Origin of the sequence: Streptomyces globisporus, from assembly GCF_003501885.1 — a bacterium.
Taxonomy (GTDB): Bacteria; Actinomycetota; Actinomycetes; order Streptomycetales; family Streptomycetaceae; genus Streptomyces; species Streptomyces globisporus_D.
The window spans coordinates 1-56,122 of the sequence record NZ_QWFA01000007.1 but is presented as its reverse complement, the minus strand read 5'-3'; the positions used below and the strand labels follow the sequence as shown (position 1 = coordinate 56,122).

The following is a 56,122-nucleotide window of genomic DNA, read 5'->3' as shown; positions in this document are numbered from 1 at the left end:
GGCCTGAACACCGCCGCGCCCGGCGTGGGCAAGGCGCTTGCGGACGCGGTGGCGGAGCTGCGGGCGGTGGGTATCGCGCTGGACGCACCGCTGGGCAAGCACCAGTTCGTCGTACGGAACGGCAAGCGGCTCCCGATCGGCGGCGGGACGGAGTCGCTGGGCATCTGGAACAAGACCGAGCCGGTGTGGAACGCGGCGGACGGCGGCTATACGGAGGTGTCGTCGGGCTCCAGCTACATCCAGGCGGTCGGCTGGGACGACAGCCGCTGCCCGGTGGCGCGGACGCTGCTGACGTACTCCCAGTCGGAGAACCCGAAGTCCCCGCACTTCAGCGACCAGACCCGGCTGTACGCGGGTGAGCGCTGGGTGACGTCCCGGTTCTGCGAGAAGGACATCGCACGCTCGCCGGACCTGCGGGTGGTGCGGGTGCACGAGCGGCGGTAGGGCACGTCCGGGAGGAGCGCGCCGCCCGCACGTCCCTCCCGGAACCCGCTGGCTACAGCGGTCGCTCGAAGCCCTCCCAGTACGGCTCGCGCAGTCGCCGTTTGTAGAGCTTGCCGTTGGGGTCGCGGGGCATGGCGGTGATGAAGTCGAGGGAGCGGGGCCGCTTGTACCCCGCGAGCCGCTCCTCGCAGTGGGCGAGGATCGCGGCGGCGAGCGCGTCCGACGGCTCGTGGCCCTCGGCCGGTTCGACGACGGCCTTGACCTCCTCGCCCCGGTCGGCGTGCGGGATGCCGAAGGCGGCCGCGTCAGCGACGGCGGGATGGGTGAGCAGGGCCGACTCGATCTCTGCGGGGTAGATGTTGACGCCACCGGCGATGATCATGTCGATCTTGCGGTCGCGGAGGAAGAGGTAGCCGTCCGCGTCCAGGACGCCCAGGTCGCCGACGGTGAAGAAGTCGCCGATGCGGTTCTTGCGGGTCTTGGTCTCGTCCTTGTGGTAGCTGAAGCCGCCGGTGCTCATCTTCATGTAGACGGTGCCCAGTTCGCCCGGCGGGAGCCGGTTGCCGTCGTCGTCGAAGACGGCCAGTTCGCTGATCGGCCAGGCCTTGCCGACGGTTCCGGGCTTCTTCAGCCAGTCCTCGGCGGTGGCGAACGCCCCGCCGCCCTCGCTGGCCGCGTAGTACTCCTCGACGCAGCTCCCCCACCAGTCGATCATGGCGCGTTTGACGTGGTCCGGGCAGGGGGCGGCCCCGTGGATGGCGTGCCGCATCGAGGAGACGTCGTAGCGGGCCTTCACCTCCTCGGACAGGGCGAGCAGCCGGTGGAACTGCGTGGGGACCATATGGGTGTGGGTGCAGCGGTGGGCGTCGATGAGGCGGAGCATCTCCTCGGGGGCCCACCCGTCCATCAGGACCAGCGGGTGGCCGATGTGCAGGGCCGCGCCCGCGAATTGGAGCACGGCGGTGTGGTAGAGCGGCGAGCAGACGAGGTGGACGTTGTCGTCGAACGGCCGGATGCCGAAGATGCCGAGGAACCCGCCGAGGTAGGTCTCCTCGGGGCGTTTGCCGGGCAGTGGCCGGCGGATGCCGCGCGGGCGGCCGGTGGTGCCCGAGGTGTAGTTCATGACCCAACCCAGAGTGCGGCCCTCGGGCGGGGTCGCGGGGTGGCCGTCGAGGAGTTCGGCGTACGGGCGGCTGCCGGGGACCGCGCCGACGCCGTAGCGGTGGCTCGCGGGCAGTTCCGCCTCGTCGGCGGCGGCCGTCGCGGCGGTGGCGAAGCGTTCGTGGGCGATCAGGACGCGGGCGCCCGAGTCGGCGACGATCCAGGCGATCTCGGGGCCGACGAGGTGGTGGTTGACGGGTACGAGGTAGAAGCCGGCCTGCGAGGCGGCGAGGTAGGCGGTGAGGAGTTCGACGCCGTTGGGCAGCACGACGGCGAACGCGTCGCCCTCGCGCAGTCCCGCCGCGCGCAGCCCGTGGACCATGCGGTTGACGTCGGCGTGCAGCCGGCCCGCGCCCCACTCCTCGCCGTCGGGGGCGATCAGGACGGTGCGGTCGGGGTCGGCTGTGGCCTGGGCCCAGAAGCCGTTGGGCGGCTGGTTCACGTGGCGCTCCTTCCGGCGATGCGGTTGACGCGGGTGACGGCCCGTTCGAAGCCGCGGGTGAGGTCGTCGACGACGGCCTGGACGCTGCGTTCGCTGGTCATCCGGCCGACGACCTGCCCGACGGGGGTGCCGAGCAGCTCGCCGACCTCGTACTTCTGGATCCGGGAGACGGCCTCGGCGACCAGCAGCCCCTGGAGCGGCATCGGCAGGGTTCCGGGCCCCGCCGGGTCGTCCCAGGCATCCGTCCACGCGGTACGGAGCTGGCGTGCGGGCTTGCCCGTCAGGGCACGGGAGCGGACGGTGTCGCCGGAGCCCGCGGCGAGCAGTTTGGCGGTCAGGGCCTCGGAGTGCAGGTCGGCCTCCTCGGTGGTGAGCCAGAGGGAGCCGAGCCAGACGCCCTGGGCGCCGAGGGCGAGTCCGGCGGCGACCTGTTCGCCGCTGCCGATGCCTCCGGCGGCGAGTACGGGCAGCGGGGCGACGGCCTCGACGACTTCGGGGACCAGCACCATGGAGCCGATCTCGCCGGTGTGGCCGCCCGCCTCGTACCCCTGGGCGACGACGACGTCGATGCCCGCCTCCGCGTGGCGCCGGGCGTGCCGGGCGCTGCCGGCCAGGGCGGCGACGAGGACGCCGTGGTCGTGGGCGCGGTCGATGACGTCGGCGGGCGGGGAGCCGAGGGCGTTGGCCAGCAGCTTGATCGGGTAGTCGAAGGCCACGTCGAGCTGGTTCCGGGCGACCTCCTCCATCCAACCGGTGATGCGCCACCCGGACGCCTCCCCCTCGGCCAGCTCGGGCACGCCGTGGCGGGCCAGGAGTTCCCGGACGAATCCGCGGTGTTCCTCGGGGATCATCGCCTCGACGTCCGCCTCGGTGACGCCCTCGACCTTCTTGGCGGGCATGACGACGTCGAGGCCGTAGGGCTTGCCGTCGGCGTGCTGGTGCAGGCGGTCGAGGTCGCGTGCGAGGTCGTCGGGGGCGGTGTAGCGAACGGCTCCGAGCACGCCGAAGCCGCCGGCTCTGGTGATGGCCGCGGCGACCTCGGGGAACGGCGTGAAGCCGAAGATGGCGTGCTCGATTCCCAGTTGGCGGCTCAGTTCCGTCTCCATGGGCGGCAGGATGCCGCAGCGGTGCGGCCGAGGGAAGAGCTTTTCTGATGCAGTGTCAGATTCTTTGCGAGCCTGGACCCGTCCGGAAACGCGGAGGTGACAGTAATCTCTGCGGCGGCAGGAACTTTCACTGCTCGGCGAGATTTCGGAAGTTACTTTCGCGCGGGCTCCGGCATACGGGTACGCCCCGGGGACCGGACGTCGGGCGCGGGAAGGAGTCGCGGATGACCGGGGACACGCAGGGGCACGGGCGGACCTCCGAGAACACCCCACGCACCGCCGGGAGCGGCATCGCCCGACGGCGGCTGGGCGGCGGGATACTGGCGCTGGGCGGGGCGCTCGCGCTGACACCGATTCCCCTCGCGGGCGCGGCCGCCCGGAGCGGGCCGGGCAGTGCGGCGGACACGGGAGCGGGCATGGAGTCAGGGGCACACCGGCCCACGCTGCGGCGTGGCAGCGCGACCCGCGCCGGGCTGCTCCAGGAGCCGCTGGACCAGCTCGTCCGGGACGCGGAAGCGTATCTGGCCAACTCCCCCAAGCACCCCTGGTACGCGGGCGCGGTGCTGCTCGCCGGGCGGGGCGGCACGGTGGCGCTGCACCGGCCGATCGGCAAGGCGGTGCGCTATTCCGCGTACGACGAGAAGACCGACACGGGGGTGGAGTTCCCGGCGGACCGGCAGATCGCGATGGCCGAGGACACCGTCTTCGACCTCGCCTCGATCTCCAAGCTGTTCACCTCGCTCCTGGCGGTCCAGCAGATCGAGCGCGGCACGCTGGAGCTGGAGGCGACGGTCGCCTCGTATCTTCCGGACTTCGCGGGCGGCGGCAAGCAGGACATCACGGTCCGTCAACTGCTCACTCACACGTCGGGTTTCCGCTCGTGGATCCCGCTGTACAAGGAGCCGACCCGGGAGGGCAAGCTCCGCATGCTGTGGGACGAGGTCCCGGCGAGCACGCCGGGCAGCGCCTACCTCTACTCCGACCTCAACCTGATCTCGCTCCAGCTGATCCTGGAGCATCTCACCGGCCGCCCGCTGGACGTCCTGCTCCGCGAGGAGATCACCGCCCCGCTCGGCATGCACCGCACGCGCTACAACCCGCCCGCCTCCTGGAAGCCGAAGATCGCGGCGACGGAGGACGCCCGACTGCCCTGGTCCGGTCTGGAGCGCGGTCTCGTCTGGGGCGAGGTGCACGACGAGAACGCCTTCGGCTTCGGCGGGGTGGCGGGCCACGCCGGGGTGTTCTCCTGCGCCTGGGACCTCGCGGTGCTCGCCCGGACGCTCCTGAACGGCGGGGTGTACGGCCGCTCCCGCATCCTGTCCGAGGAGTCGGTGGACCTGCTGTTCACCGATTTCAACACCGCGTTCCCGGGCGACGAGCACGGCCTGGGCTTCGAGCTCTACCAGCACTGGTACATGGGCGCGATGGCGACTCCGCGCAGTGCGGGGCACACCGGATTCACCGGGACCAGTCTGGTGCTCGACCCGACGACCGACACCTTCCTCATCGTGCTGGGCAACTCTGTCCATCCCGTACGGAGTTGGCGCTCGGGCAGCGCGCCCCGGGTGGCGACCGCCAACCAGCTGGCCCGGGCCGTTCCGGTCCGGCCCGAGCGGGGGCGCACGGCCTGGTTCTCCGGGATGGCGAGCGCCTCCACGGCCACCCTCACGCTGCCCGCCCTGCGCCTGGGCTCAACACGGGCCCGGCTGGAGTGCGCGCTGTGGTGGGACACCGAACCGGCCTCCGACGGCCTCTTCCTGGAGGCGTCGGCGGGCGGGGAGGACTGGCAGCCGGTGCCGTTCACCACCGTACGCCCGGGCCCCGGCCACCGCCCGGACCCGGTGCCGCACCCGTCGGGCTCGGTGACCGGCTGGTCGGGGCGGGTGTGGCACCGGCTGGAGGCGGACCTGTCGGCCTGGCGCGGCACGAACCTCCAGCTGCGGTGGCGGTACACCACGGACCAGCTGTACGTGGGGCGCGGCGCCTATGTGGACGCCCTGCGGGTGAGGGACGGGGGCCGCACGGTCTTCGACTCCGAGCGGCCCCGGGACGCGGGGCGGATCAGGGCGACGGGCTGGGTGCTGTCGGCCGACTGAGCGGCGGGCGGGGCGCCGCGCGTGGTGTGCCGGCGCCCGCCCGACGCCCCCGCCACAATGGTGTCGCGTCCGGTGCGCACCGGCGTCACCACCGGTTCATCCGGGGGCCGTTGGATGGAGCGAGCCGCTCGGCCCACCCGCTCCGCGTGGTCGATTCCAGGAGGCACACCATGAGCAGCGTCCGACACCCCGCCCCCTCCGCCCCGGTGCTCTCCCGGTGACCGGCCGGGTCCCCGCACCGGCGAGACGAAGCCTGCTGTACGCGGCGGCCGCCGGGATCACGGCGGCCTTCGCCCCCGCCCCGCTCGCGTCGGCGGCCCCGGACCGCGCGCCCGATCCTTCCCGTCCGGGCACAACCTGGACCACCTCCTGGGCCACGGCGCAGACCGCGCCCACGGCGGACGATCCGCTCGCGTCGGCCGGGCTCACGGACGGGCTCTGCACGACGCGGCTGCGGCTCTCGGCGGGAGGGCAGGTACGGCTGCGGTACGCGCACGCCTTCGGGACCGCGCAGGTGCTGGTGGGCCCGGTTACCGCTGACGGGCGGCCGGTCACCTTCGGCGGGCGGCCGCAGGCGTGGCTGGCGGCGGGCGCCTCCCTCATTAGCGACCCGGTGACGGGACTCCGGGTGCCGGACGGCTCCCTGCTGACCGTCGAGACGCGGCTCCCCGGCCCCACCGGCCCGCTGTCCTTCCACCGCAACACCCACGCCTGGCACACTGTCGACGGGGCCCGGACCCGGTCCGTGTTCCTCCTGACCGGGGTCGAGACGACCGGAGCGCGCGGCCCGGTCCTCGCCGTGCTGGGCGACTCGATCGCGGAGGGCACCGGCACGCCCGACGACGCGGACCTCCGCTGGCCCGACCAGCTGGCCCGCAGCCTGTCCGGCTCCGCCGTCGCCAACCTCGGCATCAGCGGCAACCGGCTGCTGCTCGACAGCGACCGCTTCGGGCCGAGCGCCCAGGCCCGCTTCGACCGGGACGTGCTGTCGCTGCCGGGGCTACGGACGGTCCTGGTACACCTGGGCGTCAACGACCTCCACCATCTGCCGGTCGAGCGCGACCCGGCCCGGATGGTGGCCGGGTACCGCCGACTCGCCCTGCGCGCCCGGTCCGCCGGGCTGCGGGTGGTGGGCGCCACCATCACCCCGTTCGAGGGGTGGACGCGCTGGACGCCGGGGGCGGACGCGGTACGCCGGGAGGTCAACGAGGCCGTGCGCACCGGGGGGATCTTCGACGCCGTCGCCGACTTCGACGCGGCGCTGCGCGACCCGGGCCGCCCCTCCCGGCTGCTGCCCGCGTACGACAGCGGCGACGGGCTGCACCCGGGCACCGAGGGGCACACGGCGATCGCCGCCGCCGTGGACCCCCGGCATCTGCGCTAGGGGATGCCCCTCACTCCCCCAGTGCGGCCATCGCCGCGTTGTGGCCGGGGACCCCGCTGACCCCGCCGCCGCGTACCGCGCCCGCCCCGCAGAGCAGCACATTGGTGTGCGCGGTCTCCACTCCCCAGCGCCCGGTGCCCTCGTCCGCGTACGGGAAGGAGAGGTCGCGGTGGAAGATGTGGCCGCCGGGCAGCCGCAGATCGCGCTCCAGGTCGAGCGGGGTCTTGGCCTCGATGCAGGGTTCGCCGTTCGCGTCGAGGGCCAGGCAGTCGGTGATCGGCTCCTCCAGGTGCGCGTCCAGTTCGGCGAGGGTCGCCTTGAGCAGGGCGGCGCGGGCGGCGTCGTTGTCGGCGGCGAACAGCCGGGCCGGGGCGTGCAGGCCGAAGAGAGTGAGGGTCTGGTAGCCGCGTGCGGCGAGCTCCGGGCCGAGGATCGTCGGGTCGGTCAGCGAGTGGCAGTAGATCTCGGACGGCGGGGCGGTGGGCAGCCGGCCGGCCGCCGCCTCCCGGTAGGCGTCGGCGAGCTGCCCGTACCCCTCGGCGATGTGGAACGTCCCGGCGAAGGCCTGCCGGGGGTCGACGGACCGGTCGCGGAGCTGCGGCAGCCGGGTGAGCAGCATGTTCACCTTGAGCTGGGCGCCCTCGGCGGGCGGGGGCGCGGTGTCGCCGAGCAGGGCGGCCAGGGCCTGCGGGGAGGCGTTGACGAGCACGCGACCCGCGGCGACGACGTGTTCGCCGTCCGGGGTGCGGACGGTGACCTCGGCGGCGTTCCCGTCGGTCTCGATGCGGGTCGCCTCGTGCCGTACCCGGATCTCGGCGCCCGCCGCCCGGGCGGCCCCGGCCAGGGCGTCGGTGAGTGCGCCCATGCCGCCGACGGGAACGTCCCAGTCGCCGGTGGAGCCGCCGATCACGTGGTAGAGGAAGCACCGGTTCTGGAGGAGCGAGGGGTCATGGGCGTCGGCGAAGGTGCCGATCAGGGCGTCGGTGAGGACGACTCCGCGCACCAGGTCGTCGGTGAAGTTCTCCTCGACGGCCACGCCGAGCGGTTCCTCGAACAGCATCCGCCAGGCGTCGGCGTCGTCGATCCGCTCGCGCAGCGCGTCGCGGCCGGGCAGCGGTTCGGTGAGTGTGGGGAAGACGCGCTCGGCGACCCGCTGGGTCATCCCGTAGAAGCGCTGCCAGGCCGCGTACTCGCGTTCGCCGCCGGTCAGCGCGGCGAACGACTCCCGGGTGCCCTCCCCTGCGACGAGCAGCCCGGTGGGGCGGCCGTCGCGCACGGCGGGGGTGTAGGAGGAGACGGTCCGCTTGCGCACGGCGAAGGCGAGGCCGAGGTCGCGGACGATCTTGTCGGGCAGCAGGGAGACCAGGTACGAGTAGCGCGAGAGCCGGGCTTCGACCCCGGCGAAGGGGCGGGTCGAGATCGCCGCTCCCCCGGTGGTGCCGAGCCGTTCCAGGACGAGGACGGACTGTCCGGCGCGCGCGAGATAAGCGGCGGCGACCAGGCCGTTGTGGCCGCCGCCGACAATCACGGCGTCGTAGCGGTCCCGGGTGGGCGCGCCGGGCCCGGAGACCTCCTGGGGTCCGGTCTGACCTGCGGGTGTTCGGGGTGCGGGGCTCTGAGGTGCGGGCATGCACCTTCGTAACACGCCGCCCGCCGTCCCCACCAGAGGCGGCGGCTCGACGGCTCTGCCTATGCCTGGGCGAGCCGCTCCAGGCAGTGCGCCTCGTCGTCGCGGGCCGCGAGCGTCTGGGGATGGTCGGGGCCCAGGGTCCGGGTGCGCGCCTCGGCGACCTGGCGGTAGGCCACGAGGGCCTCGCTCCACCGGCCGAGCCAGCCGAGACCCGCGGCGACCTCCCGGCGGCTGACGACCGTGTCGGGGTGGTCGGGGCCCAGCGCGCGTTCCCGGAGGGCGCAGACTTCGCGCGCCTCCGTGAGCGCCTCCTCCCAGCGTCCCAGCCGCCCCAGGTTGACCCCGAGGCCGTGGCGGGCTCGCAGTGTTTCGGGGTCGGCCGCTCCGGCGGTCCGGGTGCGGTCGGCGACCAGGGCGCGGTACAGCTCCAGGGCCTCCGTGTCGCGGCCGAGCCGGCCGAGGCTGATGCCGGCCTCGTAGCGGGCGGCGAAGGTGTCGGCGTGGTCGGCCCCGAGGACGTCGGCGCGGGCCCGGGCGACCTCCTGGTACGTGGCCAGCGCCTCCGACCAGCGGCCCAGCCTGCCCAGGGTGTACGCCACTTCGTAGCGGGTCGCGAGGGTGTCGGGATGGGTCGGGCCGAGCACGCGGGCGCGGGCGTCGGCGACCTCCCGGGCGATCCGGCAGGACTCCTCGGGCCGCCCGAGACGGCAGAGGTTGAACGCCAGGTTGTGGCGGCAGCGCAGGGTGTCGGGGTGGTCGGGGCCCATGACGCGTTCGCGGACGGCGAGGACCGTCTCGTACACCTGGTGGGCCTCGGCGTGCCGACCGAGGCGGCCCAGGGCGTGGGCGGTCGCCTGGCGGGCGGCGAGCGAGTGCGGATGGTCGGTGCCCAGGGCGCGTTCGCGGCCTTCGGCGACCCGGGTGAACGCGCTCAGCGCCTCCTCGGCCCGGCCCGTACGGCTGAGGGTGAGGCCGATCTCGTAATGGCTGGCGAGGGTGTCGGGGTGGTCCGGGCCGAGGACCCGCCCGCGCTGCTCGGCGACCTGGCGGTGCACCTCCCCCGCCTCCTCCCAGCGGCCGAGCCGGCCGAGGTCGATGCCAGCGCTGTGGCGGCCCTCAAGCCCGGCGAGGAGATCCGGGGCGGGAGGCGTGACCGACACGGAGACGAAGGAGCCGGTGTGCGGGACGGTGGCGCGCGCGGTGGTCCACTGCCCCGTCAGCCCGGCGGCCGGGTCGGGGCGTTCGGCGTGCGGGCCGGTCGCTCCGGTCGCCGGGTGACCGGCGGTCATGGACCGCGTCCAGGCGGGCAGCGCCCGCTCGCGCGGGGCCGGCAGCAGCCCTGGGCCCGGGTGCGCGAGGGGCCCCGGTCCGAGCGCGGGCTGTTCGCCGGTCCGGCCGAGGACGATGCGGCGGCGCAGGTCGCCCGCGTCCACGGGCCGCTCCTCCGGGGCCTTGGCCAGCAGGTCGAGGACCACGCGGTCGAAGAAGCCGGGCAGTTCGGCGCGGTGGGTGCGCAGCGGTTCCGGCGGGGTGTCGCGGTGTCCGACGAGCACGGCCCAGGCGTCCTCCTGGTCGAACGGCGGTACGCCGGTGGCGATTTCGTACAGGACGCAGCCCAGCGAGTAGAGGTCGCTGCGGTGGTCGACCTCCTTGCCGCTGATCTGCTCGGGCGACATGTAGTGCGGGGTGCCCATGGCGAGGCCGGTGGTGGTGAGCCGGGAGGTCATGCTGATGTCGTGACCGAGGCGCGCTATGCCGAAGTCGCAGATCTTCACCGTGCCGTCGGTGAGCCGCATGATGTTGGCGGGCTTGAGGTCGCGGTGGACGATGCCCTGCCGGTGGGTGTAGCCGAGGGCGTCGGCGACCTGTTCCGCGATGTCGACGACCTGTTCGACGGGCAGCGGGTGCTGCTGGTTCTCGTCCAGCAGCTGGCTCAGGTTCTGCCCGTCGAGCAGTTCCATGACGAGGTACAGCACGCCCTCGTACTCACCGAAGTCGTGTACGACGGTGACGCCCCGGTGCTGGAGGGAGGCGGCCACCCGGGCCTCGCGCCGGAAGCGCTCGCGCAGGATCCCCGTGAAGGCCTGGTCGTGCTGGGGGCCCATGGGTTTGAGGCATTTCACGGCGACCTGACGGCCCAGCGACTCGTCGAGGGCGCGCCACACCTCGCCCATACCTCCGCGCCCGATGAGTTCGAGCAGCCGGTACCGGCTCTGGATCAGCCTGGTGTCCGCCATCTGCCGTTTCCCGCCCCCGTTGTTCCCTGTTCCCCGCGTTCCCGGCCGCTGGTGCTGTCGCCCTCCCCGGCATGTCCAGTATGGCTGCCGGTAGCCGGAGTGTGTACGCGGCGGGGCGGTTACGGGGTCCCGGCCGTGTCCCGCGTCGGCCATCGGGCGGTGCGGCAGCCGTGGGGCGGGGCCCGGCCCCCTGCGGGCGCGCCCGGGCGGTCCACCGCATGCGAGCGCCCGGGCGCTCCTGGGACAATGGCACGCACGGGCGATCGGGAGACCTTCTGGACGACAGGAGACGCGAAGACCATGATCCCCACCGAACAGCGCGCCACCGCGATCGTCCCCTCGCTCGTCGAGGAGGCCGTGGCCGCGCCCTCCATGCACAACGCGCAGCCGTGGAGGTTCACCCACCGCTCCGGCAGCCGCCGCCTCTGTCTGTACGGCGATCCTGAACGTACGCTGCCGGTCGGCGACCCGGACCAGCGCGCCCTGCACATCGGATGCGGGGCGGCGCTGCTGAATCTGCGGGTGGCCGCCGCGCACCGCGGCTGGACGGCTGTCACCGAACTGCTGCCCGATCCCCACGATCCCTGGCACCTCGCCGACGTGCTGCTGGAGGAGAGCCCGGGGGCCACCGACCTCCGGCTGGCGGATCTGCAGCCCGCCGTGCGGCGTCGGCACACCAGTCGGCTCCCGTTCTCGGACGAGCGGATCCCGCCGGAGATCTGGGACGAGCTGAGCGCGGCGGCGCTGCTGGAAGGAGTCCGGCTGATCGTGCCGGGAACCTGGCACGCCGACGCCGTCATGGACCTCGTGCACGACGCGGAGCTCTTCGAGTCGGCCAGCGACGCCATGCGCGCCGAGATCATCACCTGGACCCGCACGGGCAGGGCCGGGGAGGGCCCGGCCACCGAGGGTGTCCCGTCGTACGCGTTCGGCCCCCGCCAGCACGGGACGACGGCCCCGGTACGGGACTTCGACGTACCGCACGGCTCTCCCGCCCGAGCGGCCGCCGTGTTCGAGGAGAGGCCGCAGACGGCCCTGCTGGGTACCGCGGCGGATCTGCCCGTGGACTGGCTGCGGGCGGGCCAGGGCATGGAGCGCGTGCTGCTGCAGGCCACGCTCGACGGGCTCGCGACGTCCTTGATCTCGCAGCCTCTCGAATGGCCCGAGCTCAGGGACCTGGCGCGTGATCCGCGTTCCCGGACCGGCTTCGTGCAGATGGTGTTCCGCTTCGGCTACGGGCCCGCGGGCCCGGCCACGCCCCGGCGGCCGGTCTCGGAGGTCCTCGAGGTCACGTGAGACGGCCGCGTCCTGCGGGCCCGTCCCATCTGCTGGAGGAACCGGATGCGCCCTGCGGCTTCAGTCGGGCTCGCCCGGGGCGTCGGGGACGACGATCTTGCGCCCGGTGATCCGCCGGGGCGCGAGGACCATGACGTGTTCGCGCTCGGCACCGGCCCAGGGTGTCGAGTACGCGGCCTCCCTCAGCTGCCGCGCGGCCTCCTCGTCGGTGACGGCGTGCACGGTTCCGACAAGCAGGACGCTCCATCCCTTGCTGAAGGCGTCGTCGATATGGTCGGCCTCGAAGGCGATTTCTGTGTCGTCGGCGGTGGACAGCGGGGAGTCCTCCGCCGTGCTGAACACCACCTCGCCGTCGCTCACCTGGTAGTTCACCGGCAGGACGACCGGCCCGTCCGCGAGGGCCAGGGCCACCCGCCCCACCCCGTGGTCGCCCAGCAGCGTCCAGCACATCGCTTCGTCCAGTTCAGCCATCCGGGCGCGCCGGGCGCCCCGGCCCGCGCCACGCGGCAGGTCGACCGCTCCGCCCGTCAGTTCCAGCACCGTGGTCTCCAGCGCGTCGGCCAGCCGGAGCAGGAAGCCGACGCCCGGGGTGGCGGACTGCTCCTCCACGTACTCGATGTAGCCGGGCGCGGCGCCCGCCCGCAGTGCTACGTCCTGGCGGGACAGACCTAGTTGCAGGCGGCGTGCCGAGATGCGCCGGCCCAGGTCGCCGCCGGCCGGATGCGGTGCTGAGGGCATCGCGGGGCTCCTTCACTGTCGACGTACGTCCCCCACGGCTCACGCTAACCAGGACCGCGAGCGGTCGCAGCGCGGAAGCCCGTCGTACTCTTCCCGGAGTTCGCCTGCCCCGGGAGATTCGCTTGTCCGTCCGTGCTCGGCTCCGTGCCACCGTCCCCGCTCCCCTGCCCTCGTCCCAGGCCGGCCCCCCGGAGATCACGGGGCTGCCGGGGCGCCGGCTGCTCGTCCAGCGGAGCGACGACGCGATCGTGGCCCAGCCCCTGGACGACGCCTTCGCCGCCCGTGCCGGGGCGAGCGTCCGTTTCCCCGCTCCGTGGCCGCGGCGCCGTGGCACGTGCGAGGTGGCGCCGGACGCGACGTGGGCCGTCTTCGCCGGGGTGCATGCCGTGCGCGCGGTGGACGCGTCGGGCGCGATGCTCTGGGAGGTCCGCCACGGATGCTGGTCCGGCGGCTGCGAGGAGATCCACGAGGCGTACGAGGCATACGCGGACCGGCGGGACCATCGCTACCCCGAGAGCGGCTCGGTCGGGTTCTCGGCGGACGGCAGGCTCGTCTGGGCGCACGTACGCGGCCCGTTGCCCGAGGGTGAGCTGAGCTTGGACACGGCGGACGAGTGGCTGGTCATCGACGCCGAGGACGGTCGGGTGCTCGCGCGGGCCGACGCCGAAGCGGTGGCGGCCGGAAGCGCTCACCTTCCCCATCCGACCGATCCCGCACAGATGGGGCTGAGCATCGGCGAGGGCCAGGACGGTGCACCGCTGCGATGGGGCCGATGGGACGGGAAGGAGCTGACCGTGGACCGCCTGGACGGCGATCTGTGTCTCCTGAGCCTCAGCCCGTCGGGTGACCGGCTCATGACCGTCTCCCACGACCAAAACTCCCTCGCCGTACGGGACTCCCGTGGCGTCGTCGTCGAGGCGCTCGACTGGAACGCCGACGCGGCGATACCCCGGCACCCGGAAGCCCCCGCCGACGAGGACGAACTGCCCGTCTGCTGGGACTGGGCCGGCGGCTTCCTCGACGAGACGACCCTGATCGCCTCGACCACCGAGAGCGACGAGGACTGCGGGCAGTACCGGCACTGGCTGGTCGACACCACGGCGGCACACGGCTTCGTGCCGGTCGCCTACCCCTCACCGGTCTCCTGCGATCCGACCGCACTGGGCGGCGGCTTCTGGTCGACGCTGTCCCCGTCCCGTGACGTCCTCCACGTCTGGAGTGCCGACGGGCCGGAAGGCTGATCCCGGCCATCCGGCTGTCCCGGCAGCACTTTCCCGCGCCGGAGGGCCGTGTGACGGGGCATCACCGCCGCACGCGCGGCATCCCCAGTCCGATCCACGCGATGATCTCGCGCTGGATCTCGTTGTTGCCGCCGCCGAAGGTGAAGATCACGGCCGAGCGGTAGCCGCGTTCCAGTTCGCCGTGGAGGACCGCGCCGGCCGAGCCCTCCTTCAGGGTGCCCGCGGAGCCGACGATCTCCATCAGCCAGGCGTACGCGTCCCGTCGGGCCTCGGAGCCGTAGACCTTGACCGCCGAGGCGTCCTGCGGGGTGAGGGTGCCGCCCTGGAGGGCGGTGACCATCTGCCAGTTGAGGAGTTTCATCGCGTCGAGGCGGGTGTGGGTGCGGGCGAGCAGGGCGCGGACCCAGCCGAGGTCGATGACCCGCCGGCCGTCGGCGAGCTTGGTGTCGGCGGCCCAGCGCTGCACGTTGTGCAGGGCGCGGACCGCCATCGTGCCGTGGGCGGCGAGGGTGACGCGTTCGTGGTTGAGCTGGTTGGTGATGAGCCGCCAGCCCTTGTTCTCCTCGCCGACGCGGCGGGCGACGGGGACCCGGATGTTCTCGTAGTAGCTGGCGGTCGTGTCGTGCGAGGCGAGGGTGTTGATCAGGGTGCAGGAGTAGCCGGGGTCGCTCGTGGGGACGAGGAGCATGGTGATGCCCTTGTGCGGCGGGGCGTCGGGGTCGGTGCGCACGGCGAGCCAGACCCAGTCGGCGGTGTCGCCGTTGGTCGTCCAGATCTTCTGGCCGTCGACGATGTAGGTGTCGCCCTCGCGGACCGCCCGCGTCTTCAGGGCGGCGAGGTCGGTGCCCGCGTCCGGTTCGCTGTAGCCGATCGCGAAGTCGATCTCCCCGGCCAGGATTCCGGGCAGGAAGTGGGCCTTCTGCTCGTCGGTGCCGTACTGCATGATCGTCGGGCCGACGGTGTTCAGGGCCATCAGGGGCAGCGGTACGCCGGCCTGGGCGGCCTCGTCGAAGAAGATGAACTGTTCCATCGGGGTCAGCCCCCGGCCGCCGTACTCCTTCGGCCAGCCGACCCCGAGCCAGCCGTCGGCGCCGAGCCTGCGGACCGTGTCACGGTAGAAGCGTTTCTGGGCGGCGGGCTCCGCGTAGCGCGCGTAGGCGTTGTCGGGGACCAGGGCCGCGAAGTACGTACGCAGTTCGGTACGCAACCGCTGCTGCTCAGGCGTGTATTCGAGGTGCACGGCCCCTCCAGAGTCTCGCGTCGGCGTCGTCCGTGTGCGGCGGCGCACACAGTAGAACCTGTTGCAAGAATCTGGAAGGGCCGGGGCGCGGGGTTCGTCGTCAGCGCTTGACGGCGCGCAGCACCACGAACTTCGGGTCGCCCGCGACGGTGGTGCAGTTGCCGAAGATCCGGCGCAGGTGGGTGTGGTATGCGAGGTGCCGGTTGCCCACGACCCACAGCTCGCCGCCCTGCCGCAGCGCGGCCCGTGCCCCGGCGAACATCGTGCGGGCCGTGGCGTCGGTGGTCGCCATGTGGGAGTGGAACGGCGGGTTGTTCAGCACCAGGTCGACGCTGCCCGGTTCGAGGTCGGCGAGTCCGTCGCCGACCAGGAAGTCGGCCTTCGCGCCGGCCGGCGCCCCGGCCCGGAAGGTCTCCTCGGCGGAGGCGACCGCCCCGTAGGACTCGTCGACGAAGGTGACGTGCGCGTCGGGGTTGGCGACGGCGGCGGAGAGCCCGACGACGCCGTTGCCGCAGCCCAGGTCGACGACCCGGACGTCCCCGCCCCGGGTTGGCAGGTGCTTCAGGAAGAAGCGGGTGCCGATGTCGAGGCGGTCGGCGCAGAAGATCCCGGCGTGGTTGACGGTGGTCAGGCCCGAGACGGGGCCCACGTCGGCGGGCAGCTCGTAGCGGTACGGCCACGGGCTCGGCTTACGGGGCAGCCCGGGGTCCGGGGTGCAGAAGATCAGCCGTGCCTTGCGGACGGCGAGGGAGGTGCGGGTCGGGCCGATGATCCGCTCGAAGAGCTTCAGCGTGGAGGTATGGATCTCCTTGACCATGCCGGTGCCGATGATCACGGTGCCGGCGTGGACGGCGGGCGCGATCCGGTGGAGCTGGTCCTCCAGAAACGCCAGGGACTTGGGCACCCGGACGATCAGGACGTCGATCCGGTCCGGCGGGGTGTCGCGCGAGGACAGCAGCCGTACCGCGTCCTGGTCGATGCCGTTGCGGGCCAGATTGGCGAGGGTGGCGCGCCGGGCCAGGTAGGAGTCGCTGATCTGGACGGGCCGGTGCGCGGCCAGTGCGGTGGCGAGGGCCCCCCACCGGTCCCCCACGACGGCGACCGTCCCCGAGAGGTCGACCGGGCCCGCCTCGGCGTCTGTCAGCTGCCGGAGCAGATATTCGTCGGCGGCGTCCCACGCCCGGAAGGGGTCGCGCGGGTGCTCGGGGAAGCGGGCGAGATCGAACGTGCCCTGGGGGATCGTCAAACGGTTCATAGGTGACTCAGGCTAGCCGAGGGAACCGGGGGCGCCCCACACGCTCCCCGGCCCCTCGGACGCGTTCACCTCGGCGTACGGCTCCGCCCGCCCGCCCGCCGGGTGCCCCTGCGGGCCCCGGAGGGTTGTGTCATGGCAGTTGTTTGTCGATGGCCGACCGCCCCTCGGCGGCCAGCTTGCGCCGGGCCCATTCCAGGGTTTCCGGAGTCAGGTCCCGCCCGGAGGCCAGCACCAGGTCCTCCGGGCTCGGCCGGTCGCTCGCGCCCGTGTGCAGAAGCCGGTCGGGCGTGACGCCCCCCGGCCCGGCCAGGGCCTCGGATACGGATTCGGACTCTTCGCTCATGCCGCCTCCTCGTCCTTGCGGCAATTCTCACCCTCCGCGGACCCGGCCGCATCCGATGGGCGCGCGCCCCTTACCCGGGAGGGTGAATCAGCCCTTGGCGGGCCCGGGGAGTGGGCAGGAGAGGGGGATCGTTGCCCCACATTCCCGAGGCGGTTGCCCATGCTCCACGGCGTCGACGTCAGTGCCTATCAGCCCTCCTACGACACGGACGGTCTCGACTTCGTCCTCATCAAGTCCACCGAAGGCCGCACCTATGTCAATCCCCGGATGGACGCGCAGGTGAAGCGGGCCAGGGACGCCGAGTGCGTCGTCGGCTTCTACCACTTCCTCTGGCCGGGGAACGTGGCGGACCAGGTCGACTACTTCCTGAGCAAGACCCCCGAGAAGGCGGGTGATCTGCTCGCGGTCGACTGGGAACAGACCGGTGGCGGGACGCGGGCGAGCAACGCGGACAAGGACCGGTTCATCCGCGCGGTGAAGGAGGAGCGGCCGGGCCACCGGGTCCTGCTGTACTGCAACCGCTCGTTCTGGCTCAACCACGACACCACGAGCTACGCCGGCGACGGGCTGTGGATCGCCGACTACGTCTCCGCGGGCAAACCCCGTATCGAGGCGGACTGGCGCATCCACCAGTACACCGACGATCCGCTCGACCGGAACGTGGCCGATTTCGACTCGGTGCGGGCCCTGCGCGACTGGGCGGCCGGATAGCACCGGGTCGTCGCCCCTCGCGAACGGTCGTCCGCGAGGGGCGACGGCGAAACGATTCTTGACCTGCACATGATAGGTACAGAGTGTTCACACCTGGGCCACGGTGCGTGTGGAAGGCTCCCGGCTGACCACCTACCGAACGGCCGCCGCGCGAGCACCCCCACCCAGGGTCCCGCCGCGACGCCCGCGTTCCGGAGAGGACACCCCACATGTCCCGTCGCCACTCGTTCTACGCGCGTCCACTGCTGGCCGCGGTGGCCACCGTCACCGTACTCGCCGGCACCGCGGCCGCGGCCCCCGCGGACGCCTCGCCCGGCCGGTACACCGCGACCGCCGCCGCCCTCGACGACACCTACTACCAGGACGCCCTCGGCAAGACCGGCGCCGAACTGAAAGCCGCCCTGCACACGATCATCAGCGACCAGACCAAGCTCTCCTACAGCCAGGTGTGGGACGCCCTCAAGGCGACCGACGAGGATCCCGCCAACTCCTCCAACGTCGTCCTGCTGTACACCGGGCGCTCCCAGTCGAAGAACGACAACGGCGGGGGCTCGGGCCAGTGGAACCGGGAGCACGTCTGGGCCAAGTCGCACGGCGACTTCGGAACGTCGACGGGTCCGGGCACCGACATCCACCACCTGCGGCCCGAGGACGTCCAGGTCAACTCCACCCGGGGCAACAAGGACTTCGACAACGGCGGCAGCGAACTGGGCGACGCCCCGGGGAACTTCACCGACGGCGACTCCTTCGAGCCGCGCGACGAGGTCAAGGGCGACGTCGCCCGCATGATCCTCTACATGGCCGTGCGCTACGAGGGCAACGACTCCTTCGCCGACCTCGAACCCAACGACCAGGTGAACAACGGGTCCGCGCCGAAGATGGGCAAGCTGTCCGTCCTGAAGGAGTGGAGCCAGGAGGACCCGCCGGACACCTTCGAGAAGCGCCGCAACGACGTCATATTCGAGCAGTTCCAGCACAACCGGAACCCGTTCATCGACCACCCCGAGTGGGTCGGCGCCATCTGGTAGTCCCTGCTCAGCTCCCCCCGGCCATGGCCTGCGCGCAGCCTTCGACGGCATCCTCACGGGTGGCGTAGCGCGGCAGGTCCTGGCCGGTCCCGTTCCGCAGGACGTCGGGCGGGCCCAGCAGGTCGCGCGGATCGACGACGGCCGCGCGCCGCCCGTCGGACAGGAGCCGCGCGAGGCCGGTGTGCAGCATGGCCAGGGCCACGGAGTCGACGGCGGTGACGTCGTGCAGGTCGAGCACCACGGAGCCGCCGTTCGGCCCCGACTCGTCCAGGGCGTACAGCACGCGTTCGGCGGCCGTGAAGTCGATGGACCCCTGGGCGACGACGACGCCGACCTGTTCGTGGAGGACCCGTTCGTGCTCGGCGGAAGGCGCCGACGGCAGATCGTCCGCGGTCGTGACGAGGGTGACGGTGGAGCCCGGAAGCGCGGGGTTGAGCATGAGGTGGAGACCGTAGCGCTGCGACATCGTCTCCAGCGCGGCGTGGCCGCGCACCGAGCCGCCGGTGGCGTCCAGCGGCGGGCTGTACGTGGCGACCCCGAAGCGGGCGGGCCCCACCGCGATGAGACCGCCGGACACCCCGCTCTTGGCGGGCAGCCCGACGCGCAGCAACCAGTCGCCGGAGCCGTCGTACATGCCGCAGGTCGCCATGACGGCGAGGACCCGGGCGGCGACCTCGGCGGAGACGACCTCCTCGCCGGTGACCGGGTTCACGCCGCCGTAGGCGAGCGTCGCGGCCATCGTGGCGAGGTCGATCGCGGTGACGCGGATCGCGCACTGGCGGAAGTAGCGGTCGACGGCGAGGACCGGGTCGACGGGCATGGTGCCGGTGGAGCGGATCAGGTAGGCCAGCGCCCGGTTGCGGTCCCCGGTGATCGATTCGGAGCTGAACACCTCTTCGTCGACGTCCAGTTCACGTCCGGCGAACCGGCCGAGGCAGCGCAGGATCCGGTCGAAGGCGGGTTCGTCGGGGGTGTCGGGGATCAGGGCGGTGGTGACGATCGCGCCGGCGTTGACCATGGCGTTGGCGGGCCGCCCGGTGTCGGGTTCGAGGCTGATGGCGTTGAACGCCTCGCCGCTCGGCTCGGCGCCCACCCAGCGGCTCACCTCGTCGAGGCCGAGCAGGGAGAGCGCGAGGGCGTAGATGAACGGTTTGGAGACGGACTGGAGGGTGAAGGGGATGTCGGCCTCGCCCGCGCTGTAGCGGTGTCCGTCCATGCTGACCAGCGCGAGCCCGAAGGCGTTCGGATCGGCCAGGGCCAGTTGGGGGATGTAGTCGGCCGGTTTTCCGTCCCGTACGTCGGCGAACCGGTCACGCAGGTTCTGGAGCGAGTCGGTCACCGCGTCGGCGGCGCTCATGACCGCGCCCCCTCAGCCGCGCTCGGCCTGGGCGACCCGGGGGAAGGTCTTGACCCCGGCGGCCTTGCGGCTGTTGGCCTGGGCGTCGACCGTGCGGTCCGGCGGCGCGTCCTCGATGCCGACGACGACGGTGTCCAGAACCTTGTCCTCGGCGTCGACGAACTCCACCTTCACGGCGTAGAACGCGGCCTCGTCGGTGGGGTTGGTGACCCGGACGCGCGCGCTGCGGACCTCCTCCGAGCCGCTGAGCGGCAGCCCGGTGACCGAGACGTCGGCGACGGCGTTGCCCCGCCCCTCCACCTCGTCGAGGCGCTTGGTCGCCTCCTGCCGTACGCGCTCGGACTCGGCGGACACCGAGGCGGCGAAGCTCTCCTGGGTGCGCGGGCTCGGGGACTCGGACGGCGACTCCTCCGGCTCGGGCGTCAGGGTGTGGACGCCCTGGTCGGTGCCTTCGCTGGTGGTGTCGGAGTCGCAGGCGGCCGTACCGGCGAGCAGCAGAGCCGCGAGCGCGACGGGGGCCAGGGCTCGCGCGGCGCGGGCCCGGCGCGCGGGGAGGTTCGCTTTCACGGACGGTCCGTCCAATCCAGGAGTGGGGGGGAAGGTGCGGGGGTCAGGCCGTGTCGTCACCGAAGATGTCGCGGAGCTTCGCCTCGCGCTCGGTGTCGAGATTGCTGTGGAGGAGTTCGGCGCCGTCGCCGGGCAGCTGCGCGCCGATCCGCTCGGGTACCTCGTTCATGGTCAGCAGGAAGAGCGCCGAGCTTCCGGGCGTGACCTTCTCCTTGACCTCGGCGATGAAGTCGTCGTCGATGCCGACGTCCGCGAGCTTCCCGCCGAGCGCCCCGGCCGCCGCCCCGATGGCCGCGCCCAGCAGCGGCATGAGGAAGATCAGCCCGAACAGCATGCCCCAGAAGGTGCCGCTGAGGGCCCCGGCGCCGACGAGGTTGAGCAGTTGTCTGGTGCGCGGCTTGGCCCGGTCGGCGGGCCAGCTGACCACGGCCGCGTCGAGGATCTTGACCAGCCCTTCCTTCTGAAGGGATTTCAGGGCCTCCTCGACGTTCTCCGCGCCGTCGGCCGTCCGGAACTTCCACACCGTGAGCGTGGACATCGCGCACCCTCCTGCACACCCGCTCCTGCACTCCGAGCAACAACTCGCCCATATTAGGATCAAAAGGTATGAATTGACTCGTCGAAGCATCCGCTTCATACGGGAGCGGGTCGAGCCCTGGGAGGGAACGATGGATACGGACGCCCTGACCGCCGACGTGTTGCGGGAGCTGCGGGCGACCCGGCCCTATCCGGCGCTGTCCCTGACCATGCCGACCCACCGCAAGGCCCCGGACAACGCCCAGGACCCAGTCCGGCTGCGGAACCTGGTGGCGGAGGCCGGGCACCGGCTGGACGCCGACCCGGAGGTGAGCCGGGAGGTCGCGGCCGCCCTGCGGGCCCAGTTGGAGCGGGCGGCGGGCGAGGTGGACCCGCGCGGAGCGCTGGACTCCCTGGTACTCCTGGTCACCACCGACGACTACCAGATCTGGCGGCTGCCGCGCACCGCACCCGAACGGGTGGTGCTGAGCGACACCTTCCTCACCCGCAACCTCGTCGCGGCCAAGACGCAGACGCGGCCGTTCCGGGCGCTGACCGTCGCCGCCGACCACGCCACGCTGTGGATCGGGACCGGCGACGGCATCCGGCCGGAGAGGACCGGCGGCTTCCCGATGACCGCGCCGAAGGAGCCGCCGAACCCGCAGCGTGAGGAGCGGATCGGGGACACCCCGAGCACGTTCACCGACGAGGAGACCCGGAACTTCTTCCGCGACGTCGACGAGAAGCTGCGTACGGTGCTCGCCGACGATCCCCGTCCGCTGTATCTGATGGGGCTGGCCCCCGCTCTCGCCCTGCTGGACGACGTCGGCGAGAGCTCGCGGTCGGCGATCGGCCGGGTCACCAAGGGGGCGCCGGCCGAACTGCCGGCCGCCGAGGTCCTCCGAGAGCTGCGCCCCGCCCTGGAGGAGGGGGCGCATCAGGCGGCGGCCGAGGTGGAGAACCGGCTGGACGACGCCCGCAGCGCGCACTCCTTCGCCGGCGGGCTCGACGAGGTGTGGGCCGCCGTCCGGGAGGGCCGGGCGGGCCTGGTCGCGGTCGAGGAACACTTCCAGGCGACCGCGCGGGTGACCGACGAGCATCTGGAGCCGGTGCCCGAGGGGACGACGCAGAGCGCGGACGGCGCGGTCCGCGAGGACATCGTCGACGAACTGGTCGAAGCGGCGCTGGACAGCGGCGCCGACGTCGTCTTCGTGGAGGACGACTCGCTGGCGGAGCACGGCCGGATCTCCGCGGCCCTGCGCTACTGAGCGGCGGCACGCCCCCGGGAGAGGCCGGCTCCGCCGTCAGCCCAGGCGGCGGACCGGCTGCCCGTCGAGGAACGCCCTGATGTCCTCCACCGCCTGGCCGTAGTACGTCTCGTAGTTGCCCCGTGACACATAGCCCAGGTGCGGGGTGGCCAGCAGACGCGGGGCCGTCCGCACCGGATCGTCGGCGGGCAGCGGCTCGACGTCGAACACATCGGTCGCCGCCCCCGCGATCTCGCCGTCGCGCAGGGCGGCGAGCAGGGCGTCCGTGTTGACGATGGCCGCCCTGGAGGTGTTGATCAGGTACGCGGTCGGGCGCATCCGGGCCAGTTCGGCCGCGCCGATCAGCCCCCGGGTCCGCTCGCCGAGCGCCAGGTGGACGGAGACGAAGTCGCTGTCGGCCAGCAGCGCTTCCTTGGAGGCGGCCAGGGTCACGCCGACCTCGTCGGCCCGTTCCTTCATGAGGTTCTGGCTCCAGGCCACCACGTCCATGCCGAAGGCCAGGCCCACCTGCGCCACCCGGGCGCCGATCTTCCCGAGCCCCAGCAGACCGAGCGTCCGCCCGTGCAGATCGGCCCCGAGGGTGGACTGCCAGGGCCCGCCCGTGCGCAGGGCCTCGGCCTCGGGGACGATCCCGCGCGCCAGGCCCAGCAGCAGAGCCCAGGTCAGCTCGACGGGCGGCGTGGAGGAGCTGGCGGTGCCGCAGACCTCGACGCCGTGCCGCCGCGCGGCGTCGAAGTCGATGACGGAGTTGCGCATACCGGAGGCGACGAGCAGCCGCAGCCGGGGCAGCCGCGCGAACAGCTCCGCCGGGAAGGGCACCCGCTCGCGCAGGGTGACCACGATGTCGAAGCCGTCGAGGGCGGCAGCCGTCTCGTCCACCGTCGCGAGGTGCTCGGTGAACGTCACGATCTCGACGTCGTCGGTGACGGGCGACCAGTCGACGACGGTGGTGGCCACGGACTGGAAGTCCTCGATGACGGCGCAGCGCAGCTTCATGGGAGCCTCTCTCCGGCCGGGCAGGGTCGCCGCCCATGATCGCGCATCGCCCGCGCCGGCCCGTCGGGGCCCCTGGTGAACAGGCCGGTCAGCCGCCCCACTTCCAGTCGACGACCTCCGGGAGATCCGTGCCGTGCTCGCGGATCCAGTCGTGGTGGCGGCTGCGGATGTCCGCCATCTGCCGGCGCACGGCGACGGCGCGGACGCCGAGGCCCGGGACCCGGTCGATGACGTCCATGACCAGCCGGTAGCGGTCGAGGTCGTTGCGGACGACCATGTCGAACGGTGTGGTCGTGGTGCCTTCCTCCTTGTAGCCGCGCACATGGAGGTTGGCGTGGCCGGTGCGGCGGTAGGCGAGCCGGTGGATCAGCCACGGATAGCCGTGATAGGCGAAGATCACCGGCTTGTCGCGGGTGAACAGGGCGTCGAACTCGGGGTCCGGCATGCCGTGCGGGTGTTCGGCCTCGGGCATCAGCCGGGCGATGTCGACGACGTTGACCACGCGCACCGCCAGCTCCGGCAGGTGGCGGCGGATCAGGTCGGCGGCGGCCAGGATCTCCTGGGTGGGTACGTCACCGGCGCAGCCGAGGACCACGTCGGGTTCCCGGCCGCCGTCCTCGGTCCCGGCCCACTCCCAGACCCCGGCCCCGCGGGCGCAGTGGGCGCGGGCCTCGTCCAGGGTGAGCCAGTCGAAGGTCGGCTGCTTCCCGGCGACGACGACGTTGACGTAGTCCCGGCTGCGCAGCACGTGGTCGGCGACCGAGAGCAGGGTGTTGGCGTCCGGCGGGAGGTAGACGCGGACGACCTCGGGGCTCTTGTTGAGGATGTGGTCGACGAAGCCGGGGTCCTGGTGGGAGAAGCCGTTGTGGTCCTGGCGCCAGACGTGCGAGGTCAGCAGGTAGTTGAGCGAGGCGATGGGCCGCCGCCAGGGCAGCCGGCGCGAGGTGCGCAGCCATTTGATGTGCTGGTTGACCATGGAGTCGACGATGTGGGCGAACGCCTCGTAGCTGGAGAAGAGACCGTGCCGCCCGGTGAGGAGATAGCCCTCCAGCCAGCCCTGGCAGAGGTGTTCGGAGAGCACCTCCATCACCCGGCCGTCGTGGGCGAGGTGTTCGTCCGTGGCGAGGGTCCCGGCCTGCCAGGCCTTGCCGGTGGCCCGGTAGAGGGCGTCCAGCCGGTTGGAGGCGGTCTCGTCGGGGCCGACCACCCGGAAGTCCCTGCGGTCCGCGGTGGCGGCCATGACACTCTCCAGGAGACCGCCGAGCACCTTGGTCGGCTCATGGAGGGAGGTGCCGGGCTTGTCCACCCGTACGGCGTAATCCGCGAGGTCGGGCAGTGGCAGGCCGCGCAGGAGCAGCCCGCCGTTGGCATACGGGGTGGAGCCGAGGCGGGCCTCCCCCTCGGGCACACAGGCGAGGACCTGTTCGGTGGGGCGGCCGTCGGCGTCGAAGAGTTCGGCGGGCCGGTAGGAGCGCAGCCAGTCCTCCAGCTGCCGCAGGTGCTGGGGGTTGTCCCGGACTCCGGAGAGCGGGACCTGGTGGGAGCGCCAGGTGTTCTCCACGGGCTGCCCGTCGACCTCTTCGGGGCCGGTCCAGCCCTTGGGGGTACGCAGCACGATCATGGGCCAGCGGGGGCGTTCGGTGACGCCGTCCTCCCGGGCCGCCCGCTGGTGGGCGGCGATGCGGTCGAGGGCGGTGTCCATGGCCGCGGCCAGGTCCCGGTGGACAGCGGCCGGGTCGTCGCCGCCGACGAACAGCGGCTCGTGGCCGTAGCCGCACAGCAGTTGGTCGAGCTCCTCCTCGGGGATGCGGGCCAGGACCGTCGGGTTGGCGATCTTGTAGCCGTTGAGGTGGAGGATGGGCAGGACGGCCCCGTCGTGGACCGGGTCGAGGAACTTGTCGGCGTGCCAGGACGCGGCGAGCGGCCCCGTCTCGGCCTCCCCGTCGCCGATCACGCAGGCGACGAGCAGCTCCGGGTGGTCGAAGGCGGCCCCGTAGGCGTGGCTGAGGGCGTAGCCGAGTTCGCCGCCCTCGTGGATGGAGCCGGGGGTCTCGGGGGCGACGTGACTGGGTACGCCGCCGGGGAACGAGAACTGCTTGAACAGCGCGCCCATGCCCTCGGCGTTCCGCCCGACGTCGGGATAGGTGGCGGAGTAGCTGCCCTCCAGCCAGGCGTTGGCGAGGACGGCGGGTCCGCCGTGGCCGGGCCCCCAGACGCACAGGGCGCTCAGGTCGCGGGCCTTGATCACCCGGTTGAGGTGGGTGTGGACGAGGTTGAGCCCCGGCGAGGTCCCCCAGTGCCCGAGGAGCCGGGGCTTGATGTCCTCGGGGACGAGCGGTCGGGTCAGCAGGGGGTTGGCCATCAGATAGATCTGGCCGACGGCGAGGTAGTTGGCCGCGCGCCAGTGCGCGTCGAGCGCCGCGAGTTCGTCGTCGGTGAGGGAGGAACGGACAGGTGTGTCGCTCACGGAGCAGGTCTCCTCGTCGGGTGACGGCGCACGGGCGCCTGTCGGATGTCAGGAGGCCTCCGGCCCGTACCAGAGCGTGGTGGCGTTGCAGAACTCGCGGATGCCGTGCCCGGCCAGCTCACGGCCGTAACCGGAGCGCTTGATCCCGCCGAAGGGCAGGGCGGGGTGCGAGGCGGTCATCCCGTTGAAGAAGACGCCGCCGGCCTCCAGATCGCGGGCGCAGCGTTCCTGTTCGCCCTGGTCGCGGGTCCAGACGTTGGAGCTGAGGCCGAAGGGGGTGTCGTTGGCCAGGTGGATCGCCTCGTCGAGGTCGGCGACCCGGTAGAGGGTGGCGACCGGTCCGAAGGTCTCCTCGCGGTGGATGCGCATGGCGGTGGTGATGCCGGCGAGCACGGTGGGCTCGTAGAACCAGCCGTTCTCCAGGCCGCCGCCGAGCTTGTCGGGGCGGCGGCCGCCGCACAGCGCCTCGGCGCCGCGCCCGACGGCGTCGTCGACGAGTTCCTCCAGGTCGGTGCGGCCCTGTTCGGTGGAGAGCGGCCCGATGTCGGTGGCTTCCTCCAGCGGGTCGCCGACGGTCAGGGCCCGCATGCCCGCGGTGAAGGCTTCTGCGAACGCGTCGTACACATCGGTGTGGACGATGAAGCGCTTGGCTGCGATGCAGGACTGGCCGTTGTTCTGGACGCGTGCGGTGACGGCGGTGGCAGCGGCCTTCTCCACGTCTGCCGAGGGCAGGACGAGGTAGGGGTCGCTGCCGCCGAGCTCCAGGACGGTCTTCTTGACCTCGTCACCGGCGGTGGCGGCGACGGAGCGTCCGGCCGGTTCGCTGCCGGTGAGCGTGGCGGCGACGACGCGCGGGTCGCGCAGGACGGCCTCGACGGCGCCGGAGCCGATCAGCAGCGTACGGAAGCAGCCCGCCGGGAATCCGGCCCGGTGGAAGAGGTCCTCCAGGTAGAGGGCGGTCTGCGGGACGTTCGACGCGTGCTTGAGGAGCCCGACGTTGCCCGCCATCAGGGCGGGTGCGGCGAAGCGCACCACCTGCCAGAGCGGGAAGTTCCACGGCATCACGGCGAGGACCACGCCGAGCGGACGGTAGCGGACCAGGGCGCGGGAAGCGCCGGAGTCCTTGACGTCGGCGGGGTCCGGGTGTTCGTCGGCGAGCAGCCCCTCGGCGCGGTCTGCGTACCAGCGCATCGCCTTCGCGCACTTGGCCGCCTCCGCGCGGGCCGCGGCGATGGGCTTGCCCATCTCCAGGGTCATCGTGCGGGCGATGGTGTCGCGGTCCTCGTCGAGGAGGTCGGCGGCCCGGTTCAGCCAGACCGCGCGCTGCTGGAAGGGGGTGGTGCGGTACTGGCGGAAGGTCTCCGCGGCGGCGGTGATCCGGCGTTCGGTCTCCTCCTCGCCGAGGGCGTCGAATGACCTGATCAGTTCGCCGTTCGCGGGGTTGACCGTCGCGATGGGCATGGTAGTGGCCTCCTTGCATCGGTAGTCCGACCGTGCCGCGCCGCACCGGTCCGCGCAACGCGGTCCTCCCCTCCCCCGCACGTACCCGGCCGACGCGGATCATGCGTGCCCAGGGGACACGATCCGCGTCGGCCGGTGTGCGGGCCGCCTGCTGGAGCGGTTACACGAGCGCCGCCACCGGGACGGCACGGGCGGTGCGGACGCCGGGCAGCGGGGCGTACGGGAGCAGTCCCGCGGCCTTCGGCGCCTCGGCGTAGCGGGTGAACCAGACCACTTTGCCGTCCGTGGTCCGGCAGGTGCCCCAGCTGTCGCTGAGGGCCATGACCCGGCTCAGCCCGCCGCCGGCCGGCAGGAGCCGGGGCATCCGGGCGCTGTTGTCGGCGACGGACACGGTCACGTGCCGTCCGGTCCAGCGGAGTTCGAGGACGCAGGTGTTGCCGTCGCCGACATGCCGGTGGACGTTGGTCAGGAGTTCGTCCAGGGCCCGGCACACCGGCCGGACGTGCAGATCGAGACTCCAGTGACGGAGGTGTGCGGCGACGATCCGCCGCAGCTGGGAAACGCGCTCTGCCGACACCTGCAGTTCGACCGAACAGTGCCGGTCGAGTGGAACGGTCATCGTCGAGGCTCCTCACCACGAGGCCCACGTGCTTCACCCCGTCGTACTTCACCCCGTCGTACGATCGACCCCCGAACACGAAGCGTGAGCACCTATCACTTCTGGGTCACTCCTCAGGGTGAGGCCGGTACGCCGGACGCGCAACAGCTGGGCCGTCCGTGCTGGTGGGGGCGGTGCTTGGTCACAGCAGGTAGGGCAACAGGGTGTCCGGGGTGAGGGGCAGTTCGCGCAGCCGGGCGCCGGTGGCGTGGCGGACCGCGTTGCCGATGGCGGCGGCGGTGCCGACGATCCCGATCTCGCCGATGCCCTTGCTGCCCATGGGGTTGAGGTGGCGGTCGTCCTCCTCGATCCAGTGGGCCTGGATGTCGGCGGTGTCGGCGCAGACGGGCACGTGGTAGGAGGCGAGGTCCTTGGCGGTGAAGTCGCCGAAGACCGGGTCGATGCCGCAGCCCTCGGTGAGGGCCATGCCGATGCCCATCACCATGCCGCCGGTGAACTGGGAGCGGGCGGTGCGCGCGTTGAGGATGCGCCCGGCGGCGTACACCCCGAGGAGCCGGCGGACGCGCACCTCGCCGGTGACGGCGTCGACGGCCGTCTCGGCGAAGTGGGCGCCGAAGGCGTGCCGGGCGTACGGGGACTCCTCGGCGGTCTCCCGCTCGGTGTCGGCGGTGGTGGTGATCCCCTCGACGGGGAGCGGCCCGGTGTGCTCGGCGAGGCGGGCGGCGAGGTCGGCCGCGGCCTTGTGCACGGCCCAGCCCCAGGAGGCGGTGCCGGAGGAGCCGCCGGCCAGCGGGGCGGTGGGCAGCTCGGTGGAGCCGATGTCGATGTGGACGGCCGCGGGGTCGGTGCCGAGCGCGTCGGCGGCGATCTGGGCCAGCACGGTGCGGGCCCCGGTGCCGATGTCGGTGGCGTTGACCCGGATGCTCAGGGAGCCGTCCGGGGCGGCGTGGGCGCTCGCGGTGGACCGGGAGACGAGGACGGGGTACGTCGCGGAGGCCACGCCCGTGCCGATGAGCCAGCGGCCCTCCTGGCGGGCTGCGGGGCGGGGGTCGCGGTCGTGCCAGCCGAACCGTGCCGCACCGTCGCGCAGACAGGCCGCGAGGCCGCGGCTGCTGAAGGGGCGGCCGCTGTCCGGTTCGGTCGCGGGTTCGTTGCGCAGCCGCAGCTCCACGGGGTCGAGGCCGAGCGCGGAGGCGAGTTCGTCCATGGCGGACTCCAGGGCGTACATCCCCGAGGCCTCTCCCGGGGCGCGCATCCAGGAGGGGCTGGGCACGTCGAGGGCGACCACCCGGTGCCCGGTGCGGCTGTTCGGCGAGGCGTACATGACGCGGGCGGGCACGGCGGCCTGCTCGACGAACTCCTTCACCGTGGAGGTCTGGGTGACCACCTCGTGGCTGACGGCGGTGAGCAGGCCGTCGAGGTCGGCGCCGAGCCGGACCCGCTGGATCGTGGGGGCCCGGTGGCCGACGACCTCGGCGAGCTGGGCGCGGGGGAAGACGAGCTTGACGGGACGTCCGGTGTGCCGGGCGGCCATGGCGGCCAGGACCGCCTGGGGGCGAGTGGTGCCCTTCGAGCCGAAGCCGCCGCCGACGTGTTCGGAGACCACGGTGACCCGTTCCTGGTCGAGGCCGAACGCCTGGGCCAGACTCTCGCGGACCTTGGTGGAGCCCTGGCTGGAGTCGTGGACGGTGAGATGTCCGTCGGCCCATACGGCGGTGGCGGCGTGCGGCTCCATGGGGTGGTTGTGCAGTGCGTCCATCCGGTACGTCGCGTCGACCTGGACGGGCGAGTCGGCCAGGGCCCTCTCCACGTCGCCGCGGTTGCGGACGGCGGGGAACCCGCCGTTGGCCTCCTCGGGCGTGTACAGGCCGGGGTGGTCCTCGGTGAGGGTGACGTCGTGCGGGTCGCGTTCGTACTCGATGTGGAGCTCCCCGGCTCCGGTCCGGGCGGCCTCCAGCGAATCCGCGATCACGAGGGCGACCGGCAGGCCGTGGTGCGGGACGCGGTCGTCCTGGAGCACGGCGAGGATCGGGTCGTCGGGCTCCTGGAGCCGGGGGGCGTTGTCGTGGGTGAGGACGGAGTGGACGCCGGGTACGGCGAGGGCGTCGACGGCCCGTACGGCGGTGACGCGTCCGGCCGCGACGGTGGCCGGGACGGTCCAGGCGTACAGACAGCCGGCGGGCGCGCGGTCCGCCGCGTAGCGGGCGGTGCCGGTCACCTTGTCCCGGGCCTCTCTGCGGACGACGGGCGCACCGGGGAACTGCGGGGCTTGCGTGGTCATGGCGGGATCCTCGGGGGTCGGTGGTGCGGGAGGGCGGCCGTTGCCCGGGGACGGCGAGGTCGGCCGGTCCGGGTGGGCCGAGCCGGTCCTGGCGGGGTCAGCCGGTCCGTACCGGCTGCCGCTCGGTGAGTTCGCCGAGCACGTCCAGGGCGAGGCGGCGGGCGAGGTCCACCTTGAACGCGTTGTCGCGCAGCGGCCGCGCCTCGGCCAGCTCGGCGATCAGGGCGTGCTGGAAGGCCGCGGGGGTGGCCGGAGCGTCCCGCAGTTCGGCCTCGGCCCTGCGGGCCCGCCACGGCCGGTGGGCGACGCCGCCGAAGGCGAGCGTGGCGTGCTCCACGCGGCCCGCCGCCACCCGCAGCGTGGCGGCGACGGAGACCAGCGCGAAGGCGAAACTGGCCCGGTCGCGGGCCTTGCGGTAGCGGGAGGCCGCCCCGGGCGCCGGCGGCGGGAGCACCACCTCGGTGATCAGCTCGCCGGGCCTGATCACGGTGTCCTGGTCGGGGTTCTCCCCCGGCAGACGGTGGAATTCGGTGAGCGGTACGGCCCGTTCACCCTCGGGCCCGATGAGGAGGACGGTGGCGTCCAGGGCGGCGAGGGCCACGGCCATGTCGGACGGGTTGGTGGCCACGCACTCCGGCGAGTGCCCGAGGACCGCGAGGTCGCGGTGGGTCCCTTCGAGCGCGGGGCAGCCGGATCCGGGGAGCCGTTTGTTGCAGGGCTTGGAGACGTCCTGGAAGTAGCGGCACCGGGTGCGCTGGAGCAGGTTGCCGCCGGTGGTGGCGGCGTTGCGGAGCTGGCCGGACGCCCCGGCCAGCAGCGCCTGGGACAGGGCCGGGTAGTTCTCCGTCACCTCGGGGTGGGCGGCGAGGTCGCTGTTGCGCACGGTGGCGCCGATGCTCAGGCCGCCGTCCGCCGTCCGGGTCACCCGGTTCAGGGGCAGCCCGGAGACGTCGATGAGGACCCGGGGCGTCTCCACGCCGAGCTTCATCAGGTCCACCAGATTGGTGCCGCCGCCCAGGAAGCGGGCGCCGGGGCCGGCCGCGCAGAGCCGGACGGCCTCGTCGGTGGAGGCGGGGCGCGCATAGCCGAACGGTTTCACTCGATCACGTCCTCGATGGCTTCGACGATCCGGGGGTAGGCCCCGCACCGGCACAGGTTGCCGCTCATGCGTTCCCGGATCTCGTCGGCGTCGAGCGCGACCGGCCCGGTCGCGGTGTCCGGCCGGGTGACGTGCGAGGGGTGCCCGTCGGCGGCTTCGCCGAGCATGCCCACGGCGGAGCAGATCTGGCCCGGGGTGCAGAAGCCGCACTGGAGGGCGTCCCGCTCCACGAACGCCTGCTGCAGCGGGTGCAGGCTCTCGCCGTCGGCGAGCCCTTCCACCGTGGTGATCGTGGCGCCGTCCTGGGTGACGGCGAGCAGCAGGCAGCTGTTGATCCGCCGCCCGTCGACGAGGACCGTGCAGGCCCCGCACTGGCCGTGGTCGCAGCCCTTCTTGGCCCCGGTGAGGCCGAAGCGCTCCCGGAGCGTCTCCAGGACGGTGGCGCGGTGGTCGACGGTCAGCGTCGTCTCCTCGCCGTTGACGAACAGGGTCACGGGGGATTGTTCGTCGACGACCGGTTCCGGTTCGAGGTCCGCTCCGAGAGCGAGGGAGTCCATGCGCGCGCCTTTCGCTTCGCGGCGGGGCAGGTCCCGCCCCGGTGGTTTTCCGGTCGTGTTCCGGGTGTGTCCTCGTCCGGGCGGTCAGCGGCTCTGCAGCCGCAGCCGGACCTCCTGCTCCTGGTCGCCGGCGGCGGTGCCGACGACGCTCACCGCGAAGGCCCCGGTGAGGTGGGTACGCAGCCGGTCGACGGCCCAGTAGCCGCCCTGGGCGTCCACCGTGACCGGTGCGGTGAGGCGGGCGGGGGTGGCGTCGGCCTTCGGTTCGGACACGTCGACGGTGGTGACCCAGACGGTCGGGCGGGGGCCGGAGGTCTGCTCGGGGGTCTCGCCCATCGGGTGGTCGGAGGCGAAGCCGGTGGCGAGTACGTCGAACACGGTCCGGGCGTCCTCGGTGTCGCAGCGGCTGAGCGAGACCACCACCTCCCGGCCTGCCGGGTGCTCCTCGCCGCTCTGCTCGGGGGTGCTGTTCACCGTGGTTCCTTCCGGGGGGTCTGAACTTCCTGAGGGCGGGCAGGAGGGCTGTCCTGACTCGCGGTCTTGAAACGCGTTTCCCCTGAGATACCCATAAAACATGAATTGCTGTGAATAGCTGACTGATGCCCTTCTCTCGGGGTATGCGGATGACATGGATGTTCTGAAGGCAGTCAATGCGGTCGATGCGCCCGCCGAGGTCCCGCTCGCGGACGGCACGGGGGCTCTGGGGATTTTCATGGGCGTCGTGGCGCTGGCCGTCGTGGCCCTGCTGATCGGTGGGTTCCTCCTCAGCAAGCGCAAGCACGACGCCGAGCCGCCGCCGCCCCAGCCCCATGAGCAGCCGACGAAGCCCGAGCGGCGTACGCACATCGAGCAGACCGACCCGCATTCCTCCGACCGCTTCCCCGAGGACGGCCACGCGCTGTCGCCGTACGAGCTGAAGGACCACGGCAACGGCCCGCTGCCGCCCGACGAGGAGCAGCCCCGCGGCTGACCCGCCCGTGCCCCCCGGGGGGGGCGGCACGCAGGCCCCCTCTGCCCAGGAGGTCCAGGAGGTTGTCATGGCCGGCTCGGCCGCCGACCGACGTACTCGTCTCACGGTCCTGGTCGCGCTCGCGGCCAACCTCGTGATCGCGGCGGCCAAGACCGTGGGCGGACTGGCCTCCGGCTCCCCCGCCCTGTTGTCGGAGGCCGCCCACTCGGTCGCCGACAGCCTCAACGAAGTGTTCCTCCTCGCCGCGCTCCGGCGCAGCCGCCGTCCCGCCGACGCCCGCCATCCGTTCGGATACGGCAAGGAGCGCTTCTTCTGGGCGCTGCTGGCCGCTGTCGGGATCTTCGTGATGGGCGGTTGTTTCTCGTTCTACCAGGGGTTCTCCGCGCTGCGCCGGGACGACCAGGAGTCGCCCGAGGGCTACACGGCGGGGCTGATCGTCCTCGGCGTCGCCTTCGTCGCCGAGGCCACCTCCCTCACGCGGGCCCTGCACCAGGCGCGCGGCGAGAAGCGCGGCTCGCTGGACCCGGCCCTGCGCACCGTCATCGCCGAGGACAGCACGGCGGTTCTCGGCGTGACCCTGGCGATGGGGGGCATGGGCCTGCATCTCGCCACCGGCAGTGTGGTGTGGGAGGCGGCGGCCTCGCTGGGGATCGGACTGCTGCTCGTGTACGTGGCCTTCCGGCTCGGACGGGACGCTCGCGACCAGCTGATCGGCGAGGCCGTCGATCCGGAGCTGCGCCGTGATCTCGTGGGCTTCCTGATGCGCCAGAGCGAGATCGACAACGTCGCCGAGCTGCTCACGATGCGCCTCGGCATGGACTCGGTCCTGGTGGCCGCCCGGATCGACCTCGCCCCCGGCATCGACAGCGAGCGCATCGAGGAGGTCTCGATGCGCATCAGGGAGGCGATGGCCGACCGGTGGCCGCAGGCCGACCAGGTGTTCCTCGACGTCACGAACGCCCCGCCGCGCGCCGGGCTGTGACCCGGCCCGGCGTGCGGCCCGCGTTGCGGGACCGGGCGGGCCGGTCGAGGCTGGTTGCTGGACCGCAGCGGCCGGGCAGGACGCCGCTCCCCGACGAAGGCAGTGGACCATGACCGGAAGCGATCCCCGTACGGCCTCCTCGGCAGCGCCTCTGACGGGGCCGGCCGCACCGTGCTGGGTCACCCTCATGACGCGGCACCGGGAGACCGCCGAGCGGTTCTACTCCCAGGTCCTGGGCTGGTCGTTCCGCCCCGGGCGGCTCGGGTCCGACTTCTCGGTCGCCTACCGCGGTCAGGTCCCGGTGGCCGGCCTCTTCGCCGTCTCCTCGGCGTTCCAGGTCGCGGTGGCCTGGACGCCGTACTTCTCGGTCGAGGACGCGAACGTGGCCGCCGCCCGGATCCGCGAGCGCAGCGGGACGGTGGCGGTGGGCCCGCTGACGCTCGGCAAGGGGCGCGGGGTGCTGGCCTCGGACCGGGACGGGGCGACCTTCGGCCTGTGGGAGCGCACCGAACCCTCCACGTCGCCGCCGGCCCCCGCCGACCATGCCCACTCCTGGCTGCGGCTGCGGACCCGGAACGCCTTCGACGCGGCGATCTTCTACGGCGAGGTGCTCGACTGGGCGAGCGGGCGGCCCGGGGGCTGCGATGTCGCGTACGAGGGCGAGGAGGTCATCGTGCGGTGCGAGGGCCAACCGCTGGCCCGGATCAGTTCCGGGGCCGTGGAGGCCGCGGCCGACCCGCTGGTGCGCCCGCACTGGCTGGTCCAGTTCCCGGTGGCGGACCTCGCGGAGACGGTCGCAGCGGCGGAGCAGCACGGCGGCACCCTCGTGGAGGACCGCACCGGTTTCGAAGGCACCGAGGTCACGCTGCGCGATCCGGACGGCGCGCTGTTCGCGGTGACCGATGTTCGCAGCCCGGCCTGACAGCCCCTAGGCGTCGCGCTCCCGGTCCCCGCTGTCGCCCCTGCCGTCCGTGTCGCTCTCGCGCGGGCCGGAACGTCCCTTGGCGATGGCCCACACCGGGAAGACGAACCAACAGGCCAGGAACCACAGAGCCATCCCGCCGACCAGCCACAGGGCCGTCTCGTTGTGCAGGGCCACACGCATGATCAGCAGCAGCGCCGAGCACATGGTGCAGAAGAGGAGCACCAGGCCGAGGACGGTCATCCGCGAGGCCCAGATCACCGTCTCGGGCTTCATCCGGCGGCCGGTGAGCAGCCGATGGTACGAGACGGGGCCGATGAGCGCCGCCGCGGTCGCGGAGCCCAGCATCACGGTCGCCACGTAGATGTTCCGGTCGACGTCCCCCAGGTCCTCGAACCGTGACTGGAAGACCACCGCGAGCAGGAAGCCGAACAGGATCTGCACCCCGGTCTGCGCGACGCGCAGTTCCTGGAGGAGTTCGGACCACTGCCGGTCCGCCCGCTCATCCTGGGTCTCCTCCCGGCCTCTGCCATGGGTCTCCGTCATCGGTGTTCTCCTCGTCTCGACCCGATCGGGGCGCTTAGACACACGTTCGATCCGGGACTACGGGTGCCCCGGCGGCGCGGGGCCAATCCGAACGCGCTCGACCTGGCTGTGCGGCGCGTCTAGGATCGTCGCAGGGCATCGCGCGTCGGTCACCGGCCGGGTGAGGCGTGGAGGTAGCCCGTGAGATGCCCGTTGGAGGCATTCCACCGTGTCAGTCGAGTTGAACCACACCATCGTCCATTGCAAGGACAACCGCGAGTCCGCCGAATTCTTCGCGGATCTGCTGGATCTGACGGTCGGCGAGGAGTGGGGTCCGTTCATTCCGGTCGTTCTCGCGAACAGCGTCACGCTGGATTTCGCGACGATTTCCGCCGATTCGATCACCCCGCAGCACTACGCCTTCCTCATCTCGGAGGCGGAGTTCGACTCCGCGTTCGCGAAGATCCAGGCGCTGGGAATCGAGTTCTACGCCGATCCCCATCGGAAGCACCCCGGCGAGATCAACCGCAATGACGGCGGGCGGGGCGTGTACTTCCCCGATCCCGGCGGTCATTGGCTGGAGCTGATCACTCGCCCGTACGGCGGCTGACCGGCACCGGGAGCAGGAGTTCGGGGCGGTCCCACATCACCGCCGGCGGGCGCGCCCGGACCGTACCGACGGGCGCGGCGCCGATGCTCCGGTAGAAGCCCTCGGCGGGCGGGTGGGAGATGATCCGGACGCCCGTGAGCCCGGCGCCGCGGGCCTCCTCGCGCAGATGCGCGGCGAGCAGTCGGCCGATGCCGAGCCCCTGGGCGGCGTCGGCGACGAACATCAGGTCCAGTTCGGGCGGGTCGAGGAGCAGCGCGTAGAAGCCGAGCACCTGGCCCGTGGCGTCGTCCGCGGCGACGAAGACACGGTGCGCCTCGATGTAGTCCGGTCCGACCCGGTAGCCCGCGACCATCGGGGCGTACGGGCCCTCGTAGGCGCGTGACGTGCGGACCAGCCGGGTCAGTCGGGCGGCGTCGCGCGCCACGGCCCGGCGGATCACCACGTCGGCACGCCGTGGGGCGCGCCCGTCTCGTCGTCCTGCGCCGCCCGGTTGCATACGGCGATTATCGGGCACCGCCCCGTGGCGGGTCTCAGGCGGGGCGGTGCTCCTCGCGCCAGCGGCGGACGGTCGCCTCGACGTCGAAGGGCTTGAGGCGCAGCGGCGGGCCCTCGGGGGGCATCGTGACGGCCCGATCGATCTTCTCGTTCACCTCGGTCAGGATGCGCCGCACCTCGGACTCGGTGCGGGCCGCGGCCACCGCGGCGGGGACGTCCTCCGCCTCTTTGCGCAGGGCCAGCGCGGGCGGCAGCATCGACACGCCCTCCCGCTGCATCTTCTGTTTGATCCACCAGGCCTCGTCGTACGGGCGTTCCAGGCCGGCGATCGGTTTGCCGAAGCCCGGGAGCCGGGAGAAGTCGCCGCGCTCCTGCGCCTCGTGGATCTGCCGGTCGACCCAGGACTCGAAGCTGACCCCCGGTGGTTTGCGCTCCGTCATCGCGTGCCCCTCCGGTCTGCTGCCGATCCGACGTTCTCACCCTACACAGGGCGTCACACCGAGCCTTCCGTCGCGGGCGGCTGCCTCGAACGGGGATCCGGGGGTACACGAACTCCAGCACGCCGTCCGGCGATTGGCGCCGGGCCCGGACCGAAAGGGGTTGACCACTGTGCGACAGCAGAGCTACGTACCGGGCGATGAACGGTGGGGGCGGTAGCCGTGACGACAGCGATCATCATCATCGCCGTGGTCGCCGTGGCGGCCGTCGCCGCGTTCCTCCTGCTGCGGGGGCGCCTCGCCGGCGGCGGCCGGGGGCTGCGCAGCCGCTTCGGCCCGGAGTACGACCGGGTGGTCGCCCGGCACGGCGGCGACACCGAGGCGGCCGAGCAGGAGCTCGGCGATCGGGTGAAGCGGCACGGGGCCATCGAGGAGCGCCCGCTGACCGAGGAGGCCCGCGCGCGCTACGCCGCCCGCTGGGCCGGCGCCCAGGAACTGTTCGTCGAATCGCCGGAGCGCTCCCTCACCGAGGCCGACGCGCTGCTGGCCGACCTGTCGCGCGAGCGCGGCTTCCCGGACGGCGACGACTTCGAGGACCGTACGGACGCGCTCTCCGTCCACCACGCAGCCCACGTCGACGGCTACCGCCGGGTGCACACGGCGCGGCGCGGGGACGCGAGCACGGAGGAGAGGCGTGAGGCCCTCATCGAGGCCCGCAAGCTCTTCGACGCCCTGCTCGCGGGCGGCCCGTCGGGGCGTGAACACGGCAACCGGCATCTGGTGAAGGGACGCGGCACATCATGACGCGGATACCGAACGACAGGACGAACCCGACCTCCGCCGCCGGGCTTCCGGAGGGCGCCGACCCCATTGACACGGGTACCCCCGTCCGGCGCCCGGGCACGCCCGACCAGGCCCCGAGGAAGGTCACGGGCATGGAGACGGAAGCGGTCGGGCAGCCCGCGGACCCCCGCGCCGCCTCCGGCCGTACGGTCCCCGGAGCCGGTCCGGTCACCGCGGGGAAGCCGGCCGAGAACGGACCGCACCCCGGGAGCCCGCTGTTCGCCCCCGCGGAGCAGGAGGCCTTCGCCACCCGGATCCAACAGGCGGTGACCGGATTCGTGGAAGACCCGTACCGGGCGGTACGGGACGCCGACGCCACGTTCGAGGAGGTCGTGGCGGACCTGGGAGCCGCCCTGGCGGAACGCGGGCGGCGGCTGCGCTCGGGGAAGGACGGAAGCGGCGCGGGCTCCGGGGCGGACACCGAGGATCTGCGGATCGCCCTTCAGCACTACCGTGACCTGACGGAGCGCCTCGTACGCCTGTGAGGGGGTTCGTACGACCGTGTGAAGGGGCCGGTCCGGCCGAGAGCTTCTCGGCCGGACCGGCCCCTTCACCTGTGGCGACGCCTCGGTCGTCAGCTGCGTACCACCAGGCCGTTGCGCAGCCGTTCCAGTACGGCGTCGGGCACGCGCAGGCCGTTGCGGACGTAGCCGTCGAGGCCGCCCCACCGCTCGTCCATGGCGTCGAGCGCCACGTCGAGGTAGCGGGGGCGGACCTCAATGATCGCCGCGGCGACGGCGGGGTCGCCGCCGCCGTCGAGGAACTTCGTCACCTGGGGGGCGAAGGCGGCCCGTACGGCGGGGTTGACCGCGAGGAAGTCGGAGCGGACCGTCGCGCGGGGCGCTCCCAGGATCATCAGCAGGACGGCCGCCGCCCAGCCGGTACGGTCCTTGCCCGCCGTGCAGTGGAAGAGCACCGGGCGCGCGGCGGGGTCGGCCGCCGTCTCCAGGAAGGCCCGGTAGGCGGCCGCGGCGCCCGGTGAGAGGACCATCTTGCGGTAGGTCTCGGCGAAGAGTTCCTCGGCCCGGCCGCCCCCGAGTGTCCGCTCGGCCTCGGCCGGGTCGGCGAGCAGGGAGCGCAGCCGGGCGGGCGCCACGCCCGGGTGGTCGCCCAGCACGTCGGCGACGAAGAGCCGGGCCCGGTCCGGCAGCCGGTCCGGCGCCCACTGGCGCTCGTCGGCGGTGCGCAGGTCCACGACGGTGCGGATGCCGAGCGCGGCCACCGCGCGGTCGCGTGCCGGGTCGAGTTCGCTCAGCTGACCCGAGCGGAACAGGACACCCTGCCGCACCCGGCGGTCACGCCCGAGGGCGATGCCCCCCAGGTCGCGCAGATTGACGACGGTGGCGGCCGGAACGGTCCGGGCGGTCTGCACGATGAACTGCCTCTTTCCCCGATGAGTTCCAGGAATTCGCCCTACACAGGATCAACGTCGTACGCGTCAGTCCGACAGAAGCCTGGTCTTCTGCTCCACGAACTCGGCGTCGGTGAGAATCTCGCGCTTCCACAGCTCGGCGAGGCGCTCCAGCCGGTTGATGATGTCGTCGCCCGCGGCCTCGTCCGTCCCGGCCCCGTCGGCGCCGAGGCGCTCGTGCGCGACGAACGTGCCGCCCGCCTCGCGGGCCGTACGGGCGAGCTCCGTGGTCCACAGGTCTTCCCGGACGACGATCGCGACGACATCGCCCGCCGGTACGCCCTGGTCGAGCCGGTCGATGTCCTCCGCGCTCAGCACCGGCGCCGCCCCGCCCTCCGCCGTATCGGCGGGAACCACCCCCTCGGGGTCCAGCTCCCGCAGGTCCACCGGGGCCGGCGCGCCGCCTTCGGTCCGCCGGACGAAGACCAGGTCGCCGACGCGTACGGCACCGGACGACACGGCCTCGGCGAGGGCGGGGGCGACCGCCCCGGTGAAGCGACCGCCGGGGAAGGCGATGACGAGGTATTCCACAGGTCCGACGGCCACGGTCGCGTCCTCTCCGTATCCCGGCGGCCGCAGGGGCACCGGGGTGGATACGGCATTCCAGGGATGGCATAAGAAATCAGGAAACTTCGCACATAATATGCATCAGTGTCCCGATTCATCCCGATGTTGAGGACCGTCGTGTTGCCCCGGACGTGCGTCCGCCGAGCCGGTTACGCGACCGTAGGTAAAGGATCAAGTGCATACCCGAGAGGGCAAGGTCACAGCACGTGCCCCTGCTGCTCATTCCGCGCACTGGCCTAGCATCTGAGCATGACGGTCCAGCCTGCTGACGGGCTTTCTCCGGCCGCCGCGTTCCCCGACCCTTCCCATGACCAGTGGCAGAGCCTCGTCGAAGGCGTACTGCGCAAGTCGGGCAAGGAAGTCTCGGGCTCGGCCGCCGAGGAAGCTCTGTCCACCACACTGGAGGACGGGCTCACCACCCGCCCCCTCTACACCGCGAGCGACGAGTCGCCGGACACCGGCTTCCCCGGCTTCGCCCCCTTCACCCGGGGCAGCAGGGCCGAGGGGAACGCGGCGGGCGGCTGGGACGTGCGCCAGCGCCACGCCCTGACCGACCCCGCCCGGCTGGGCGAGGCGCTGCTCGGCGATCTGGAGAACGGGGTCACCTCGCTCTGGCTCACGGTGGGCGGCCCTGCGGGCGTCCCCGTCGACGGGCTCGCACGGGCGCTGGAGGGCGTGTACCTCGATCTCGCGCCCGTCGCGCTCGACGCCCCGGCCGACCTGGACGCCGCCGCCACGGAACTGCTGCGCCTGTACGAGGAGCGCGGCGTCGCCAGGAACGAGGCGCGCGGCACGCTGGGCGCCGATCCGCTCGGCCATGAGGCCCGGACGGGCGTCATGGCGGATCTCGCCCCCGCCGTGCGCTGGGCCAGCCGGTGCGACGCGGAGTACCCGGGGCTGCGCGCGATCGTCGTGGACGGGTTGCCGTACCACGAGGCGGGCGGTTCGGCCGGCGAGGAGCTCGGGCTCTCCCTGGCCACCGGCGTCGCCTATCTGCGGGCCCTGACCGCTGCCGGGATGAGCGTGGAGGCGGCCTGCGGGCAGCTGGAGTTCCGGTACGCGGCCACCGCCGACCAGTTCCTGACCATCGCCAAGCTGCGCGCGGCGCGCCGGCTGTGGGCGCGGGTCGCCGAGGCGTCCGGCGCTCCCGCCGCCGGGGCGCAGCGGCAGCACGCCGTCACCTCGCCGGTGATGATGACGCGCCGCGACCCGTGGGTGAACATGCTGCGCACCACGCTCGCCACGCTGGGCGCGGGGGTGGGCGGCGCGGACTCCGTGACCGTGCTGCCGTTCGACCACGCGCTGGGCCTGCCCGACGCGTTCGCGCGGCGGATCGCCCGTAACACCTCGACGATCCTGATGGAGGAGTCGCACCTGGCGCGGGTCATCGACCCGGCGGGCGGCTCCTGGTACGTGGAGCGGCTGACCGACGAACTCGCCGCGGCCGCCTGGGCGTTCTTCCAGGAGACCGAGCGGGCGGGCGGCCTGCCCGCCGCCCTGCGTTCGGGGACGGTCGCGGAGCGGCTGGCCGCCACCTGGGCGGCGCGGAGCGCGAAGCTGGCGCGCCGCAAGGAGCCGATCACCGGGGTCAGCGAGTTCCCGATGCCCGGTGAGCGTCCGGTGGAGCGCGAGCCCGCACCCGACGCCTACGCCGGCGCTCCGGGCGGTCTGCCCCGGGTCCGGCGCGACGAGGCGTTCGAGGCGCTGCGGGCCCGGTCGGACGCGCACCTCGCGGCCACCGGAAGCCGGCCGAAGGTGTTCGTCGCGGCGCTCGGCCCGGCCGCAGCGCACACCGCGCGGGTCTCGTTCGCCGTCAACCTCTTCGGCGCGGGTGGGATCGAGGCGGTGCACGACCCGGTCTCCGTGGACGCGCACACCGCCGCCGGTGCGCTGGCCGCCTCCGGGGCGTCGGTCGCCGTGCTGTGCTCGTCGGACGCGCTCTACGCCGAGCAGGCGGAGCTGGTCGCCGGTGCGCTGAAGTCGGCGGGCGCGGCGCAGGTGTTCCTCGCGGGGCGCCCCGGCGAGTACGCCGATGTCGACGCCCATGTCTTCGCGGGCTGCGACGCGGTCGCCGTTCTCACCTCCGTTCTCGACCGCATGGGAGTGGCGTGATGCCGACCTCGCCCACGGACCGCAAGGCCTCCGTTCCCGACTTCTCCGACGTGCCGCTGACGGCTCCCGCGTCCGCCGGCTCCCCCGCTCCGGCCGCTTCGGCCGGGGAGTGGCGGGCGGCCGTGGCCAAGGCTGCCGACAGCGCCGAGGCCCCGCTCTGGGAGACGCCCGAGGGGATCACGGTCAAGCCGCTCTACACCGGTGAGGACCTGGAGGGCCTGGACGCGCTGCACAGCTACCCGGGCATCGCCCCGTATCTGCGCGGCCCCTACCCGACGATGTACGTCAACCAGCCCTGGACGATCCGGCAGTACGCCGGGTTCTCCACGGCCGAGGAGTCCAACGCCTTCTACCGGCGCAACCTCGCGGCCGGGCAGAAGGGTCTGTCGGTCGCCTTCGACCTGCCGACCCACCGGGGCTACGACAGCGACCATCCCCGGGTGACGGGTGACGTAGGCATGGCCGGGGTGGCGATCGACTCCATCTACGACATGCGCCAGTTGTTCGACGGGATTCCGCTGGACCGGATGTCGGTGTCGATGACGATGAACGGCGCGGTGCTTCCCGTGCTGGCGCTGTACATCGTGGCCGCCGAGGAACAGGGCGTACCGCCGGAGAAGTTGGCCGGGACCATTCAGAACGACATTCTGAAGGAGTTCATGGTCCGCAACACCTACATCTATCCGCCGTCACCCTCGATGCGGATCATCTCCGACATCTTCGCGTTCACCTCTCAGAAGATGCCGCGCTACAACTCCATCTCGATCTCCGGCTATCACATCCAGGAGGCCGGGGCGACGGCCGATCTGGAGCTGGCGTACACGCTCGCCGACGGGGTGGAGTATCTGCGCGCCGGGCAGGAAGCGGGCCTGGACGTCGACGCGTTCGCGCCGCGCCTGTCGTTCTTCTGGGCGATCGGGATGAACTTCTTCATGGAGGTCGCCAAGTTGCGGGCGGCCCGGCTCCTGTGGGCGCGCCTGGTCAAGCAGTTCGACCCGAAGAACCCCAAGTCGCTTTCACTGCGCACCCATTCGCAGACCTCGGGGTGGTCGCTGACCGCGCAGGACGTGTTCAACAATGTGACGCGTACGTGCGTTGAGGCGATGGCCGCGACGCAGGGGCACACCCAGTCGCTGCACACCAACGCGCTCGACGAGGCGTTGGCGCTGCCCACCGACTTCTCGGCCAGGATCGCCCGCAACACGCAGCTCCTGCTCCAGCAGGAGTCCGGCACCTGCCGGGTCATCGACCCGTGGGGCGGCAGCGCGTACGTGGAGAAGCTGACGCGGGACCTCGCGGAGCGGGCCTGGCAGCACATCGAGGAGGTCGAGGCGGCCGGCGGAATGGCGAAAGCCATCGACGCGGGCATCCCCAAGCTCCGGGTGGAGGAGGCGGCCGCGCGGACGCAGGCGCGGATCGACTCCGGGCGGCAGCCGGTGATCGGCGTGAACAAGTACCGGGTGGAGACCGACGAGCAGATCGACGTGCTCAAGGTCGACAACTCCTCGGTGCGCACCCAGCAGATCGAGAAGCTGCGCCGGCTGCGCGAGGAGCGCGACGAGGTGGCGTGCCAGGAGGCGCTGCGGGCGCTGACGGCCGCCGCCGAGCGCGACCCGGGTCCGGGCCTTGAGGGCAATCTGCTGGCGCTGGCGGTCGACGCGGCGCGCGCGATGGCCACGGTCGGCGAGATCTCGGACGCGCTGGAGAAGGTGTACGGCAGGCACGCCGGGCAGATCCGTACGATCTCCGGTGTGTACCGCAAAGAGGCAGGAGAGTCCCCTTCCGTGGACCGGACCCGTGCGCTGGTCGACGCGTTCGAGGAGGCGGAGGGCCGCCGGCCGCGCATCCTGGTCGCCAAGATGGGCCAGGACGGCCACGACCGGGGCCAGAAGGTGATCGCCACGGCCTTCGCCGACCTGGGCTTCGACGTGGACGTCGGCCCGCTGTTCCAGACGCCGGGCGAGGTGGCGCGGCAGGCCGTCGAGGCCGACGTGCACATCGTGGGCGTCTCCTCGCTGGCGGCGGGGCACCTGACGCTGGTGCCCGCGCTGCGCGAGGAGCTGGCCGCCGAGGGCCGCGAGGACATCATGATCGTGGTGGGCGGGGTCATTCCGCCACAGGACGTGGAGGCCCTGCACGAGGCGGGCGCGGCCTCGGTCTTCCCGCCGGGGACGGTGATCCCGGACGCGGCCCACGACCTGGTGACGCGGCTCGGTGCCGCGCTCGGCCACGAGCTGTGAGCCGCTGACCGGATGGCTGCGAAGATCGACATCGACGCCTATGTGCAGGGAGTGCTCGACGGGAAGCGGGCGTTCGTGGCGCGCGCGATCACGCTCGTCGAGTCGACGCGGGCCGAACACCGGGTGCTGGCCCAGCAGTTGCTGAGCCGGCTGCTGCCGCACGCGGGGGCGGCCCGGCGGATCGGGATCAGCGGGGTGCCGGGCGTGGGCAAGTCCACGTTCATCGACGCGCTCGGCACGATGCTCACCGGGCTCGGCCACCGGGTGGCGGTGCTCGCGGTCGACCCGTCCTCCAGCCGTACGGGCGGTTCCATCCTGGGTGACAAGACCCGGATGGAGCGCCTGGCGGTGGACCCGGCCGCCTTCGTCCGCCCCTCCCCCACGGCGGGCACGCTGGGCGGAGTGGCCAAGGCGACCCGGGAGTCCATCGTGGTGATGGAGGCGGCGGGGTACGACGTGGTGCTGGTGGAGACGGTGGGGGTCGGGCAGTCGGAGACGGCGGTGGCCAACATGGTCGACACGTTCCTGCTGCTGACCCTGGCCCGTACCGGCGACCAGTTGCAGGGCATCAAGAAGGGCGTCCTGGAGCTGGCGGACGCCATCGCGGTGAACAAAGCAGACGGCCCGCACGAGCGTGACGCCCGCTCGGCGGCGCGTGAACTGGCGGGCGCGCTACGGCTGATGCATCCGGCGGACGCGGCCTGGACTCCCCCGGTGCTCACGTGCAGCGCGCGCGAGTCGACCGGGCTCGACACGCTGTGGGACCGGCTGGAGCAGCACCGTACGGTCCTGGAGTCCACCGGCAGGCTGGCGGCCAAGCGCCGCGACCAGCAGGTGGACTGGACCTGGGCCATGGTCCGGGACGAGCTGCTGGACAGCCTCTACGGCCATCCGGCGGTGCGGAAGCTCGCGCCGGAGCTCGAACAGCGAGTCCGGGAGGGCACGTTGACGGCGACGCTGGCGGCGGAGGAGATCCTCGGCGCGTTCCGCGGCGGCGTTCGGGGCGAGCCCGGCGCGGGCGGGCCGGGCTGAACACGTCGGCGATGGACAAGGCCTGAGGGGCCCGTGGTCCGCCACGGGCCCCTCAGGCCTTGTCCCCCGTGACGGGCGGCCGGGCGTCACGCCGGGCAGATCTCGTCCGGCAGTGGTCCGAGCAGTGCACTGCGCGCCACGAGGAGGTCCTCGCGGAAGGTGAGCCGGAGGTCCTCACTCTCCCGCCCGGTCCGCAGGTCGACGGCGTACAGCTTCCGCTCCCCGGCCACATGGACCGCGACGGTCCCGGGGGCACGATGCTCGTCGACGTTGCAGTGCGGTTCGTCCTGGGAGGTCAGCCCGAGATCCTTGAGGTCGATCGGCGTGCGAAGTCGACGTCCGTCCCGCGTGCTCCAGTACTCGATTACTCGATCCGGGTCCCGGACAGGGTGACGAGGCGGTCGTCGGGCTGGCACACGAGGGTCACGGGCTCTCGCCGTCGACGAGAACCTCATCGACCACGGCCTCGACTCGGTCCGCCTGATGTCGCCGGCCGCCGCCTGGCGTCGCGACCACGGGATCGAGGTGGCCTTCGCCGACCTCGCCGAGAAGCCGGCGCTGGAGGCCTGGGCGCCACTGCTGGGGGTGACCGGCTGACCTGGCGTACCAGCGCGTGCGACGGGAGTCCGCCCGGAGTCGCCGAGCACCGGAGTGGACGGTGTCGGCGTCCCGGGCGCCGTCGTCGTGGGGCCCGGGCCACCGGTCTCGTCCGATGGGAAAGACTGGGACCATGAGAGACATCGTCTTCACGCGCGCGAGCGGCTGGATCCCGAACGTGATCCGCGAGGACGGCGAGCTGAAACTGATGCTCGGCGCCGGGGCGGACGCCAACCACTCGCCCCGCGAGTTCACGTTCCCGATCGGGGAAGCCCATCTCGCGGTGGTCCGGGAGGACCTGGGCAGGCACCTGCTGCTGTGGAGCGCGGTCCTTCCGCTGTGCGATGCCGCCGGAACCCGGGGCAGGCTCGACGAGGACGCCGCCGTCGCGCTCCTGGATCCGGTTCTCCTCGCCGCGCCCGCGGACGTCGATGCGCTCTTCGGACGCATCCCGTGGGCCAGGGGCCGGCTCATCGCCCATGGGGCCGACATCGGTCTGCTGGAGCGCGGTCAGGTGTGCGCGGCGATGCGCGCGGCGACGGAGACGTCCGACGAGAAGCGGGCTCAGGAGCATCACGCGAACCGGCGTCGCGCCGAGCGCGGCGTGGTCCTCGGTCCGCTCGACACCGCGCTTCTGAAGTACACGGGCCAGTACGTGCACGGCGCGACGATCCCGAGGCGGCTGCCGGACGCCGTCGACCCCACGCTGCTGCCCGAGGTCATGCGGGTGCTCGCCACCGCCGAGCGGGCGTGCGCCGGACTGCGCATCGGCCGCGACCCGCGCCGGGGGAAACGCGCCACGGACAAGCGCGACTGGGGCCGGATGGAGACGGCGGTGGACGCCGCCGTGCGCCGCGCGCACCCGGATATCGCCGACGACGCCGTTCGCACCGTGAGCTTCCTGATGTGCTCGGAGGCCGCCGATCGCTCCAGGGACACGCCTCTGGAGGATGACGAGGAGACCACCGGCGACCCCGGCGAGGACCCGAGGACAAGGAAGACCGTCCTGTCCTTCACCGACGACAAGGGCGTCGAGAAGAAGTGGCGCGCGGACAGCGGCCGTACCGCCTCGGCGGAGTTCTGGGAGTTCGTCGGCGACCGCTCCGCCGGGGACAACGAGGTCTTCACCATCGAGGACGAGGAGCTGGGTGAGGGGATCCAGCTCCACTTCTACGCCGACTCCGCCGCCCGGGTCATGACGGTGCGCAAGGGCCGGGGCGGAACGGATCCGGAGTACCGGGTCGAGTACAGCCTGATCGACGGGATCGGCGGGTACCGGACCCTGGTGAGCGCCTACGTCCGCGGTGGCTGGGCCGCACTCGACCGGCACGGCTCCTGGCTGCCGGACGCCGCCGGGCTGGAACGCGCCCGGCGGCGACGCGACGGCCGATCCGGCTCCTAGGCGCCGCCCAGCGCTTCGGACACCAGCGCTCGGGCCTCCTCCTGGACCTGGGCGAGGTGGCCCGGGCCCTGGAAGCTCTCCGCGTACACCTTGTAGACGTCCTCGGTGCCCGAGGGGCGGGCGGCGAACCAGGCGCTGTCGGTGCAGACCTTGAGGCCGCCGATCGGGGCGCCGTTGCCGGGGGCCTCGGTGAGGACGGCGGTGACCGGCTCCCCGGCCAGGGTGTCGGCCTTGACCTGCTGCGGGGAGAGCTTCGCCAGGACGGCCTTCTCCTCGCGGGTGGCGGGGGCGTCGATACGGGCGTACGCCGGGTCGCCGAAGCGGTCGGTGAGGCGGGCGTAGTGCTCGGAGGGGGTGGCACCGGTGACGGCGGTGATCTCCGAGGCGAGGAGGGCCAGCAGGATGCCGTCCTTGTCCGTCGTCCAGACCCGGCCGTCGCGGCGCAGGAAGGAGGCCCCGGCGGACTCCTCGCCGCCGAAGCCGAGGCTGCCGTCGTAGAGGCCGTCGACGAACCACTTGAAGCCGACAGGGACTTCCACCAGGGGCCGGCCGAGGTCCTGGGCGACCCGGTCGATCATCGAGGAGGAGACCAGGGTCTTGCCGATGCCGGTCCCGGCGGCCCAGTTCTCGCGGTGGGTGTAGAGGTAGTCGATGGCGACGGCCAGGTAGTGGTTGGGGTTCATCAGCCCGCCGTCGGGGGTGACGATGCCGTGCCGGTCGGCGTCCGCGTCGTTGCCGGTGGCGATGGCGTACGCGTCACGCTGCTCGATGAGCGAGGCCATGGCGTGCGGCGAAGAACAGTCCATGCGGATCTTTCCGTCCCAGTCCAGCGTCATGAACCGCCAGGTGGGATCGGCCAGCGGGTTGACGACCGTGAGGTCGATCCGGTGGCGCTCGGCGATCCGCCCCCAGTAGGCGACGGACGCGCCGCCGAGCGGGTCGGCGCCGATGCGGATGCCCGCGTCCCGTACGGCGTCGAGGTCGAGGACGGACGGCAGGTCGTCGACGTACGCGGTCAGGAAGTCGTGGCGACGGGTGGTGCCGGCGGCCAGGGCGCGGGCGTAAGGGATCCGGCGGACCTCCCCGAGTCCGGCCTCGATGAGAGTGTTCGCCCGGTCCTGGATCCAGGAGGTGGCGTCGGAGGCGGCCGGCCCCCCGTTCGGCGGGTTGTACTTGAAGCCGCCGTCGGCGGGCGGATTGTGCGACGGCGTGACCACGATGCCGTCGGCCAGGTGCTCGGTGCGCCCCTGGTTGTACGTGAGGATGGCGTGCGAGACGGCCGGCGTCGGGGTGTAGCCGTCCTCGCTGTCGATGAGGACGGTGGCCCCGTTGGCGGCGAGCACCTCCAGGGCGGTCACCCGGGCGGGCTCGGAGAGCGCGTGGGTGTCCGCGCCGAGGAACAGGGGCCCGTCGGTGCCCTGGCGGGCGCGGTAGTCGCAGATCGCCTGGGTGGTGGCGGCGATGTGGTCCTCGTTGAACGCGGCGGCGAACGCGGAGCCCCGGTGGCCGGAGGTTCCGAAGGCGACGCGCTGGGCGGGGTCGGCCGGGTCGGGGTGGAGGGCGTAATAGGCCGTCACCAGCCGTGCCACGTCGACCAGGTCTGCGGACTGTGCCGGCTGACCGGCCCGTTCGTGCACCATCGGGTCTCCTCGTACGTCTTCGTCGTCGGCCGGCCCGCGGGGAGACGGGCCCGTCGCACCGGGAAACGATCACCCCGGTCCGTACCCGATTCTGCTCTCTCGACCGCCCCGGCGTGCGACCGGTTCACGCCTTCCTCGTGTCGCCCCCGGACGGAGCGGCACCGCGCCCCCGGTCATCGGCAAACCGGGGGCGCGGAATCCGTACGGGCGGGGGTCAACGGCCCTGGAGGGCCTTCACGTTGTCGCCGAAGGTCCAGCCCTTCGAGCCGTCCCAGTTCAACGACCAGGTCATCAGCCCCTTCAGTGAGCCGTTGTAGTGGTTCCAGGCCTGCGAGACGAGCGAGGTGGACATGTGGCCGCCGCCGGCGCCGGGCTGCGCGGGCAGTCCGGGGACCTGCTTGTCGTAGGGCACCTTGATGGTGGTGCCCTGGATGACGAGCCCCTTGTTCAGGCAGTCGGTCTGGGCGGTGAAGCCCGCGACGGTGCCGGCGGAGTAGGAGTCGCCGGAGCAGCCGTACATGCTGCCGTTGTAGTACTGCATGTTCAGCCACCACAGGCGGCCGTTGTCGGCGTACTTCTTGATGACCGGCAGGTACGCGCCCCAGATGGAGCCGTAGACGACGCTGCCGCCGGTGACGTACGCCGTCTCGGGGGCCATGGTGAGGCCGAAGTTCGACGGCATGGCGGCGAGGACGCCGTCGATGATGCGGATGAGGTTGGTCTGCGAGGGGGACGGCTGGTTGATGTTGCCGCTGCCGACGAGGCCGGTCTCGATGTCGATGTCGATGCCGTCGAAGTTGTACTTCTTCAGGATCGGGACGATCGTCCGGACGAACCGGTCGGCCACCGCGCTGGAGCTGAGGTCGATCCCGGCCGTGGCTCCGCCGATCGACATGAGGACGGTCAGGCCGGATGCCTTGGCCTGGCACATCTCGGCGGGGGTGGCGACCTTGACGGTGCTGTCCATGCCGTCCTCCCAGAGGACGGTGCCGTCGGAGCGGATGACGGGGAAGGCCGCGTTGACGACGTTGTAGCCGTGCTGGGTGATGCGGGAGTCGGTGATCGGGATCCAGCCGAGCGGCGGGTGCACGCCGTTGGCCGCGCCGTCCCAGTTCTCCCAGTACCCCTGGAGCACCTTGCCCGTGGGCTTCGACTTGACCGCACAGGTCTCGGCAGCCGCCCCTGTCGTCTCCGCCGACTGCGGCGGTGCGGCTGCGACCAGCATCGGTACGACGAGCGCCGCGGCCAGGCCGAGGCCCAGCAGTCGTGATGTACGCCCCATGGTCCGGATGTCCTTCCTGCCCGGGTCAGCCGCCGTCGGTGCGAAGGGTTCACCCCGACCCGCCCTGTGTCGTGACCCCGTCAAAACGTAGAATGGTCCAGACCTTCGGTCAAGAGGTCTGGACCAGACTGCCCGTCAGAAACCGTCCGTCCGGAGCCGTGCGGCGGACACCGCGCGGGCCCCTCAGCCCCGGCGCAGCCCAACTCCATATCTGCGAACGCCTGGACTGTCCGTAGCGGGCGGTCCCCCCGCTGGGGCAGCCGCCGGCGATCGACGAGAACAGCAGCACGTTCGTGCCGTATCCGGTGAAGGGGAGGCCTGCCTAGGCGGCGCCGGCGAACTCCGCGCGTGGGGAGCACTTCTGAGCACCGTGTGCTGGGCCGCCCGAAAGCCGGGTGGCGAGGGTGCGGCGGGGATAGATTCGGGGGCGCGGACACCATGATCGTCTCCGAGGGGAACAGCAGTGGACTGGGGCACGCTCGTCGCCACCGTCAGCGGCGGATTCATCGCGATATCGGGCACCGTGCTGGCGGACCGGCTGCGCCAGCGCCATGAGAGGGACCGGGAGGCCGACGAGCGGCGGCGGTCGGTGTACATCGAGTTCATCGCCGCCGTGGGGAAATGCCACACCCGGTTGCGCGGCATAGCCCAGGCGCAGGACCCGGGCGTCGATCCGGAGCTCGCCGCCCGCGCGGCCTTCGACGAAGCAGGCGTCCACGAGGTGCGCGAGCGGTTCTTCATCGACGCCTCCGCCCAGGTGGCCGGCGCCGGGCAGGCGATGTTCCAGCAGTTGCGCGCCGTCCAGCGCGTTGTGGGTTCGGGCGCGGCGCACACCTCGGCCGCCTTCCACGACGCCTACCACCCCTACCTCGACCTGGTCTGGGCCTACCGGGTGTCGGTGCGCGGGGAGCTGAAGGACCGCGCGTTCTCGCCCGAGTCCTTCGGTTGGGAGGCCTGGGACGGCAGGGAGCGGTGTCCGGTGTGCCGGGGCGAGCTCACTACGGGAGCGTGAGGGCCGCCCCGACACCGGGGGCGCCTACGCGGTGCCCGGCCCCCGCGGGGGTGCGCTGTCGTTGACCCACTGAGCCATGATCACCGGGGCGTTGCAGTGGCCGCCGCTGATCGTGTTGTGATTGATCGCCACGCTGGGGCCTGCGGCCTGCCGGGGCGCCGGCTCGTCGAGGATGGCCCGCAGCTCCTGCTCGGCCTCCGGGTTGTCGCGCAGGGCCCGGCGGATCCTGATGCGCCACTCGGCCGCGACGTCGGCGGCCCCGTCATCGTCGCCGTTGCGGCGGGCGGCGGTCAGTTCCTCGCGGGACTCCTCCAGCTCGGCGTCGATCACCTCGTCGTCCTCGCCGCGGCCCAGGAAGCGGGCCGGCCGCCCGCGCACCTGCGTCCAGGCCTCCGTCGCCATCAGCCCCACGAACGTCGTCGCACCCGATGCCGCCGGTGCCGCCAACTCGGCTTCCACCGATCCCCCTCTGCCTCGCCTGTTCACCTCGTGCGGGTACGAGAGCCCGTCACTGGTGCAACCAGTAGAGAGCGAACAGCGCCTTCGGAAGGCGCATCGAGGGCGCGGCGCAGAGCAGTTCCGGCCATGCCGGGAGCGTCCGGGCCGGGCGCGGCCTCCCGAGCGAGCAGGGGTGCACCGGACCCGTGATGGGGGATGATGGACGAGGGGCCGCGACAGGGCGACGTTCCGCAGATGTCGCCGGCCGGTGCCCCGGAAGGGCGGTCGTCATGTCCGCAGCCGGAGTGAAGAACCGGGCCGCAGCACTGTTCGCCGTGCTCGTGCTGGCCGTGACCGCCGCGTGCACGGGCGGCGACGATTCGTCGCCCTCGCCCACCACCTCCCCCTCCCGTCCGGGCGGCGCCGCCGACGTACTCGCCGTGAAGATCGACAATGTGGCGCCCGCACGCCCCCACACCGGGCTGGAGGAGGCCGACATCGTCTACGTCGAGCAGGTGGAGGCGGGCCTGAGCCGGATCCTCGCCGTGTACTCCTCCGACCTGCCGCCGGTCATCGGCCCCGTACGCAGCGCGCGGGAGACCGACCTGGAGCTGCTGCGGCAGTTCGACCGGCCGACGCTGGCCTTCTCGGGGGCCCAGAGCAGGCTGCTGCCCGTCATCGACCGCGCGCCGCTGGACCCCGTACCGCCTTCGAAGGCGCCCCAGGCGTACTTCCGGGGCCCGGACCGGCCCGCGCCGCACAACCTGTATCTGCGGCCGGAGCGGATCCCGTTCACCGCCTCCGGTGTGGACGCCGTGGCGGAGCTCGGACTCAAGGTCGGCGCGGCGCCGCCCGGCGGGGAGCCGGAGGACAGCCGTACGGTCCGCTACCCGTCCGCGTCGGTGACGTTCACCTGGTCCGCCGAGGGCGAGCGGTGGCTCGTCTCACTGGACGGCGCCCCCGCCCGTACGGCCGAGGGCGAGCACATCGGGGCCGGTACGGTCGTCGTCCAGGACGTGGACGTACGGGAGTCGGATTTCCAGGACCGGTCGGGGAACAACACTCCGTTCACCGAGACCGTGGGGTCGGGGGACGCGGTCGTCCTGCGGGACGGCCGGGCGTACGACGCCCGGTGGGTCCGGAGCTCCGCCGACGCGGACACGGTGTTCAGCACCCCTGACGGGCGGCGCGTCGACCTCGCCGATGGCCCGCTGTGGATCCTGTACGCGCCGCGCGGCTGAAGCCTGGAACGGGCGTTCGGGCGGTGCGGGGGCCACACCGTCCGGACGCCCGGGACCCGCGGGTTTCCTACTGCCAGACCTTGATGTAGTCGATGCTCATCTTCTGCGGGAAGCGGGTGGTGGCGTCGGGCGGGCCGGGCCAGTCACCGCCGACCGCGTTGTTGAGGATGAGGAAGAAGTCGTGGTCGAACACCCAGGGTCCGCGGGTGCTCTCCAGATCCTCCTTGTCGACCGTGTGCGTGACGTTGCCGTCGACCCGGAACGTCATGCCCTCGCTGTTCCAGTCCACGGCGAAGGTGTGGAAGTCGTCGGCGAAGTTCGCGCCGCCCGGCAGGGAGTACGGGGCTCCGTAGCCGGCCGCACCGTTGTACGCGGGGGCGTGCAGGGTGGAGTACGTGGTGTTGGGCTCCTTGCCGACGTGCTCCATGATGTCGATCTCACCGGTGTAGGGCCACGGACGCCCCTGGTCGAAGTAGTCCGCGCCCAGCATCCAGAACGCGGGCCAGAGCCCCTGCGTACCGGAGACCTTGATGCGGGCCTCGACCCGGCCGTAGGTGAACTGGAACTTCCCGTAGGTGTTGAGCCGCGCCGAGGTGTACTGGCAGGTGGTGCTGCCGCTCAGCGGGTCGGGCGGGCAGGCGGAACCCGGGGTTGCCTCGCGGCGGGCCTCCAGGACGAGGCTGCCGTTGCCGTCCTGGGCCGCGTTCTTGTTGTTGGTGAAGTACTCCAGCTCGTTGTTGGGGCCGGTGCCGGTCTCCGGGACCCACTTGGCCGGGTCGGGCGCGGCGCCGGCGGGGCCGTTGAAATCGTCGCTGAACACCAGCCGGTCGTACGTGGGGTCCGCGGGCAGCGACGGTGCGGGGATCGGCGCTCCGCCGGTGCCCCAGACCTGGAACTCCCAGAGCGAGTAGCCGTATTCGCCGCTGCGCTGGGTGGCGTACAGGCGCACGTGCCGGCCGGTGCCGCTGACGTCCAGCGTCTCCTTGAAGCCGGTGCCGGTGGTGGTGGAATGGATCGTCGTCCAGCCGGTCCCGTTGTCGGAGACCTCGATGCGGTAGGCCCTGGCGTACGCCGGGTCCCACTGGAGGACCACCCGGTTGATCTCCGCTCTGGCGCCGAGATCGACGGCGATCCAGCCCGGGTCGGTCCAGCCGCCCTCGGGGCTGGTGGCCCAGCGGCTGGCGGGGTCGCGGTCGAACGCCTTGCCCGGGGAGCACTCCCAGCAGGTGCCGTCGTGCTGGGAGGTCGAGGCGGAACCGGTCTTCCCGTAGGAGAGCAGGACGTCGTCGCCGGGAGCGGTGCCGCCGTTGGTGGAGTAGACCTGGAACTCGTGGAGGGAGTAGCCCCAGGGGGTGGCGCGCTCGGTACCGTGCATCCGGATGTAGCGGCCGGTGCCGGGGACCGTCAGGGTCTCGACGCCACCGGTGCCGGAGGTGGTGGAGTGGACGGTCCGCCAGTCGGCCCCGTTGTCGGAGACCTCCAGACGGTAGCCCTTGGCGTACGCGGCTTCCCAGTTGAGGACGACCTGTCCGATCGAGGTGCTCGCGCCGAGGTCGATACGAATCCACTCGTCGTCGGTGAAGGCACTGGACCAGCGGGTGGAGGTGTCGCCGTCGACGGCGGACGGGGCCGCGAAGGGGGCTTCCGTGCTGGAGGCGGTGGCCGGCTTTCCCTGGGAGACGAGGACGGCCGCGGCGGCGGCGCGTTCCGGGGCGACGGCCACGGAGAGGGTGAACAGGAGGGCCACGGCGGCCATGACCGCCAGGGCACCGCGCAACCGTGGTGTTCCACGGGCTTCCATGCGAACTCCTTGCTCTGTGAGGGGATGAGGCCGAGAGAGCGCTCCCCCGCAGTGGGGAGCGTGGCCGGAGCGGAGTGAACCGTCAAGGGTTTCGGCCGAGTTGATTCCAGACGCCACAGAGACGGCGTCCGGCTTGCCGCGCTGATGCCTGGTCAACTGCCTCCGAGCTTGCAGGAGATGAAACATCGGCTCCGGCGGAAGGGCCGGGACTCCAATCCTGCGCACAACTCTTGACGCGACGGAAACGCGGGAGAATCATTCGGCTACCGAGAGAGCGCTCTCTCCCTTTGTGGGAGCACGCGCCCGCAGCTGCACCACCCCCGCCCACCTGACCTTTCAGGAGATCAGACATGTCCGTTGCCCTCGTCAGACCCTCGCGGCCTCCCGTGGCCGCATCCCGTCGACGGCGCACGCCGGCCCTCGCGGTCATCACCACCCTGGTCGCGACGCTGCTCGCAGCCGTGCAGGCGGCTCCGGCACAGGCCGCGCCGGTGCTGCTCTCCCAGGGCAGCACGGTGACCGCCTCCAGTCAGGAGAACGGCGGCACCGCGGCGGGCAACGCCGTCGACGGGGACGGCGGGACCCGCTGGTCCAGCGCCTTCGCCGACCCCCAGTGGATCCGGATCGACCTCGGTTCGCCGGCCGCGCTCAGCCGGGTCGAACTCGCCTGGGAGGCCGCGCACGCCAAGAGCTACCGCATCGAGCTCTCGACCAATGGCAACGACTGGACGACCGCCTACAGCACCACCACATCGGCGGGCGGCAACGAGACCCTGAACGTCTCCGGCGACGCCCGTTACGTGCGGCTGACGGGCACCGAGCGGGCCACCGGATACGGCTACTCGCTCTGGGAGTTCAAGGTCTTCGGTACGCGTGACGGGGGCGGCGGACCGGAGATTCCGGGCGGCGGCGACCTCGGCCCGAACGTCCACGTCTTCGATCCGCCCACGCCGAACATCCAGGGCAAGGTCGACGAGATCTTCCAGCAGCAGGAGGAGGCCCAGTTCGGCAGCGGCCGGCACGCGCTCCTCTTCAAGCCGGGCACGTACGACAACATCAACGCGCAGATCGGCTTCTACACGCAGATCGCGGGTCTCGGCCTCAACCCGAACGCCACCACGTTCAACGGTGATGTGACCGTGGACGCGGGCTGGTTCAACGGGAACGCGACGCAGAACTTCTGGCGCTCGGCGGAGAACCTGACCCTGAACCCGGTCAACGGCACCAACCGCTGGGCGGTCTCCCAGGCCGCCCCGTTCCGCCGGATGCACGTCAAGGGCGGGCTGAACCTCGCCCCAGACGGTTACGGCTGGGCCAGCGGCGGCTACATCGCCGACTCCAAGATCGACGGCGAGGTCGGCCCGTACTCCCAGCAGCAGTGGTACACCCGCGACAGCTCCGTCGGCGGCTGGACCAACGCCGTGTGGAACATGACGTTCTCCGGCGTCCAGGGCGCCCCCGCGGCGAGCTACCCGACCCCGCCGTACACCACGCTGGACACCACCCCGATCTCGCGCGAGAAGCCGTTCCTCCACCTCGACGGCAACGAGTACAAGGTCTTCGTCCCCGCGAAGCGGGTCAACGCGCGCGGCGTCTCGTGGGACGGCGGAACCCAGCCGGGCGAGTCCATCCCGCTGAACCGCTTCTACGTCGTCAAGCAGGGCGCCACGGCCGCGACGATCAACGCCGCGCTGGCGCAGGGCCTCAACCTGCTTTTCACGCCCGGGGTTTACCACATCGACCAGACGATCAACGTGAACCGGGCGGACACCGTCGTCCTCGGGCTCGGCCTGGCCACCATCATCCCGGACAACGGGGTGACGGCCATGAAGGTCGCCGATGTCGACGGGGTGAAGCTGGCGGGCTTCCTCATCGACGCGGGCCCGGTCAACTCGGAGACGCTGCTGGAGGTCGGGCCGCAGGGCGCGTCCGCCGATCACTCGGCGAACCCGACGTCGCTCCAGGACGTGTTCGTGCGAATCGGCGGCGCGGGCCCCGGCAAGGCGACCACGAGCATCGTCGT

50 protein-coding genes and 2 pseudogenes (1 of these 52 cut by a window edge) are annotated in these 56,122 nt (G+C 72.3%); 23 read left to right on the top strand and 29 right to left on the bottom strand.

Features of this window, described 5'->3' with window-relative positions; genetic code table 11:
• Positions 1-444, top strand: the end of a protein-coding gene (locus D3105_RS02750; protein WP_118899647.1) for an acylase. Its footprint begins 1,971 nt before the window's first position; the window shows 444 of its 2,415 coding nt (coding positions 1,972-2,415); its start codon lies off the left edge, out of view; it ends in the stop codon at positions 442-444.
• 52 nt (positions 445-496) lie between these two features.
• Here D3105_RS02750 and D3105_RS02745 read toward each other — a convergent pair whose 3' ends face one another.
• Entirely contained in the window at positions 497-2,047 is a 1,551-nt protein-coding gene (locus tag D3105_RS02745) for an acyl-CoA synthetase (RefSeq protein WP_118899645.1), read from the bottom strand.
• Entirely contained in the window at positions 2,044-3,153 is a 1,110-nt protein-coding gene (locus D3105_RS02740; protein WP_118899643.1) for an NAD(P)H-dependent flavin oxidoreductase, read from the bottom strand. Before D3105_RS02740 ends, D3105_RS02745 begins: the two co-directional genes overlap by 4 nt.
• A gap of 224 nt (positions 3,154-3,377) precedes the next feature.
• Here D3105_RS02740 and D3105_RS02735 point away from each other — a divergent pair, with 224 nt between their 5' ends.
• Both D3105_RS02735 and D3105_RS02730 read left to right on the top strand, forming a co-directional pair.
• Positions 3,378-5,249 carry a serine hydrolase domain-containing protein gene (locus D3105_RS02735; RefSeq protein ID WP_118899641.1) on the top strand — a complete coding sequence of 624 codons (1,872 nt, stop codon included), beginning with the start codon at positions 3,378-3,380 and terminating at the stop codon, positions 5,247-5,249.
• Positions 5,250-5,466: 217 nt separating this feature from the next.
• Positions 5,467-6,633, top strand: a complete 1,167-nt coding sequence (locus D3105_RS02730) for an SGNH/GDSL hydrolase family protein (RefSeq protein ID WP_118899639.1) — start codon at positions 5,467-5,469, stop codon at positions 6,631-6,633.
• Positions 6,634-6,643: 10 nt separating this feature from the next.
• On the opposite strand, the gene D3105_RS02725 is transcribed toward D3105_RS02730, so the two are convergent.
• Positions 6,644-8,263, bottom strand: a complete 1,620-nt coding sequence (locus tag D3105_RS02725; RefSeq protein WP_240646775.1) for a phytoene desaturase family protein — start codon at positions 8,261-8,263, stop codon at positions 6,644-6,646.
• Positions 8,264-8,322: 59 nt separating this feature from the next.
• On the bottom strand, positions 8,323-10,500 hold the full coding sequence (locus D3105_RS02720) for a serine/threonine-protein kinase (RefSeq protein ID WP_118899635.1): 2,178 nt from the start codon (positions 10,498-10,500) through the stop codon (positions 8,323-8,325).
• Positions 10,501-10,800: 300 nt separating this feature from the next.
• Here D3105_RS02720 and D3105_RS02715 point away from each other — a divergent pair, with 300 nt between their 5' ends.
• On the top strand, positions 10,801-11,796 hold the full coding sequence (locus tag D3105_RS02715; RefSeq protein WP_118899632.1) for an Acg family FMN-binding oxidoreductase: 996 nt from the start codon (positions 10,801-10,803) through the stop codon (positions 11,794-11,796).
• A gap of 60 nt (positions 11,797-11,856) precedes the next feature.
• Here the strand turns inward: D3105_RS02715 and D3105_RS02710 are convergent, their stop codons facing one another.
• Positions 11,857-12,534, bottom strand: a complete 678-nt coding sequence (locus tag D3105_RS02710) for a helix-turn-helix domain-containing protein (RefSeq protein ID WP_118899630.1) — start codon at positions 12,532-12,534, stop codon at positions 11,857-11,859.
• A gap of 122 nt (positions 12,535-12,656) precedes the next feature.
• Here D3105_RS02710 and D3105_RS02705 point away from each other — a divergent pair, with 122 nt between their 5' ends.
• Entirely contained in the window at positions 12,657-13,775 is a 1,119-nt protein-coding gene (locus tag D3105_RS02705; RefSeq protein WP_118899628.1) for a hypothetical protein, read from the top strand.
• Between the two features lie 61 nt (positions 13,776-13,836).
• Here the strand turns inward: D3105_RS02705 and D3105_RS02700 are convergent, their stop codons facing one another.
• From D3105_RS02700 to D3105_RS02690, 3 genes are all read right to left on the bottom strand, one after another.
• Complete coding sequence (locus D3105_RS02700; RefSeq protein WP_118899625.1) at positions 13,837-15,015, bottom strand: acyl-CoA dehydrogenase family protein; 1,179 nt, start codon at positions 15,013-15,015, stop codon at positions 13,837-13,839.
• Between the two features lie 100 nt (positions 15,016-15,115).
• On the bottom strand, positions 15,116-16,270 hold the full coding sequence (locus tag D3105_RS02695) for a methyltransferase (protein WP_118899622.1): 1,155 nt from the start codon (positions 16,268-16,270) through the stop codon (positions 15,116-15,118).
• A 130-nt stretch (positions 16,271-16,400) separates the two neighbouring features.
• Positions 16,401-16,613 carry a hypothetical protein gene (locus D3105_RS02690; RefSeq protein WP_032788903.1) on the bottom strand — a complete coding sequence of 71 codons (213 nt, stop codon included), beginning with the start codon at positions 16,611-16,613 and terminating at the stop codon, positions 16,401-16,403.
• 159 nt (positions 16,614-16,772) lie between these two features.
• Between D3105_RS02690 and D3105_RS02685 the strand changes: the two genes are divergently transcribed.
• Together D3105_RS02685 and D3105_RS02680 are read left to right on the top strand one after the other, a co-directional pair.
• Positions 16,773-17,324, top strand: coding sequence for a GH25 family lysozyme (locus D3105_RS02685; protein WP_118899620.1), 552 nt, complete (start codon positions 16,773-16,775; stop codon positions 17,322-17,324).
• Positions 17,325-17,533: 209 nt separating this feature from the next.
• On the top strand, positions 17,534-18,352 hold the full coding sequence (locus D3105_RS02680) for an endonuclease I family protein (RefSeq protein WP_118899618.1): 819 nt from the start codon (positions 17,534-17,536) through the stop codon (positions 18,350-18,352).
• 7 nt (positions 18,353-18,359) lie between these two features.
• Here D3105_RS02680 and glsA read toward each other — a convergent pair whose 3' ends face one another.
• The 3 genes from glsA to D3105_RS02665 are packed head-to-tail and all read right to left on the bottom strand — an operon-like array spanning position 18,360 to position 20,814.
• Positions 18,360-19,709 (bottom strand): glutaminase A, encoded by a 1,350-nt coding sequence (gene glsA / locus D3105_RS02675; protein WP_118899616.1) that lies wholly within the window; start codon positions 19,707-19,709, stop codon positions 18,360-18,362.
• A 12-nt stretch (positions 19,710-19,721) separates the two neighbouring features.
• A complete protein-coding gene (locus D3105_RS02670; RefSeq protein WP_118899614.1) occupies positions 19,722-20,276 on the bottom strand; it encodes a hypothetical protein in 555 nt (184 codons plus the stop codon).
• Between the two features lie 43 nt (positions 20,277-20,319).
• Positions 20,320-20,814, bottom strand: a complete 495-nt coding sequence (locus tag D3105_RS02665; protein WP_118899612.1) for a DUF1269 domain-containing protein — start codon at positions 20,812-20,814, stop codon at positions 20,320-20,322.
• A gap of 130 nt (positions 20,815-20,944) precedes the next feature.
• Here D3105_RS02665 and D3105_RS02660 point away from each other — a divergent pair, with 130 nt between their 5' ends.
• The gene (locus tag D3105_RS02660) at positions 20,945-22,060 is read left to right on the top strand and encodes a chemotaxis protein (RefSeq protein WP_118899610.1); all 1,116 of its coding nucleotides are present in this window, start codon (positions 20,945-20,947) and stop codon (positions 22,058-22,060) included.
• Positions 22,061-22,096: 36 nt separating this feature from the next.
• On the opposite strand, the gene D3105_RS02655 is transcribed toward D3105_RS02660, so the two are convergent.
• From D3105_RS02655 to D3105_RS02620, 8 genes are all read right to left on the bottom strand, one after another.
• Positions 22,097-23,056, bottom strand: a complete 960-nt coding sequence (locus tag D3105_RS02655; protein WP_118899608.1) for a D-2-hydroxyacid dehydrogenase family protein — start codon at positions 23,054-23,056, stop codon at positions 22,097-22,099.
• An 88-nt stretch (positions 23,057-23,144) separates the two neighbouring features.
• On the bottom strand, positions 23,145-25,523 hold the full coding sequence (locus tag D3105_RS02650) for a phosphoketolase family protein (RefSeq protein ID WP_118899606.1): 2,379 nt from the start codon (positions 25,521-25,523) through the stop codon (positions 23,145-23,147).
• A 48-nt stretch (positions 25,524-25,571) separates the two neighbouring features.
• Complete coding sequence (locus tag D3105_RS02645; RefSeq protein WP_118899604.1) at positions 25,572-26,984, bottom strand: NADP-dependent succinic semialdehyde dehydrogenase; 1,413 nt, start codon at positions 26,982-26,984, stop codon at positions 25,572-25,574.
• 160 nt (positions 26,985-27,144) lie between these two features.
• Complete coding sequence (locus tag D3105_RS02640; RefSeq protein WP_118899602.1) at positions 27,145-27,603, bottom strand: ATP-binding protein; 459 nt, start codon at positions 27,601-27,603, stop codon at positions 27,145-27,147.
• A gap of 181 nt (positions 27,604-27,784) precedes the next feature.
• Positions 27,785-29,884 (bottom strand): xanthine dehydrogenase family protein molybdopterin-binding subunit, encoded by a 2,100-nt coding sequence (locus tag D3105_RS02635; protein ID WP_118899600.1) that lies wholly within the window; start codon positions 29,882-29,884, stop codon positions 27,785-27,787.
• Between the two features lie 97 nt (positions 29,885-29,981).
• On the bottom strand, positions 29,982-30,983 hold the full coding sequence (locus tag D3105_RS02630) for an FAD binding domain-containing protein (protein WP_118899598.1): 1,002 nt from the start codon (positions 30,981-30,983) through the stop codon (positions 29,982-29,984).
• Positions 30,980-31,540, bottom strand: coding sequence for a 2Fe-2S iron-sulfur cluster-binding protein (locus D3105_RS02625; RefSeq protein ID WP_118899596.1), 561 nt, complete (start codon positions 31,538-31,540; stop codon positions 30,980-30,982). Before D3105_RS02625 ends, D3105_RS02630 begins: the two co-directional genes overlap by 4 nt.
• Positions 31,541-31,624: 84 nt before the next feature.
• The gene (locus D3105_RS02620; RefSeq protein WP_089114123.1) at positions 31,625-32,014 is read right to left on the bottom strand and encodes a hypothetical protein; all 390 of its coding nucleotides are present in this window, start codon (positions 32,012-32,014) and stop codon (positions 31,625-31,627) included.
• 154 nt (positions 32,015-32,168) lie between these two features.
• Between D3105_RS02620 and D3105_RS02615 the strand changes: the two genes are divergently transcribed.
• The 3 genes from D3105_RS02615 (at position 32,169) to D3105_RS02605 (ending at position 34,414) form a co-directional block, all read left to right on the top strand.
• Positions 32,169-32,510, top strand: coding sequence for a DUF6479 family protein (locus D3105_RS02615; protein ID WP_118899594.1), 342 nt, complete (start codon positions 32,169-32,171; stop codon positions 32,508-32,510).
• A gap of 67 nt (positions 32,511-32,577) precedes the next feature.
• A complete protein-coding gene (locus D3105_RS02610; protein WP_118899591.1) occupies positions 32,578-33,492 on the top strand; it encodes a cation diffusion facilitator family transporter in 915 nt (304 codons plus the stop codon).
• 109 nt (positions 33,493-33,601) lie between these two features.
• Positions 33,602-34,414: a VOC family protein gene (locus D3105_RS02605; RefSeq protein ID WP_118899589.1), complete on the top strand. Its 813-nt coding sequence runs from the start codon at positions 33,602-33,604 to the stop codon at positions 34,412-34,414.
• A 6-nt stretch (positions 34,415-34,420) separates the two neighbouring features.
• Here the strand turns inward: D3105_RS02605 and D3105_RS02600 are convergent, their stop codons facing one another.
• The gene (locus tag D3105_RS02600; RefSeq protein ID WP_118899587.1) at positions 34,421-34,960 is read right to left on the bottom strand and encodes a DUF6328 family protein; all 540 of its coding nucleotides are present in this window, start codon (positions 34,958-34,960) and stop codon (positions 34,421-34,423) included.
• Positions 34,961-35,168: 208 nt separating this feature from the next.
• Here D3105_RS02600 and D3105_RS02595 point away from each other — a divergent pair, with 208 nt between their 5' ends.
• Entirely contained in the window at positions 35,169-35,549 is a 381-nt protein-coding gene (locus tag D3105_RS02595; protein WP_118899584.1) for a VOC family protein, read from the top strand.
• Here D3105_RS02595 and D3105_RS02590 read toward each other — a convergent pair.
• Both D3105_RS02590 and D3105_RS02585 read right to left on the bottom strand, forming a co-directional pair.
• Positions 35,527-36,045 carry a GNAT family N-acetyltransferase gene (locus tag D3105_RS02590; protein WP_118899582.1) on the bottom strand — a complete coding sequence of 173 codons (519 nt, stop codon included), beginning with the start codon at positions 36,043-36,045 and terminating at the stop codon, positions 35,527-35,529. The two genes, D3105_RS02595 and D3105_RS02590, sit on opposite strands and share 23 nt — an antisense overlap.
• A 34-nt stretch (positions 36,046-36,079) precedes the next feature.
• On the bottom strand, positions 36,080-36,484 hold the full coding sequence (locus tag D3105_RS02585) for a DUF1992 domain-containing protein (protein WP_118899580.1): 405 nt from the start codon (positions 36,482-36,484) through the stop codon (positions 36,080-36,082).
• 219 nt (positions 36,485-36,703) lie between these two features.
• Between D3105_RS02585 and D3105_RS02580 the strand changes: the two genes are divergently transcribed.
• Together D3105_RS02580 and D3105_RS02575 are read left to right on the top strand one after the other, a co-directional pair.
• The gene (locus D3105_RS02580) at positions 36,704-37,285 is read left to right on the top strand and encodes a hypothetical protein (RefSeq protein WP_118899578.1); all 582 of its coding nucleotides are present in this window, start codon (positions 36,704-36,706) and stop codon (positions 37,283-37,285) included.
• Complete coding sequence (locus D3105_RS02575) at positions 37,282-37,809, top strand: hypothetical protein (protein ID WP_118899576.1); 528 nt, start codon at positions 37,282-37,284, stop codon at positions 37,807-37,809. Before D3105_RS02580 ends, D3105_RS02575 begins: the two co-directional genes overlap by 4 nt.
• A gap of 89 nt (positions 37,810-37,898) precedes the next feature.
• Here the strand turns inward: D3105_RS02575 and D3105_RS02570 are convergent, their stop codons facing one another.
• Positions 37,899-38,696, bottom strand: a complete 798-nt coding sequence (locus D3105_RS02570; RefSeq protein WP_118899573.1) for a tyrosine-protein phosphatase — start codon at positions 38,694-38,696, stop codon at positions 37,899-37,901.
• A gap of 66 nt (positions 38,697-38,762) precedes the next feature.
• A complete protein-coding gene (locus D3105_RS02565) occupies positions 38,763-39,281 on the bottom strand; it encodes an SHOCT domain-containing protein (RefSeq protein ID WP_118899653.1) in 519 nt (172 codons plus the stop codon).
• Between the two features lie 270 nt (positions 39,282-39,551).
• On the opposite strand from D3105_RS02565, the gene D3105_RS02560 reads away from it, so the two are divergent.
• From D3105_RS02560 to meaB, 3 genes are read left to right on the top strand one after another with little or no spacing between them, the layout of a single operon-like run.
• Entirely contained in the window at positions 39,552-41,414 is a 1,863-nt protein-coding gene (locus D3105_RS02560) for a methylmalonyl-CoA mutase family protein (protein ID WP_118899571.1), read from the top strand.
• Positions 41,414-43,654 carry a methylmalonyl-CoA mutase gene (gene scpA, locus D3105_RS02555; protein WP_118899569.1) on the top strand — a complete coding sequence of 747 codons (2,241 nt, stop codon included), beginning with the start codon at positions 41,414-41,416 and terminating at the stop codon, positions 43,652-43,654. The genes D3105_RS02560 and scpA overlap by 1 nt, the downstream gene beginning before the upstream one ends.
• Positions 43,655-43,666: 12 nt before the next feature.
• Positions 43,667-44,686: a methylmalonyl Co-A mutase-associated GTPase MeaB gene (meaB, locus tag D3105_RS02550; protein WP_118899567.1), complete on the top strand. Its 1,020-nt coding sequence runs from the start codon at positions 43,667-43,669 to the stop codon at positions 44,684-44,686.
• Between the two features lie 86 nt (positions 44,687-44,772).
• Here the strand turns inward: meaB and D3105_RS34435 are convergent, their stop codons facing one another.
• Complete coding sequence (locus D3105_RS34435; RefSeq protein WP_165890954.1) at positions 44,773-45,102, bottom strand: hypothetical protein; 330 nt, start codon at positions 45,100-45,102, stop codon at positions 44,773-44,775.
• A 16-nt stretch (positions 45,103-45,118) separates the two neighbouring features.
• Between D3105_RS34435 and D3105_RS02545 the strand changes: the two are divergent.
• Both D3105_RS02545 and D3105_RS02540 read left to right on the top strand, forming a co-directional pair.
• Positions 45,119-45,283 (top strand): annotated as a pseudogene (locus D3105_RS02545) (phosphopantetheine-binding protein); the annotation flags it as partial.
• Positions 45,284-45,416: 133 nt separating this feature from the next.
• Positions 45,417-46,685 (top strand): DUF6357 family protein, encoded by a 1,269-nt coding sequence (locus D3105_RS02540; RefSeq protein WP_118899565.1) that lies wholly within the window; start codon positions 45,417-45,419, stop codon positions 46,683-46,685.
• Here the strand turns inward: D3105_RS02540 and pgm are convergent.
• Both pgm and D3105_RS02530 read right to left on the bottom strand, forming a co-directional pair.
• Positions 46,682-48,325, bottom strand: coding sequence for a phosphoglucomutase (alpha-D-glucose-1,6-bisphosphate-dependent) (gene pgm / locus D3105_RS02535; protein WP_118899563.1), 1,644 nt, complete (start codon positions 48,323-48,325; stop codon positions 46,682-46,684). The two genes, D3105_RS02540 and pgm, sit on opposite strands and share 4 nt — an antisense overlap.
• A 214-nt stretch (positions 48,326-48,539) precedes the next feature.
• Positions 48,540-49,607: a chitinase gene (locus D3105_RS02530; protein ID WP_118899561.1), complete on the bottom strand. Its 1,068-nt coding sequence runs from the start codon at positions 49,605-49,607 to the stop codon at positions 48,540-48,542.
• 209 nt (positions 49,608-49,816) lie between these two features.
• Here D3105_RS02530 and D3105_RS35140 point away from each other — a divergent pair.
• Together D3105_RS35140 and D3105_RS02525 are read left to right on the top strand one after the other, a co-directional pair.
• Positions 49,817-49,933 (top strand): annotated as a pseudogene (locus tag D3105_RS35140) (short-chain fatty acyl-CoA regulator family protein); the annotation flags it as partial.
• 137 nt (positions 49,934-50,070) lie between these two features.
• Positions 50,071-50,619 (top strand): CchlQ, encoded by a 549-nt coding sequence (locus tag D3105_RS02525; RefSeq protein WP_118899559.1) that lies wholly within the window; start codon positions 50,071-50,073, stop codon positions 50,617-50,619.
• A gap of 24 nt (positions 50,620-50,643) precedes the next feature.
• Here D3105_RS02525 and D3105_RS02520 read toward each other — a convergent pair whose 3' ends face one another.
• A complete protein-coding gene (locus D3105_RS02520; RefSeq protein WP_118899557.1) occupies positions 50,644-51,078 on the bottom strand; it encodes a hypothetical protein in 435 nt (144 codons plus the stop codon).
• Positions 51,079-51,347: 269 nt separating this feature from the next.
• Between D3105_RS02520 and D3105_RS02515 the strand changes: the two genes are divergently transcribed.
• Positions 51,348-52,298, top strand: coding sequence for a DUF3048 domain-containing protein (locus D3105_RS02515; RefSeq protein WP_118899555.1), 951 nt, complete (start codon positions 51,348-51,350; stop codon positions 52,296-52,298).
• Positions 52,299-52,365: 67 nt separating this feature from the next.
• On the opposite strand, the gene D3105_RS02510 is transcribed toward D3105_RS02515, so the two are convergent.
• On the bottom strand, positions 52,366-54,099 hold the full coding sequence (locus tag D3105_RS02510; protein WP_118899553.1) for a discoidin domain-containing protein: 1,734 nt from the start codon (positions 54,097-54,099) through the stop codon (positions 52,366-52,368).
• 350 nt (positions 54,100-54,449) lie between these two features.
• Here D3105_RS02510 and D3105_RS02505 point away from each other — a divergent pair.
• Positions 54,450-56,122, top strand: a 1,673-nt coding sequence (locus D3105_RS02505; protein ID WP_118899551.1) for a discoidin domain-containing protein, incomplete at its 3' end; no start/stop codon positions are given.

Excerpts from the sequence above, each read along its gene's own strand:
- D3105_RS02575 (WP_118899576.1), top strand. The coding sequence starts at position 37,282 with ATGACGCGGATACCGAACGACAGGACGAACCCGACCTCCGCCGCCGGG.
- D3105_RS02615 (WP_118899594.1), top strand. The coding sequence starts at position 32,169 with ATGGATGTTCTGAAGGCAGTCAATGCGGTCGATGCGCCCGCCGAGGTC.
- D3105_RS02585 (WP_118899580.1), bottom strand. The coding sequence starts at position 36,484 with ATGACGGAGCGCAAACCACCGGGGGTCAGCTTCGAGTCCTGGGTCGAC.
- D3105_RS02625 (WP_118899596.1), bottom strand. The coding sequence starts at position 31,540 with ATGGACTCCCTCGCTCTCGGAGCGGACCTCGAACCGGAACCGGTCGTC.
- D3105_RS02600 (WP_118899587.1), bottom strand. The coding sequence starts at position 34,960 with ATGACGGAGACCCATGGCAGAGGCCGGGAGGAGACCCAGGATGAGCGG.
- pgm (WP_118899563.1), bottom strand. The coding sequence starts at position 48,325 with ATGGTGCACGAACGGGCCGGTCAGCCGGCACAGTCCGCAGACCTGGTC.
- D3105_RS02515 (WP_118899555.1), top strand. The coding sequence starts at position 51,348 with ATGTCCGCAGCCGGAGTGAAGAACCGGGCCGCAGCACTGTTCGCCGTG.
- D3105_RS02660 (WP_118899610.1), top strand. The coding sequence starts at position 20,945 with ATGGATACGGACGCCCTGACCGCCGACGTGTTGCGGGAGCTGCGGGCG.
- D3105_RS02635 (WP_118899600.1), bottom strand. The coding sequence starts at position 29,884 with ATGACCACGCAAGCCCCGCAGTTCCCCGGTGCGCCCGTCGTCCGCAGA.
- D3105_RS02665 (WP_118899612.1), bottom strand. The coding sequence starts at position 20,814 with ATGTCCACGCTCACGGTGTGGAAGTTCCGGACGGCCGACGGCGCGGAG.
- D3105_RS02710 (WP_118899630.1), bottom strand. The coding sequence starts at position 12,534 with ATGCCCTCAGCACCGCATCCGGCCGGCGGCGACCTGGGCCGGCGCATC.
- D3105_RS02560 (WP_118899571.1), top strand. The coding sequence starts at position 39,552 with ATGACGGTCCAGCCTGCTGACGGGCTTTCTCCGGCCGCCGCGTTCCCC.
- D3105_RS02690 (WP_032788903.1), bottom strand. The coding sequence starts at position 16,613 with ATGAGCGAAGAGTCCGAATCCGTATCCGAGGCCCTGGCCGGGCCGGGG.
- D3105_RS02510 (WP_118899553.1), bottom strand. The coding sequence starts at position 54,099 with ATGGAAGCCCGTGGAACACCACGGTTGCGCGGTGCCCTGGCGGTCATG.
- D3105_RS02685 (WP_118899620.1), top strand. The coding sequence starts at position 16,773 with ATGCTCCACGGCGTCGACGTCAGTGCCTATCAGCCCTCCTACGACACG.
- D3105_RS02530 (WP_118899561.1), bottom strand. The coding sequence starts at position 49,607 with ATGGGGCGTACATCACGACTGCTGGGCCTCGGCCTGGCCGCGGCGCTC.
- D3105_RS02680 (WP_118899618.1), top strand. The coding sequence starts at position 17,534 with ATGTCCCGTCGCCACTCGTTCTACGCGCGTCCACTGCTGGCCGCGGTG.
- D3105_RS02735 (WP_118899641.1), top strand. The coding sequence starts at position 3,378 with ATGACCGGGGACACGCAGGGGCACGGGCGGACCTCCGAGAACACCCCA.
- D3105_RS02605 (WP_118899589.1), top strand. The coding sequence starts at position 33,602 with ATGACCGGAAGCGATCCCCGTACGGCCTCCTCGGCAGCGCCTCTGACG.
- glsA (WP_118899616.1), bottom strand. The coding sequence starts at position 19,709 with ATGAGCGCCGCCGACGCGGTGACCGACTCGCTCCAGAACCTGCGTGAC.
- D3105_RS02725 (WP_240646775.1), bottom strand. The coding sequence starts at position 8,263 with ATGCCCGCACCTCAGAGCCCCGCACCCCGAACACCCGCAGGTCAGACC.
- D3105_RS02720 (WP_118899635.1), bottom strand. The coding sequence starts at position 10,500 with ATGGCGGACACCAGGCTGATCCAGAGCCGGTACCGGCTGCTCGAACTC.
- D3105_RS02645 (WP_118899604.1), bottom strand. The coding sequence starts at position 26,984 with ATGCCCATCGCGACGGTCAACCCCGCGAACGGCGAACTGATCAGGTCA.
- D3105_RS02640 (WP_118899602.1), bottom strand. The coding sequence starts at position 27,603 with ATGACCGTTCCACTCGACCGGCACTGTTCGGTCGAACTGCAGGTGTCG.
- meaB (WP_118899567.1), top strand. The coding sequence starts at position 43,667 with ATGGCTGCGAAGATCGACATCGACGCCTATGTGCAGGGAGTGCTCGAC.
- scpA (WP_118899569.1), top strand. The coding sequence starts at position 41,414 with ATGCCGACCTCGCCCACGGACCGCAAGGCCTCCGTTCCCGACTTCTCC.
- D3105_RS02715 (WP_118899632.1), top strand. The coding sequence starts at position 10,801 with ATGATCCCCACCGAACAGCGCGCCACCGCGATCGTCCCCTCGCTCGTC.
- D3105_RS02695 (WP_118899622.1), bottom strand. The coding sequence starts at position 16,270 with ATGAACCGTTTGACGATCCCCCAGGGCACGTTCGATCTCGCCCGCTTC.
- D3105_RS02655 (WP_118899608.1), bottom strand. The coding sequence starts at position 23,056 with ATGAAGCTGCGCTGCGCCGTCATCGAGGACTTCCAGTCCGTGGCCACC.
- D3105_RS02590 (WP_118899582.1), bottom strand. The coding sequence starts at position 36,045 with ATGCAACCGGGCGGCGCAGGACGACGAGACGGGCGCGCCCCACGGCGT.
- D3105_RS02610 (WP_118899591.1), top strand. The coding sequence starts at position 32,578 with ATGGCCGGCTCGGCCGCCGACCGACGTACTCGTCTCACGGTCCTGGTC.
- D3105_RS02740 (WP_118899643.1), bottom strand. The coding sequence starts at position 3,153 with ATGGAGACGGAACTGAGCCGCCAACTGGGAATCGAGCACGCCATCTTC.
- D3105_RS02540 (WP_118899565.1), top strand. The coding sequence starts at position 45,417 with ATGAGAGACATCGTCTTCACGCGCGCGAGCGGCTGGATCCCGAACGTG.